General features: G+C 59.9%; 52 protein-coding genes and 2 pseudogenes (2 of these 54 only partly in view). 31 read left to right on the top strand and 23 right to left on the bottom strand.

The window, feature by feature from the left end; genetic code table 11:
• The 4 genes from FPT12_RS13880 to FPT12_RS13895 form a co-directional block, all read left to right on the top strand.
• Positions 1-1146: the 3' portion of an ABC transporter ATP-binding protein gene (locus FPT12_RS13880; protein ID WP_145016760.1), read on the top strand. 9 nt of this gene lie to the left of the window's left edge; 1146 of the gene's 1155 nt are visible here — the last part of the coding sequence; its start codon lies off the left edge, out of view; the stop codon is at positions 1144-1146.
• A 98-nt stretch (positions 1147-1244) separates the two neighbouring features.
• Positions 1245-1730, top strand: coding sequence for a flavin reductase family protein (locus FPT12_RS13885; protein WP_145016761.1), 486 nt, complete (start codon positions 1245-1247; stop codon positions 1728-1730).
• A gap of 36 nt (positions 1731-1766) precedes the next feature.
• Positions 1767-2810 carry an LLM class flavin-dependent oxidoreductase gene (locus FPT12_RS13890; RefSeq protein WP_145016762.1) on the top strand — a complete coding sequence of 348 codons (1044 nt, stop codon included), beginning with the start codon at positions 1767-1769 and terminating at the stop codon, positions 2808-2810.
• A 177-nt stretch (positions 2811-2987) separates the two neighbouring features.
• A complete protein-coding gene (locus tag FPT12_RS13895) occupies positions 2988-3905 on the top strand; it encodes a LysR substrate-binding domain-containing protein (RefSeq protein WP_145016763.1) in 918 nt (305 codons plus the stop codon).
• Positions 3906-3944: 39 nt separating this feature from the next.
• On the opposite strand, the gene madM is transcribed toward FPT12_RS13895, so the two are convergent.
• From madM to mdcA, 9 genes are all read right to left on the bottom strand, one after another.
• Positions 3945-4709: a malonate transporter subunit MadM gene (madM, locus tag FPT12_RS13900; protein WP_019690474.1), complete on the bottom strand. Its 765-nt coding sequence runs from the start codon at positions 4707-4709 to the stop codon at positions 3945-3947.
• Between the two features lies 1 nt (position 4710).
• Positions 4711-5127, bottom strand: coding sequence for a malonate transporter subunit MadL (gene madL, locus FPT12_RS13905; RefSeq protein WP_054597422.1), 417 nt, complete (start codon positions 5125-5127; stop codon positions 4711-4713).
• A 64-nt stretch (positions 5128-5191) separates the two neighbouring features.
• Positions 5192-6115 (bottom strand): malonate decarboxylase subunit epsilon, encoded by a 924-nt coding sequence (gene mdcH / locus FPT12_RS13910; RefSeq protein ID WP_145016764.1) that lies wholly within the window; start codon positions 6113-6115, stop codon positions 5192-5194.
• A complete protein-coding gene (locus tag FPT12_RS13915) occupies positions 6112-6732 on the bottom strand; it encodes a malonate decarboxylase holo-ACP synthase (protein WP_145016765.1) in 621 nt (206 codons plus the stop codon). The genes mdcH and FPT12_RS13915 overlap by 4 nt, the downstream gene beginning before the upstream one ends.
• Positions 6726-7529 (bottom strand): biotin-independent malonate decarboxylase subunit gamma, encoded by an 804-nt coding sequence (mdcE, locus tag FPT12_RS13920; RefSeq protein WP_145016766.1) that lies wholly within the window; start codon positions 7527-7529, stop codon positions 6726-6728. Before mdcE ends, FPT12_RS13915 begins: the two co-directional genes overlap by 7 nt.
• Positions 7526-8377: a biotin-independent malonate decarboxylase subunit beta gene (locus FPT12_RS13925; protein ID WP_145016767.1), complete on the bottom strand. Its 852-nt coding sequence runs from the start codon at positions 8375-8377 to the stop codon at positions 7526-7528. The genes mdcE and FPT12_RS13925 overlap by 4 nt, the downstream gene beginning before the upstream one ends.
• On the bottom strand, positions 8370-8669 hold the full coding sequence (locus FPT12_RS13930) for a malonate decarboxylase subunit delta (protein WP_145016768.1): 300 nt from the start codon (positions 8667-8669) through the stop codon (positions 8370-8372). Before FPT12_RS13930 ends, FPT12_RS13925 begins: the two co-directional genes overlap by 8 nt.
• A complete protein-coding gene (locus FPT12_RS13935) occupies positions 8669-9544 on the bottom strand; it encodes a triphosphoribosyl-dephospho-CoA synthase (protein ID WP_145016769.1) in 876 nt (291 codons plus the stop codon). Before FPT12_RS13935 ends, FPT12_RS13930 begins: the two co-directional genes overlap by 1 nt.
• Positions 9544-11214, bottom strand: a complete 1671-nt coding sequence (gene mdcA / locus FPT12_RS13940; RefSeq protein WP_145016770.1) for a malonate decarboxylase subunit alpha — start codon at positions 11212-11214, stop codon at positions 9544-9546. The genes FPT12_RS13935 and mdcA overlap by 1 nt, the downstream gene beginning before the upstream one ends.
• 342 nt (positions 11215-11556) lie before the next feature.
• Between mdcA and FPT12_RS13945 the strand changes: the two genes are divergently transcribed.
• The gene (locus FPT12_RS13945) at positions 11557-11748 is read left to right on the top strand and encodes a hypothetical protein (RefSeq protein WP_123581643.1); all 192 of its coding nucleotides are present in this window, start codon (positions 11557-11559) and stop codon (positions 11746-11748) included.
• A 70-nt stretch (positions 11749-11818) separates the two neighbouring features.
• On the opposite strand, the gene FPT12_RS13950 is transcribed toward FPT12_RS13945, so the two are convergent.
• The 6 genes from FPT12_RS13950 to FPT12_RS13975 form a co-directional block, all read right to left on the bottom strand.
• Positions 11819-12172, bottom strand: a complete 354-nt coding sequence (locus FPT12_RS13950) for a DUF1428 domain-containing protein (RefSeq protein ID WP_054597451.1) — start codon at positions 12170-12172, stop codon at positions 11819-11821.
• Between the two features lie 110 nt (positions 12173-12282).
• Positions 12283-13575, bottom strand: a complete 1293-nt coding sequence (locus FPT12_RS13955) for a HAMP domain-containing sensor histidine kinase (RefSeq protein WP_145016771.1) — start codon at positions 13573-13575, stop codon at positions 12283-12285.
• Between the two features lie 26 nt (positions 13576-13601).
• Positions 13602-16679, bottom strand: coding sequence for an efflux RND transporter permease subunit (locus FPT12_RS13960; protein WP_145016772.1), 3078 nt, complete (start codon positions 16677-16679; stop codon positions 13602-13604).
• Positions 16676-17869 carry an efflux RND transporter periplasmic adaptor subunit gene (locus tag FPT12_RS13965; protein ID WP_145016773.1) on the bottom strand — a complete coding sequence of 398 codons (1194 nt, stop codon included), beginning with the start codon at positions 17867-17869 and terminating at the stop codon, positions 16676-16678. Before FPT12_RS13965 ends, FPT12_RS13960 begins: the two co-directional genes overlap by 4 nt.
• Complete coding sequence (locus FPT12_RS13970) at positions 17866-19266, bottom strand: efflux transporter outer membrane subunit (RefSeq protein WP_256676748.1); 1401 nt, start codon at positions 19264-19266, stop codon at positions 17866-17868. The genes FPT12_RS13965 and FPT12_RS13970 overlap by 4 nt, the downstream gene beginning before the upstream one ends.
• 104 nt (positions 19267-19370) lie before the next feature.
• The gene (locus tag FPT12_RS13975) at positions 19371-20060 is read right to left on the bottom strand and encodes a response regulator transcription factor (RefSeq protein ID WP_145016774.1); all 690 of its coding nucleotides are present in this window, start codon (positions 20058-20060) and stop codon (positions 19371-19373) included.
• 119 nt (positions 20061-20179) lie between these two features.
• Here FPT12_RS13975 and FPT12_RS13980 point away from each other — a divergent pair, with 119 nt between their 5' ends.
• The 20 genes from FPT12_RS13980 (at position 20180) to FPT12_RS14080 (ending at position 45402) form a co-directional block, all read left to right on the top strand.
• On the top strand, positions 20180-20872 hold the full coding sequence (locus FPT12_RS13980) for a response regulator transcription factor (RefSeq protein WP_145016775.1): 693 nt from the start codon (positions 20180-20182) through the stop codon (positions 20870-20872).
• Positions 20850-22223, top strand: coding sequence for a sensor histidine kinase KdpD (locus tag FPT12_RS13985; protein ID WP_145016776.1), 1374 nt, complete (start codon positions 20850-20852; stop codon positions 22221-22223). The genes FPT12_RS13980 and FPT12_RS13985 overlap by 23 nt, the downstream gene beginning before the upstream one ends.
• Positions 22224-22517: 294 nt before the next feature.
• The gene (locus FPT12_RS13990; RefSeq protein WP_371922556.1) at positions 22518-23198 is read left to right on the top strand and encodes a histidine phosphatase family protein; all 681 of its coding nucleotides are present in this window, start codon (positions 22518-22520) and stop codon (positions 23196-23198) included.
• Positions 23199-23726: 528 nt separating this feature from the next.
• On the top strand, positions 23727-25376 hold the full coding sequence (gene arnT / locus FPT12_RS13995; protein WP_145016777.1) for a lipid IV(A) 4-amino-4-deoxy-L-arabinosyltransferase: 1650 nt from the start codon (positions 23727-23729) through the stop codon (positions 25374-25376).
• Positions 25377-25531: 155 nt separating this feature from the next.
• Complete coding sequence (locus FPT12_RS14000; protein WP_145016778.1) at positions 25532-27067, top strand: glycosyltransferase family 39 protein; 1536 nt, start codon at positions 25532-25534, stop codon at positions 27065-27067.
• 318 nt (positions 27068-27385) lie between these two features.
• A complete protein-coding gene (locus FPT12_RS14005; protein ID WP_145016779.1) occupies positions 27386-28402 on the top strand; it encodes an iron ABC transporter substrate-binding protein in 1017 nt (338 codons plus the stop codon).
• A gap of 4 nt (positions 28403-28406) precedes the next feature.
• Positions 28407-30020 (top strand): iron ABC transporter permease, encoded by a 1614-nt coding sequence (locus FPT12_RS14010; RefSeq protein WP_256676749.1) that lies wholly within the window; start codon positions 28407-28409, stop codon positions 30018-30020.
• Complete coding sequence (locus FPT12_RS14015) at positions 30017-31123, top strand: ABC transporter ATP-binding protein (RefSeq protein ID WP_145016780.1); 1107 nt, start codon at positions 30017-30019, stop codon at positions 31121-31123. Before FPT12_RS14010 ends, FPT12_RS14015 begins: the two co-directional genes overlap by 4 nt.
• 459 nt (positions 31124-31582) lie before the next feature.
• Positions 31583-32722: a UDP-4-amino-4-deoxy-L-arabinose aminotransferase gene (gene arnB / locus FPT12_RS14020; RefSeq protein ID WP_145016781.1), complete on the top strand. Its 1140-nt coding sequence runs from the start codon at positions 31583-31585 to the stop codon at positions 32720-32722.
• 5 nt (positions 32723-32727) lie between these two features.
• On the top strand, positions 32728-33747 hold the full coding sequence (gene arnC / locus FPT12_RS14025) for an undecaprenyl-phosphate 4-deoxy-4-formamido-L-arabinose transferase (protein WP_145016782.1): 1020 nt from the start codon (positions 32728-32730) through the stop codon (positions 33745-33747).
• Positions 33744-35735, top strand: coding sequence for a bifunctional UDP-4-amino-4-deoxy-L-arabinose formyltransferase/UDP-glucuronic acid oxidase ArnA (arnA, locus tag FPT12_RS14030; protein WP_145016783.1), 1992 nt, complete (start codon positions 33744-33746; stop codon positions 35733-35735). The genes arnC and arnA overlap by 4 nt, the downstream gene beginning before the upstream one ends.
• Positions 35735-36619 carry a 4-deoxy-4-formamido-L-arabinose-phosphoundecaprenol deformylase gene (arnD, locus tag FPT12_RS14035; RefSeq protein ID WP_145016784.1) on the top strand — a complete coding sequence of 295 codons (885 nt, stop codon included), beginning with the start codon at positions 35735-35737 and terminating at the stop codon, positions 36617-36619. The genes arnA and arnD overlap by 1 nt, the downstream gene beginning before the upstream one ends.
• Positions 36616-38265 (top strand): lipid IV(A) 4-amino-4-deoxy-L-arabinosyltransferase, encoded by a 1650-nt coding sequence (arnT, locus tag FPT12_RS14040; protein ID WP_145016785.1) that lies wholly within the window; start codon positions 36616-36618, stop codon positions 38263-38265. The genes arnD and arnT (FPT12_RS14040) overlap by 4 nt, the downstream gene beginning before the upstream one ends.
• On the top strand, positions 38262-38606 hold the full coding sequence (arnE, locus tag FPT12_RS14045; protein WP_019690505.1) for a 4-amino-4-deoxy-L-arabinose-phosphoundecaprenol flippase subunit ArnE: 345 nt from the start codon (positions 38262-38264) through the stop codon (positions 38604-38606). The genes arnT (FPT12_RS14040) and arnE overlap by 4 nt, the downstream gene beginning before the upstream one ends.
• Positions 38603-39016, top strand: a complete 414-nt coding sequence (arnF, locus tag FPT12_RS14050) for a 4-amino-4-deoxy-L-arabinose-phosphoundecaprenol flippase subunit ArnF (RefSeq protein ID WP_019690506.1) — start codon at positions 38603-38605, stop codon at positions 39014-39016. The genes arnE and arnF overlap by 4 nt, the downstream gene beginning before the upstream one ends.
• A complete protein-coding gene (locus FPT12_RS14055; RefSeq protein WP_145016786.1) occupies positions 39013-40386 on the top strand; it encodes a UDP-glucose/GDP-mannose dehydrogenase family protein in 1374 nt (457 codons plus the stop codon). Before arnF ends, FPT12_RS14055 begins: the two co-directional genes overlap by 4 nt.
• Positions 40387-40400: 14 nt before the next feature.
• Positions 40401-42008, top strand: coding sequence for a glycosyltransferase family 39 protein (locus tag FPT12_RS14060; RefSeq protein WP_145016787.1), 1608 nt, complete (start codon positions 40401-40403; stop codon positions 42006-42008).
• A 42-nt stretch (positions 42009-42050) separates the two neighbouring features.
• The gene (locus tag FPT12_RS14065) at positions 42051-42572 is read left to right on the top strand and encodes a GNAT family N-acetyltransferase (RefSeq protein ID WP_145016788.1); all 522 of its coding nucleotides are present in this window, start codon (positions 42051-42053) and stop codon (positions 42570-42572) included.
• A gap of 672 nt (positions 42573-43244) precedes the next feature.
• Positions 43245-43784, top strand: a complete 540-nt coding sequence (locus FPT12_RS14075) for a dihydrofolate reductase family protein (RefSeq protein ID WP_145016789.1) — start codon at positions 43245-43247, stop codon at positions 43782-43784.
• 28 nt (positions 43785-43812) lie between these two features.
• Complete coding sequence (locus FPT12_RS14080) at positions 43813-45402, top strand: M28 family metallopeptidase (RefSeq protein WP_145016790.1); 1590 nt, start codon at positions 43813-43815, stop codon at positions 45400-45402.
• Here FPT12_RS14080 and FPT12_RS14085 read toward each other — a convergent pair.
• A pseudogene (locus FPT12_RS14085) lies at positions 45353-45754 on the bottom strand (LysR substrate-binding domain-containing protein); the annotation flags it as partial. The gene FPT12_RS14080 and the pseudogene FPT12_RS14085 overlap by 50 nt on opposite strands.
• Here FPT12_RS14085 and FPT12_RS14090 point away from each other — a divergent pair.
• The 4 genes and pseudogenes from FPT12_RS14090 to FPT12_RS14105 form a co-directional block, all read left to right on the top strand.
• Positions 45752-46123: pseudogene (locus tag FPT12_RS14090) on the top strand (polysaccharide deacetylase); the annotation flags it as partial. The pseudogenes FPT12_RS14085 and FPT12_RS14090 overlap by 3 nt on opposite strands.
• Positions 46116-47003: a polysaccharide deacetylase gene (locus FPT12_RS14095; RefSeq protein WP_145016791.1), complete on the top strand. Its 888-nt coding sequence runs from the start codon at positions 46116-46118 to the stop codon at positions 47001-47003. The pseudogene FPT12_RS14090 and the gene FPT12_RS14095, both read left to right, overlap by 8 nt.
• A 105-nt stretch (positions 47004-47108) precedes the next feature.
• Entirely contained in the window at positions 47109-48284 is a 1176-nt protein-coding gene (locus FPT12_RS14100; protein WP_145016792.1) for an MFS transporter, read from the top strand.
• Positions 48285-48441: 157 nt separating this feature from the next.
• A complete protein-coding gene (locus FPT12_RS14105) occupies positions 48442-49158 on the top strand; it encodes an HPP family protein (RefSeq protein ID WP_145016793.1) in 717 nt (238 codons plus the stop codon).
• On the opposite strand, the gene astA is transcribed toward FPT12_RS14105, so the two are convergent.
• The 7 genes from astA to FPT12_RS14145 all read right to left on the bottom strand — a co-directional run bounded on the left by astA (position 49155) and on the right by FPT12_RS14145 (position 55020).
• Complete coding sequence (gene astA / locus FPT12_RS14110; protein WP_145016794.1) at positions 49155-50189, bottom strand: arginine N-succinyltransferase; 1035 nt, start codon at positions 50187-50189, stop codon at positions 49155-49157. The two genes, FPT12_RS14105 and astA, sit on opposite strands and share 4 nt — an antisense overlap.
• On the bottom strand, positions 50189-51124 hold the full coding sequence (ctlX, locus tag FPT12_RS14115; RefSeq protein ID WP_145016795.1) for a citrulline utilization hydrolase CtlX: 936 nt from the start codon (positions 51122-51124) through the stop codon (positions 50189-50191). The genes astA and ctlX overlap by 1 nt, the downstream gene beginning before the upstream one ends.
• Positions 51125-51405: 281 nt before the next feature.
• On the bottom strand, positions 51406-51882 hold the full coding sequence (locus FPT12_RS14125; protein WP_071550219.1) for an Lrp/AsnC family transcriptional regulator: 477 nt from the start codon (positions 51880-51882) through the stop codon (positions 51406-51408).
• A 12-nt stretch (positions 51883-51894) separates the two neighbouring features.
• Positions 51895-52656, bottom strand: a complete 762-nt coding sequence (locus FPT12_RS14130) for an ABC transporter ATP-binding protein (RefSeq protein WP_054597483.1) — start codon at positions 52654-52656, stop codon at positions 51895-51897.
• A 76-nt stretch (positions 52657-52732) separates the two neighbouring features.
• Entirely contained in the window at positions 52733-53443 is a 711-nt protein-coding gene (locus tag FPT12_RS14135) for an ABC transporter permease (RefSeq protein WP_145016796.1), read from the bottom strand.
• Entirely contained in the window at positions 53440-54201 is a 762-nt protein-coding gene (locus tag FPT12_RS14140) for an ABC transporter permease (RefSeq protein ID WP_054597485.1), read from the bottom strand. Before FPT12_RS14140 ends, FPT12_RS14135 begins: the two co-directional genes overlap by 4 nt.
• 39 nt (positions 54202-54240) lie before the next feature.
• Positions 54241-55020, bottom strand: a complete 780-nt coding sequence (locus tag FPT12_RS14145) for a transporter substrate-binding domain-containing protein (RefSeq protein ID WP_145016797.1) — start codon at positions 55018-55020, stop codon at positions 54241-54243.
• A gap of 458 nt (positions 55021-55478) precedes the next feature.
• Here FPT12_RS14145 and FPT12_RS14150 point away from each other — a divergent pair, with 458 nt between their 5' ends.
• Positions 55479-56585 (top strand): enoyl-CoA hydratase/isomerase family protein, encoded by a 1107-nt coding sequence (locus FPT12_RS14150; protein ID WP_145016798.1) that lies wholly within the window; start codon positions 55479-55481, stop codon positions 56583-56585.
• 3 nt (positions 56586-56588) lie between these two features.
• Positions 56589-57671: the 5' portion of an acyl-CoA dehydrogenase family protein gene (locus FPT12_RS14155; RefSeq protein WP_145016799.1), read on the top strand. The gene runs 69 nt beyond the window's last position; 1083 of the gene's 1152 nt are visible here — the first part of the coding sequence; the start codon lies at positions 56589-56591; its stop codon lies beyond the right edge, outside the window.

Consider the following 57671-nt stretch of genomic DNA (forward strand, 5'->3'; position numbering starts at 1 on the left):
GTGATCAAAGATTCCTCGCAGCAGAACGACAAACCGCTGGTCAGCCTGCGCAACCTTAACAAGCACTACGGCGACTTCGCGGCCGTGGACAACATCTCGCTGGACATCAAGGACGGTGAATTCCTGACTTTCCTCGGCTCCAGTGGCTCCGGTAAAAGTACCACCCTGTCGATGCTCGCCGGTTTCGAAACCCCGAGCAGCGGCGAGATCCTGGTCAATGGACAGTCGCTGGTCAACGTGCCGCCGCACAAGCGCGACATCGGCATGGTGTTCCAGCGCTACTCGCTATTCCCGCACCTGTCAGTGCGCGACAACATCGGCTTCCCCCTGGCCATCCGCAAACTGGCCGCCAGCGAACGCGAACGGCGCGTCGATGCGATGCTCAAACTGGTGCAACTCGAACAGTTTGCCCACCGCCGCCCTTCGCAACTCTCCGGCGGCCAGCAGCAACGGGTCGCCATCGCTCGGGCGCTGGTCTATGAACCGCGCATCTTGCTGATGGATGAGCCTTTGGGGGCGCTGGACAAAAAACTGCGGGAAGACCTTCAGGATGAACTGCGCCAACTGCATCGGCGTCTGGGTATCACCATCGTCTACGTGACCCACGACCAGGAAGAAGCCATGCGTTTGTCCCAACGCATTGCGATCTTCAGCCACGGCAAGATCGTCGGTCTGGGCAGCGGCTACGACCTCTATCAGAACCCGCCGAATGCGTTTGTCGCGTCGTTCCTCGGCAACTCCAACTTCCTCAAGCTCAAGGCCCAGGGTAACGCGGCCGCGAGTTTCGAGGGCCAGTCGCTGTCGATCCGCCTGACCGCCGGGCTGAAACCCGATCAGGATGTTCTGCTGATGGTGCGTCCGGAAAAGGCCCAGGCATTGAGCGTCCAGCAAGCCACTCAGGAACCCTTGGCAGCAGGCTGGAACGAAGTCTCGGCGACAGTCGGCGAAGTGCTGTTCCTCGGTGAAAGCCAGACCTGCACTGTGATGACCTCGGGCGGTACGTCGATGACCGTCAAGGCGCTCTCTGCCGCCGGTATGCCACTCAAGACCGGCGACCCGGTGCGCGTGCGTTGGGCCACAGCGGATGCTTGCGTGTATACCGAATGGACCGAAAGCGACCTGAACAAAGCCGCTGGCGCCCACTGATCCGGCCTCACAAAAAGCGCTTGCAAACGATGTATTACGGTATACCATCAGACCAATACAAACATAAAAACCGTCATACAACACCAGAGGACCGCCCAATGATCGATGTCGCCATCTACAAACAAGTCATGGGATCGTTTCCGTCCGGGGTGACCGTGATCACCACGCTGGATGACGATGGGCAGATCGTTGGCCTCACCGCCAGCGCGTTCAGCTCGCTGTCCATGGACCCGGCCCTGGTGCTGTTCTGCCCCAACTACAGCTCAGACTCCTACCCGGTACTGATCAAGAACAAGCGCTTCGCCATCCACGTACTTTCCGGCAGCCAGCAAAACGAGGCCTATGCCTTCGCCCGTAAAGGCAAGGACAAGGCGCAAGGAATCGAATGGACGTTGAGCGCGCTGGGCAACCCGCTGCTGAGCAACGCCACGGCGATCATCGAATGCGAGCTGTGGCGCGAATATGAAGGTGGCGATCACGCGATCATGGTCGGCGCGGTGAAAAACCTGATCGTGCCGCACCACACGGCTGGCCCGCTGGTGTACTGCCACGGCAAGATGGGCGCGCTGCCCGTCCTCGCCTGAACTGACAGCCAATAACAAAGATTCGAGGTAAGCGTCATGAAATTTTCCCTGTTCGTGCACATGGAACGTTGGGACGAGAACATCAGCCATCGGCAGCTGTTCGAGGACCTGAGCGAACTGACCCTGATGGCCGAGGCCGGTGGCTTCAGCACCGTGTGGATCGGCGAACACCACGCCATGGAATACACCATCTCGCCCAGCCCGATGCCGCTGCTGGCCTACCTGGCGGCCAAGACCACGACCATTCACCTTGGCGCCGGTACCATCATCGCGCCGTTCTGGCATCCGTTGCGGGTTGCTGGCGAATGCGCGCTACTGGACGTGATCAGTAACGGTCGCATGGAAGTCGGGCTGGCCCGTGGCGCCTATCAGGTGGAGTTCGACCGCATGGCCGGTGGCATGCCCGCCTCGTCGGGCGGTCAAGCGCTGCGGGAAATGGTCCCGGTGGTTCGCGCACTGTGGCAAGGCGACTATGCCCATGACGGCGACATCTGGAAATTCCCGACCTCCACCAGTGTGCCCAAGCCGATTCAAAAGCCTAACCCGCCGATGTGGATCGCCGCCCGCGACCCGGATTCGCACAATTTCGCGGTAGCCAACGGCTGCAATGTCATGGTCACGCCGCTGATGAAGGGCGACGAAGAAGTCCTCGATCTGAAGAACAAATTCCAGGCCGCCCTGGATAACAATCCGGACGTACCGCGCCCGCAATTGATGGTGCTGCGTCACACGCACGTCCACGCGGTCGATGATCCTGAGGGCTGGAAAATCGGCGCCAAGGCGATCTCGAAGTTCTACCGTACGTTCGATGCCTGGTTCGGCAACAAGGAAGTGCCCGTCAACGGTTTCCTGGCGCCGAGCCCGGAAGAAAAATTCGCCGGACGCCCGGAGTTCGAGCTGGAAAACATCCGCAAGAACACCATGATCGGCACTCCGGAAGAGGTCATCGCCCGCATCAAGTATTACCAGGAACTGGGCGTCGACGAGTTCAGCTTCTGGTGCGACAACAGCCTGCCCCACGCGGAGAAGAAAAAATCCCTGGAGCTGTTTATCAAACAGGTCGTACCAGCGTTTCGCTGAGATCTCATCGCGCCTGCTCACCGCGTGACGGGCGCCACGCCTCAACAGACGCCAGCAACGGCGTCTTCCTCAGCGACGGTTGACGCCCCTGCGAGTTAACAAAGGCGAACGCAATCGCACATCAGACAACACAACAACGCATGGGCATAATCAACGGACTGAAAAAGAGTGATGGCCATGCTGATCGACGAAGAACTGACCCTGAAAAAGCTGGAAGTGTTCCTGGCGTTCATGCGCACCGGCAACCTGGCCCGTGCGGCGGTCGAACTGCAGACCAGCAACGTCAGCGTGCACCGGGCCATTCACTCGCTGGAAAGCGCGCTGCGCTGTCCGCTGTTCAAGCATGAAGGGCGTAACCTCACGCCTCTGGAAAGCGCCTATGTACTCGAAGAGCGGGCGCAGAAGCTGATTCAGGATGTGCTCGAAAGCGTGCGCCTGACCCGCGAAGCCGCGGGATTCTCGGCTGAGCGCTTCAAGCTCGGCTCGCTGTATTCGCTGACGGTCAAGACAGTACCGCAGCTGATCATGGGCCTGAAGATACGCCGTAGCGAACTCAATATCGACCTGATCCTCGGTTCGAATATCGACCTGCTATACAAGCTCAAGAACATGGAAGTCGACGCGATCCTGGTGTCGCTGGACGACAGCGTCAACGACCCGGACTGCGAGCAGATCCCACTGTTTTCCGACGACATATTCCTTGCCACTCCGGCCGATTCACCGTTTGCCCAACGCGCCGAAGTCGATCTCGCCGAGGTGCGTAACGAGACCTTCATTACCCTGACCCAGGGCTTCGCCACGCACCAGGACGGTATTCGGGTGTTCAAACAGGCGGGGTTCGAGCCCAAGGTGGCGATGCAGGTCAACGACATCTTTACCCTGCTGAGCATGGTCAGCTCCGGGGTCGGTTATGCGCTGCTGCCAGGGCGGATTGCGGCGGTCTACGAGAACCGGGTGAAGCTAATCCCGTTGCAGGAACGCTATCGGTTACAGCAGCACATTGGGGTGGTGTTTCTGAAGGCCAAGGAGCGCGACCCGAACCTGCTGGCCTTGTTGGCGGAGTGTCGGATGTATGCCAATCGGCATGCCACCTGATGATCGTTCCCACGCGTGGGAACGATCTGAGTGCTGAACCTAGCCGACAATCCCGCGAACGATGAAGTACAGCAACGACGGCCCCAGCAGGCAGCCCAACCCGGTATGAAACGTCGCCGTCAGCGCTCCATAAGGCACCAACCGCCGATCCGTCGCCGCCAGGCCAGCCGTCACACCGCTGACGGTGCCCGCCAACCCACCGAAGACCATCGCCGAACGCGGGTTATCAAGCCCCATCCAGCGCGCAGCCATCGGCGTGCCGACCATCACCAGAATGGCCTTGATCAAGCCGGTGGCAATCGACAGCGCGACCACGTCGGAACTGGCACCAATCGCCGCGCCCGTCACCGGGCCAACGATGTAGGTCACCGCACCGGCGCCAATGGTGGTCATGCTCACCGCATCGCGATAGCCGAACATCCAGGCGATGCTGGCCCCGACAATAAACGGCAGCACCGTGCCGAGCAGCAGCGCGAGCGCGCCGATCAAGCCGGCCTTGCGTGCTTCGGTGGCCTGTACTTCGAAGGCCGTGGCGACAATCGCAAAGTCCCGCAGCATGGCGCCGCCCATCAAGCCGATGCCGGAAAACACCGCGACGTCCGCCAGGCCTTTCTGCCCACCGGTGAGCGTGCCGCCGACCCAGGCCAGCACCAGGCCGATGACGATGGCAATCGCCGAGCCGTGAATCCGTCCGAACGTCAGGCGTTTGGAGAGCACGACGGAGATCCACATGATCACCCCGACGAATGCGAACGCGGTGACCAGATCGTTATGTTTCAGACCCGCTTCCATGAGATTCCACATATCAACGACCTCCTGCTGGAGCCGTGATCGAGACACTGTCGACCGGCTCGTCCGGCAACGGCTCGCCTTTGTGGGTCCGGCTGATCAGGGCGATAGTGCAACCACAGATCACCACCGAACCGATGGCCGCCAACACCGCCACCGGGCCGCCGTGCAAGGCGGCGACGACGTTCTGCTGCGCGGCCATGGCCACCACCACCGGAATGTACATGGCGCCCCAGAAGCCGACACCCAACTCGCAATCCTTGGTCATGCCGCCGCGCTTGTGCATCCACAGTTTCGCGAAAATCAGCAGGATCATCGCAATACCGACCCCGCCGACGTTGGACTTGACGCCCAGCAACACGCCGAGCATGTCACCCATGATCACCCCTGCCAGCGTACAGATCGCCAACAGCGCCACACCGTAAATAATCATTGTTGTTATCCTCAAAGTGCATCGTCGAAGTTATTGTTTTTGTCCTTCGCAGCGTGAGCGGTGTCTAGGGTTGGCGACTTCCCTCCTCACGCAGCAGCGCTTGCAACGTGTCCAGGCGCGCACCATCGAAGGCGATCACCGTGCCCTGTTCAAACACCCGACGCGCCAGTGCGGTCAGCACCGCGCCGGGCGGCAGTTCGATGTGCAGCCGCACGCCACGCTCGTAAGCGCTTTGTACGGTGCCGCGCCAGTCCACGAGCCGGCACATGTTGAAAGCCAGGTCCTCGCGCAACGCCTCGACCGAACGGATCGGCCGGGCGCGGCTGCCACTTAGGTAGCCCACTGTCGGTACTTGCAACGACACCTTGGCAAACGCCTCGGCCAGCACCTGCGCGGGTTCATCGAGCAGCGGGCAATGCGACGGCACGCTGACCGCCAACCGTTTGGCCAATCCTGCGCCACACCCTCGGGCCAACTCGGCGACAGCTTTCATCGCCGAGTCGCTGCCGGCAATAACCACCTGGTTATCAGCATTGATGTTGGCCAGGTAAACCGGCGTTTCAATGCTGTGAACCCGTGACAGCAAGCCTTCCACGGTCGCGAGGTCCAGACCGATGATCGCGGTCATGCCGTAGCCCTGCGGCCAGGCCTGTTGCATCAGCTCTCCCCGCAGGCTGACCAGATGCAGCGCATCGCTGAAACGCAACGCACCCGCCACCACCGCCGCCGGGTACGCGCCGATGGACAACCCGGCCACGTAATCCGCTGTACATCCCCGCTGCAACAACAAACGCGCTGCAGCAACACCTGCGATCAGCAGGCACAACTGAACGGCACGGGTCGACTTCAGCGCCTGGGCGGAATCGAGTAACAGAACATCCTCCCCCAGCACCTCGCTCGCCTCGATCACAGTCGCCTCGGGCAGTGAACGATGGAGCATGCCCGGCTGCTGCGCGCCCTGACCGGGAAACACCAACAGGCTGCTCACGCTGGTTGCTCCTGTGGATACCAAGGATCGGTCACCAGCCGTGCTTCGTGGGCGTTTTTGAGCAACACCCGCTGTGCCGGACCGGCCCATTCGCGCAAGGCAACCGCGCCCAGTGGCGTTTGCAATTGCATGTCCACCGGGCACGCAGCGGCGTCCAGCCATGTCAGCAGTTCCTGTGCCTGAACCCGGTCCAACGGTTGTTGCGTGCGCAGGATCAAGTCGAGATCGCTGCGCTCATGCAAGGCCGTCACACCACTGGCCAACTCAAACCCGGCGCTGCCGCTGACGCCCCAGACCCAACCGCAGGCATCGAGCATCGGTCGCAGTTGCGCCAGGGCCTGCAAGGCCGGCAGGTCGCGATCAGCCTCGACATGACAAAGGTCTTCCGGTCGAATCCGGTGCCGGATCGCCTCGACCGCCATCCATGTGGCATAACGTTGCTCGCGCAACGCTCCACGCACACCTACCGCAATCTGATCGGCGGCACTCAAGGCGCGTCGAACCACGACTGGCTGACCCTTGCGTGTCACCTCGACGGCCCAGCGCGGTGCGTCCGCTGGCAACTGCTCCGGGGTCAGGCCCCAGAGCAGGTCATGGGCCAGAAACGCGTTCACCATTGCTCACGCAGCAGTTGGCGAACCTTGCTCGACGCCGCACGATTGGCCGCCCCCAGACGCGAGCTCAAATCAGCCCCGGTGCTTTCAACGTCGCCAATGGCCTGGCGTAAACAGTCGCTGACCCGAGCCAGATCGCCCGCGGTCGGCTGCTCGATCTGCTCCACCGTCAGGGTTTCCCAAAGCAGGCCGAGGCTGGCATAGCTGTCGATGTCATAGGCCATCGGCGGTACGCTGGCGGCCAGCACTTCGAGCTCTTCAACGCTACGCAGGGTGACCCGCGCAGCCGAGACCTTGCCCATGGCGTGAACCATCACCCCCGGGTCACGCAAGGCAATCAGCCGGTTGGCCTGATAACCGTGGGCCAGAAACGCCCCGGACATCGCCTTGCCCACCAGCAAACCGATCACCGCATGCCCCGCCAGTCGTGCGCGGGCATAACTGTCCGCAGCAGCGGCCAGCGCCTGATGGATGCCCAAGGCTTCTTCGCGACGACCGTAGGCCTGGCTCGGCACATCGACGATGGCGATCAATGCGCTTTTTTGCGGTTTGGCGCGATCGACTTCAATGACTTCATCCACCGCTTTGGCCAGACCCCAGCCCTCCAACAAACCGACCTCGCCGTTACGGGCGCGGACAAAGCGGTTCTGCGGATCGGCCACCACGGCGATAAACCGTACCGGCAGCTCGCCCAACACGCCGTCGGCGACTTTCAACGAAGCGGGCAATCCGTCGACGACGGTGGAGTCGGCGCTCAGGGCGTCAAACCAGTGCAAACCTCTCAGGGAATAACCGCTCATGAGTGCGCTCCTTGGTACAGATCGCGAACCGTCGCCGGTTCGATTTGTGGCAGCGCATCCAGACGCGCGAGGTGTTGCAGGAACCGATCCGCCTGGCGACTGCGCTGTTCAGCGGGTAGCCCCTGCTGCAACAACTCGCTGACCTGTTGCTGGATCTGCGCCACGTCATCGGCCACATACCGATCCACCAGCCCGCTGGCGAACCGTTGCTCGCCGCCGGTCAGACTCCAGATGAACGGACGGTCCCGCGAGTCGTACTCCTCGATCCCGGCTTCCTGCTCGATCACCTGCGGGCCATTGAGGCCGAGCCGCGCCTCGCGGGTCACCAGCAGATAGCTGCACAATCCAGCGGCAATCGACATACCGCCAAAACAACCGACACTGCCGGCCACCACACCGACCACGGGCTGGTATTGGCGCAGATCGACAATCGCCGCGTGAATATCGGCAATCGCCGCCAGCCCGAGGTTGGCTTCCTGCAAACGCACGCCGCCGGTTTCCAGCAACAGCACGGCGCGGGTGGCGATACCGTTGCGGTTGTCCTCGGCCGCCAGTTCCAGCGCGCCGGCAATTTTTGCCCCGCCGACCTCACCCAGGCTGCCGCCCTGAAAGGCGCCTTCGATGGCGGCGATCACCACCGGCAAACCGCCAATGCTGCCCTTGGCGATGACCACACCGTCATCGGCTTGCGGCACTACGCCCTGACGCGACAGCCATGGCGACATCACGCGCTGGAACGGGTCGAGCAATTCACGAAAGGTCCCGTTGTCGAGCAAGGCCTTGGCACGTTGCCGGGCACCGAGTTCGACGAAGCTGTGTTTGTTGAGCAGCGCTGCGTTGTCACTCATGGCCGATCTCCTCGAAGCCTTGTTCCAGACGCAAGCGCACCACGCCTGGCGTGGCCCCGAAATCATGAATATCGATGGTCATCGCTGGCGGTGTCTGGCCGTCAAACATCCGTGCGAACACATGCTGCCAGCGCTGTTGGCTGCCATTGACCGAGGTCTGCACCTGGATCGTCAGCATGCCGGCCTGTCCCGGTTCGAGCAGCACTTCGAGATCGCCCGAGCCGACACAGCCGACCAGCGCCCTGCCCCGCGCCGGCTGCCCGGCGGGGAATTCAAAGGATAAGGTTTCCATCAGAAAGCTCCCTGGATGACGCCGTCGCAAGAGGAGATGCGGTCGATAAACAGACAGGCTGCGAGCAAATCCGCAGCGCCGCCGGGCGAGGCATTCAACGCGATTAATTGTTGATCCAGCTCATGCAACCGGCGACGACCGGCCAGGCTGGCACTGCCGCCCGCCTCCAGTACCGACCGGGCACCAAGTTGCATCGTTTGCAGACCTTGCTCGCCTGCGCGGTAAAGCACGCAGGTATCGGCGAGCGTGCTCATGATTGCCAGCAAGGCATCGAGCCGCGCGTTCTGTTCACCGCTGCCCGCCGCGCGGCTGCGTTGGAGTTGCGGCAGGCCGAATTGCATCACTGCCGGAAAACCCAGTTGTGCCTCTTCCCGAGCGCCTCGCGCCCCGTAACGTTGTGCCACTTGGGCGCCGTGGCTGAGCGGCCGCGGCGCATGGCGATCCTCGAGTAAGGCCAGACGCGCGGCGCGCACAGTGACCGCGCTGGCGCCACTGGATTCAGGTTCCAGCGCGGTAGCGGCGACCAACAGGCCCAAGGCCCAGATCGCTCCGCGATGGGTGTTCACGCCATCGGTGGTGGCCAGCATCGTTTGTTCACCGTCGCGACCGATTTGCCCGAGGGCCTCGCGCAGCGGCAGACCGACTTCGCCAAACGCGATGGCCACTTCAGCCATGTCCTTGAAGGCCGGCCACAGCGACAGCGCCGAGGCGTGCATCAGCCCCAGGTGCAAATCGCTGTGGGCACCGCTGCCGCGACGGTCTACCAGCGCCGGTTTGGGCGACAGGTCGGCTTCGTCGATCAATGCGTCTACCGCCAGGTCCGCCAGCCGTTCGGCCAGGGTCAGGCGCTTGGGTTGCAGATTAAGTGCGTGCATTACCAACTCCTGAACTTGGCGGGCGGGTTGTACAAGCCACCCGACCACTCCACCAGATCGGCGACGCTTTTCGCCGCCAGCAGTTCGCGGGTGGCATCGGTGCGGCGGATGCCGAGGTCTTCGGGCAACGCAATCAACCCTTCGCGACGCATGCGCGCGGTGTCTTTGGGGTTGTGTCGCAAGCCGATGGCGGTGACGCCGGCCACGGCCGCGATCATTGCCTGGCGTTCTTCCAGGGAGCGCGCCTTGTACAAATAGGCGATGCCTTCTTCGGTAAGCAGGTGAGTGACGTCGTCGCCGTAGATCATGATCGGCGCCAGCGGCATGCCGCTTTTCTTCGCCACTTCAACCGCATCGAGGGTTTCAACGAAGGTCGGTTTACCGCCCTCCTGGAAGGTCTCGACCATTTGCACCACGAGTTTTTTGCCGCGCTCGATCAAGGCTTCGGGGGCATCGTCATGGCGCATGTCGAGCCAGGCCGGAGTGCCGTGGCGGCGACCACGCGGGTCGTGGCCCATGTTCGGTGCACCGCCGAAACCGGCCAGGCGTCCACGGGTCACGGTGGAAGAATGGCCGTCGCCGTCCACCTGCAAGGTTGCGCCAATAAACAGGTCCACCGCGTACTGCCCGGCCAGTTGGCAGAACATTCGATTGGAACGCAGGGAGCCGTCGCGGCCGGTGAAAAACACGTCCGGGCGCGCGGCGATGTAGTTCTCCATGCCCAGTTCGGTGCCGAAGCAATGCACACTTTCGACCCAGCCACTTTCGATGGCCGGAATCAGCGTCGGATGGGGATTGAGGGTCCAGTTGCGGCAAATCTTGCCTTTGAGCCCAAGCGATTCGCCGTAGGTCGGCAAGATCAATTCGATGGCGGCGGTGTTGAAACCGATACCGTGGTTGAGCGACTGAACGTTGTGTTTTTCATAGATCCCACGGATCGCCATCATCGCCATCAGCACATGCACCGGCTTGATGTGCCGGGGGTCGCGGGTGAACAACGGTTCGATGTAGAACGGTTTGTCGGCCACCACCACGAAATCCACCCAGGACCCGGGAATGTCCACGCGGGGCAACTCGCTGACGTCGTCCACCAACTGGTTGACCTGGACGATCACAATGCCGTCGCTGAAGGCTGCCGGTTCGATCAGCGCCGGAGTGTCCTCGGTGCTCGGCCCGGTGTAGATATTGCCGGCACGGTCGGCCATGAAACCGGCCGAGAGCACCACGTTGGGAATCAGGTCCACTACCAGTCGGGCGTAGAGTTCGATGTAGGTGTGGATCGCGCCGATTTCCAGCAGACCCTCTTCAAGCAACTGGCTGATACGCAAACTCTGGGTGCCGGCAAAGGAGAAATCGAGCTTGCGCGCGATGCCTCGTTCGAACAGGTCCAGGTGCTCCGAGCGGCCGACACTGGGCATGATCATGTGCAGGTCATGCAGCCTGGCCGGATCGGCCTTGGCCAGGGATCGGGAAAGAAAGTCCGCCTGTTTCTGGTTGTTGCCCTCCAGCACCACGCGGTCACCAGGCAGGATCAATGCCTCCAGCGCCGCAACGATCTTATCGGTGGGCAACACCACGCCATCGGCAAGACCCCGCACCTGCTCCAGGCGGCGCTGTTTTTCACTGCGCCGCCGCGTCCAGCGCGAGTCGGGGGATATTGTTGTTGTCATGCTCACTCCACGGGTTCGCTTTCGTGGAGTTACCTTAGGAGCTAACGGAGGGCGGCATCAATCAAGATGAGCGGCGAACTGTTACGCTCAGGTTAATGTTTGCCTCGCATTCATTGGACGCTCTGTCTGTTCTATTTCTTCAGCCGTGCTTCAATCGCAGAATTCGCGTCCCAGCTCCGTCGTCAGCCACTGGATAAACCACTCCACATCCGCCGACAGTTAAACCGTTTTAATCTGACGAACGTGGGCCGGCATTAATCTGCCGGCCCACTCGACACGCATTTCTGGCACCTCCAGTCATCCACGTTATAGTTGAAGGGACCCAAACCACGTGGAGGGGGTATGCGCCAGATTGTCAGCAAGGAACCATGGTGGGCTGCGCCGCCGAAGCCCGGGCAAGATGAGTCCGAGCTGGAATGGGGGTGGCTGGTCACCTACAACGAGGGCGAGCCGCGTTTCGAGTTTGTGAAAGAGCGCCCGACGGATAACGAAATCCGCAACCGCAAGAGCTGCCGAATCACCCTTCCGGAATAACCGGCGCGCTATCCGGGGCGGGCCTGCATCCTTTTCAGGCCCGTCTGAGATCCGGATGACGCGATATACTTCACACGTTAACGATCATCTCGAATCCGCCGAAGATCATCCGCTGACCATCGAAAGGCATTGAGTTGTCCAGGGATTGAAGCCTGGGGTCGTCCATGAACTTCTTCATACCGGTGTCGCGCGTTTGACGGTCCGGCCAGATGATCCACGAAAACACCACGGTCTCGTCTTCCTTGAGTTTTACCGCCATCGGGAACGAGGTCAGTTTGCCTTGAGGCACATCGTCACCCCAGCATTCGGTCACGCTCAGTGCGCCGTTTTCCTTGAAAATACCGGCCATGAACTCGGCGTGCTGCTTGAATTTATCGCGGTTGGCGGTGGGTACGGCTGCAACAAAGCCATCGACATAGGACATGATCACTCTCCTCTTTGAAATGCGTCATCGATTTACCGGTTAGTCGATCTGCAAGAGCGCAAATCGACCGGCCTGTCAGGCGAACCGACCAACGGACATTTCCGCGCTGGCTAGAGCAGAAGTTGCTTCTGACGCTCTGCCAGGTCCACGGCGAAATGGCAGCCGTGGGGTTCGCGGGTGGTGAGCTCCACTCGCCAGTTCTGGTTGGTGCAAATCCGCTGAACCAGCGACAGCCCCAATCCCAACCCTTCGCCTCGGTGCTCGTCGCCCCTGACAAAGGGCTGGAACATCGCATGGCGTTTTTCTTCCGGAATGCCGATGCCGCTGTCTTCCACACTGAAGCCATGGTCACGCAGGGTCAGGCGAATAAAGCCATGATCAGTATAGTGCCAGGCGTTGCGCAGCAGGTTGCCCATCACCGATTGCAGGAATGTCAGGTTGTAGCAGGTGTTTGAGGTCTGCTCGTCGAGGTAGATGAACTTCAGGCCTTTTTCCCGGATCAGCCTGCCCCAAATCTCGGCCAACGCATCGGCGACCTCTTTCAAGGAGGCGTTGCCACCGTTACCGGAGTCGTTGTCCCGGTCACGCGCCAGCATCAGGAACGTGTCGACCAGCTGTCGCATTTCATCGCTGGCCCTGGCAATACGGCTGACCTGGGCCATCGAGCGCTGATCCAGGGCACGATTGCTCAACAACAGCTCACATGAACTGGCGAGCACCATCAACGGCGTTCGCAATTCGTGGCTGACATCGCTGGTGAAGAGTTTTTCCCGGCCCAGCGCCTCTCGCAGTCGGCCCAGGGTTTGATCAAAGGACATCGCCAGCTCGCCGACCTCGTCGACGGCATACTCGGGCGCCAGCGGTGGCGCGAGTTCCAGTAGCTGATCGCGGTGACGCACCTGACGCGCCAAACGGATCACAGGGGCCATGACGCGTCGGGCCAGCAGCCACCCCAACAGAATTGCCAGCAGGATGCTCAACACGAACCCGACAATCACCACCGCGTACAGCACGCGTTCGCGTTGTTCATGGCTTCGCTGATCTTTCAGCAGGACGTATTGGCGACCCTCGACCACCTTCACCATCGCGTAGTAGTCCTCACCGCCAAAGACGATTTCCTGAGCCCCCGGCTGCAGCGCCTTGAGCTGTTCGTCAGGGGCCATTTCACCGAGCCCGCCCTCAAAGAAAAACAGTTCGTCTTTTTCCGGCCGATGGGTCCAGTCATCGGTGTTGTCCATCAGCAGCAGGCGTTGCAGCCCACCGCTCAGGCTGGTGGTGGTGAGCTTTCTTTCAACGATATGCACGGTCGCGACAATGCCCACCGCAAAGACCCCTGCGACAAACGCAGTCATCAGTGCGAAAACAATCACAATCCTTTTTGCCAGGCTTTGCTTGGAATCCATGTCTTTCCAGTGTTTGAACGCCGACGTCACACCTTGATGTCCTGCGCGACGAGTTTTTGGCTACGACGCCGACGCTCAAACCAAAGGTAGACGACCGGGGTGGTGTACAACGTCAGGACCTGCGAGACCGCCAGGCCGCCGACAATAGCAATGCCCAATGGCTGACGAAGCTCCGAGCCGGCACCGTGGCCGAACGCCAATGGCACCGCGCCGAGCAATGCCGCCAGCGAGGTCATCAGGATCGGTCGCAGCCGCAACAGGCACCCTTCGCGCACGGCGTCTCGGGCAGACAGGCCACGTTGCTGGGCCGACAGCGTGAAGTCAACGATCATGATCGCGTTCTTCTTGACGATACCGATCAGCAAAATAATGCCGATCATCCCAAGGACCGACAGGTCCTGTCCACAGAGCATCAATGCCAGCAGCGCACCGAACCCGGCGGACGGCAGCGTCGAAATGATCGTCAACGGGTGAATCGCATTCTCGTACAGCACGCCCAGCACGATGTAGACGGTCAGAATGGCCGCCAGAATCAGCCAGGGTTGTGATTTCAACGAGTCCTGAAATGCCTGGGCGGTGCCCTGGAAACTGCCGACGACAGAATCGGGCATCGCCACCGCCAAAGACGCCTGGTTGATCGCGCTGACCGCATCGCTCAGGGCTTGGCCGGGGGCCAGGTCAAACGACAGGGTAATGGCCGGAAATACCCCTTGGTGGTTGATGATGATCGGCACCTGCTCGGTCTTGATGCTCGCCAACAGATTCAATGGCACCAGGGTTCCGGAGCTTGCGCGTACGTATAAGTGTTCCAGCGTGGCGGTGGACGTCTGCCAGTGCGGGTCCAGTTCGAGAACCACATGGTTCTGGTCGAGCTGGGTGAACATCGTCGCGACCTGACGCTGCCCGAAGGCGTCGTACAGCACGTCGTCGATGGCCTGCACCGTCACGCCCAGACGCGCAGCCGTGGCACGGTCGATCACCAGGGTTGCCTGAGTAATCGCCTGTTGCTGGTCAGAAGTGACGTGTTGCAGTTGCGGCAAGGTCTTGAGTTTTTCCAGCAACACCCCGCTCCAGTGATCCAGCTCTGCGCTGTCCGGGTCCTGAAGGGTGTACTGGTATTGGGTTTTACTCGCGCGGCCACCGATCTGGATGTCCTGGTTAGCCTGCAAGTAGACCTTGACCCCGGACAACTGATCGAGGGCCGGTTGCAAACGGCGGATCACCTCTTGGGCACTGTCGGTACGCTCGCTGAACGGCTTGAGGTTGATCATCACTTTGCCCTGGCTAACCGTCGGGTTCGGGCCGATCCAGAAATATACCTTGGCCACCGCCGGGTCATGACCGACGACTTCGGCGACACGGTTGACCTGTTCACGCATGGCCATCGGCGAGATATCGGCAGCGGCTTCGGCGACACCCTGGATCAGGCCGTTGTCCTGCTGTGGGAAGAAACCCTTGGGAATGCTCACGTACAACACCGCGGTCGCCAGCAATGTGGCCAGCGCCACGCCGAGGGTAAGACGCTGATGGTCGAGGACCCAGTCGAGGCTGCGGCGATAGCCGTTGTGCAAACCGGTGAACGCCCGTTCACAGGCCTGGGCGAAACGCCCCTCTTCACTCTCGGCGTGCGGTTTGAGCAGCCAGGCACAGAGCATCGGGGTGATCGTCAGCGAGACGATGCAGGACATGATGATCGCCACGCTGACCGTCACCGCGAACTCGCGCATCAAGCGCCCGACGATCCCCGACATCAACAGAATCGGCAAGAACACCGCGATCAGCGACACCGTCATCGAGACAATGGTGAACGCCACTTCGCGCAAGCCATCGACCGCCGATTGCAGGCGCGACTTGCCCATCTCCAGATGGCGCACGATGTTTTCCATCACCACGATGGCATCGTCCACCACAAAGCCAACCGCAATGGCCAGGCCCATGATCGACAGGTTGTCGAGGCTGTAGCCGAGCAAATACATCACGCCGAAGGTCGACACCAGCGACAGCGGAATGGTCAGGCTGGGAATCAGTGTGGCGGTGGCCTTGCGCAGGAACACGAAGATCACCACGACCACCAGGGCAATCGACAGCAGCAAGGTGAACTGCATGTCGTTGACCGAGGCTTCGATGGTCTGGGTACGGTCGCCGACCACCTGAACCTGCACGTCGCGAGGCAGCGACGCCGTCAATTCGGGCAACTTGGCCTTGATCGTGGCGATGGTCGACAGCAGGTTGAAACCCGGTTGTTTGTGAATGTCGACAATCACTGTCGGCTCGCCGCCCAACTGTGCGGCTTGCTGGGTATCTTCGGCACCGGCGATTACCCGGCCAAGGTCACCGAGTTTGATCGGCATGCCGTTTTTATAGGCAATCACCTGATCCCGATAATGCTGCGGGTCGAGCATCTGGTCGGTCGCGCCGAGCGTGACCGAACGGGTCTGCCCGTCAAGGGTGCCCTTGGGCTGATCGACGGTACTGACGCCGATCACGCTGCGCACGTCTTCCAGGCTCAGGCCTCGTGCGGCCAGCGCATCCGGGTCGATCTGAATCCGCACCGCCGGTTTTTGCTCACCGTGGAAATCCACCAGGCCGACGCCGGGCATCTGCGACAAACGCTGGGCAATGTAGTTGTCTGCGTAACGGTCGAGTTCCGGCAGCGTACGCGTCGGTGAGGTCACGGCCAGCGACAACACCGTCCCTTCCGCCGGGTTGACCTTGTTGAAGGTCGGCGTACTGGTCATGGTCTTCGGCAGGTTCGGGGTCGCGGTGTTGATCGCGGTCTGCACATCCTGCGCCGCGCCGTCGATGTTCCGTGACAGGTCGAACTGCAGCACAACCTGGGTCTTGCCGGCCGCGCTCGAGGAGGTCATCGAGGTGACTTGCGGAACGGCGGCAAAGGCTCTTTCCAGTGGTGTCGCGACCGACGATGCCATGGTCTCGGCGCTGGCCCCGGAGAGTTTGGCAGTGACCTGAATGGTCGGGAAATCCACCGTAGGCAGTGGTGCTACCGGCAACTGGAAGTACGCGAAAGCGCCCAGCAACATAACCCCAAGCGCCAACAGGCTAAGGCCGACGCGTCGTTGAATCAGTCCGGCGAGCCCTTTCATCGTGCGCTCTCCACCGGTGTGGCGGACACCAGCGCAGCGGCCTCGTCAGCTTTGATCGGCGCGACTTTGACGCCCGGCGCAATGCGTGACTGGCCTTGCACGACGACCGTTTCTCCGGCGGCCAGACCCTGACGAATCCACTGCTTGCCATCGACCACGGCGGCGGCATCGACCTGACGCGGCTGCACCCGTTGGTCAGCCCCGACCACATAGACAAAATTGCCCTGCCGGCCGAACTGCACGGCATTGGCCGGCACCACCGTGACGTCCTGGCGGGTGCTGACCAGCAAGCGCGCGCTGACCAATTCGCCAGGCCACAACTGGTTGGTGTTGTTGTCGAACTCGGCCTTCAACTGGATCTGACCGCTGGCCGCAGCGACCTGACTGTCAATGAAGCTCAGACGGCCGCGAGCGATTTCCTGATGGCCATCGCGGGTCATGGCGACCACTTGCAAGGCGCCCTTGGCGTTTTCTTCAAGGATCTGCGGGAGTTCGTCCTGGGAGACGGCGAAGGCCACCGAGATCGGGTTCATCTGGGTAATGGTCACCAGCCCCGTGGCTTCGGCACCATGGGCGATGGCGCCGACGTCCAGCAAACGCTGGCCGGTACGCCCGGTCAGCGGTGCCTTGACCTGAGTGAACTCCAGTTGCAGGCGTGCGGTGTCCAATGCTGCCTGGTCGGCCTGCACCGTGGCCTGTTGCGCTGCCAGTTCGGCGCGGTAGGTGTCGACATCCTGAGTCGGCCCGGCCTTGGCGGCCGCCAGTTTGCTGGCCCGGTCCAGGCTCACCCGCAGGTTGGCCAGTTGCGCCTGATCCTTGGCCACCAGCGCTTGCGCCTGAGCCACCTGAGCCTGGTAAACCCGTGGATCGATCACCGCCAGCAGACTGCCGGAGCTTACGGTCTGGCCTTCCTTGAACAGGACTTTCTGCAACTCGCCATCCACCCGGACCCGCACATTGACGCTGTTGAGCGGCTGGACGTTGCCAATCGCACTGAGCCAGATCGGCAGGTCCTGTTGGCTGACTTGCGTCAGTTGCACCGGCACCGCGGTTGCCTCGGTTTTAGCCGGTGCCGCCTGAGCCCGCTTGACCCACTGAAATCCACCTGCACCTGCGCCCAACAGGAGAATCAGTAGCGCCCAGGAGAGTGCTCGATGGCGAGGGTTCGCAACGCGTGGCTTAGCATTCATAGGTGTGACGCCTGAGAAGGAGAAAGGGATGCGATGGCGTCGGGCGTGAAATCGCCACCCAGCGCCCGAAACAGACCGACGGCGGCCTGCAGGTGTTGCAGGCGCACCTGCAACAGCGTGTCTTCGGCCTGATACTGGGTGCGCTCGACAATCAGCAAGGTCTGGAAGTCGGTGGAACCCAGTCGATAACGCACCTGTGCCAACCTGGCGGCCTCGCGGGCGGAGTCCACCGCGGCCTGATTCAGGGCGTAGCTTTTATCCAGTTCGCGGGTGGCGCTCAGTTGGGTCTCGACGTCTTGCAGCGCCTCGATCACTGACTCGCGGTAGCTGGCGGTCAGTTCCTGTGCATGCGCCTGATCGAAGTGCAATTGACCTTTGAGCTGGCCGCCAGTGAACACCGGTTGGGCCAATGTGCCAATCACACTCCAGATAGTGCCGCCGACAATGGTGTCGATGCCGCCGATCAGGTCCAGCGACAGATTCGGCAAGAACGCCGCACGGGCGACCCCGACATCGAAGTTGGCCGAGACCAGTCGCGCTTCAGCCGCTTGCACATCGGGCCGCTGACGCAGCAGGCCGATCGGCAATCCAGCGGCCGGCCGCGGCATCTGCAAACCCTCAAGACCGGAGCTTTTCAGCTGAAAACCTTGCGGTGTCTCGCCCACCAGTACCGCCAATTGGTAGAGCGCCAGATCGCGTTGCTGACGCAATGGTGGCATCGCCGCCTGGAAGGTTTGCAGGGCGTTGCGTTGCTGCGCCACTTCAAGATTGGACACGGCGCCCTGGCTGGCCTGGACTTCGACCAGATCGAGCACCTGCTTGGCGTCGTCGGCAATCGACTGGGCCAGGCGCAGCCGTTCTTCCAGCGACAAGACCTGGAAGTAGCTGTCGGCGATGCTCGCCCCCAGGCTCATGCGCAGGGTTTGTGCGTCGAACACGCTGGCATTGGCCAATGCATCGGCGGAGTCCGCGGCTGCGCGCTGTTTGCCCCAGAAATCCAGTTCGTAGGTTGCCTCGGCAAACACGCTGCTTTTCTTGGTGGTGCCGTAATTGTTCTGACGCTGGACATTGCCGCCCAGTGCCAGGGTCGGATATTGCCCGGCGCCGACGACCTGAGCCGAAGCGCGTGCCTCTTCGATGCGGCTGGCTGCGGCTTTAAGGGTGTAGTTGGCCGAGAGGCCGCGGGTGATCAGGTCATTCAGTTCAGCGCTGTGGAATTCGCTCCACCACTGCCCTCCCCGTGCGGCGGACGTTTGCTCGGCGCCATTCCAGTTTGCCGCCAGTGGCAACTCCGGTTGATGGTAAGCGGGCACCATCGAGCAGCCACCGAGCATCAATACGCCCAGCAGCACCGACATGGATAAAAAGTTACGCCTCGGCGAGGTTGCAACTGACATGGGTACGCGATCTCCGGCTGAAACGTTTGTGGAGCACGTCCACGAATGAGCCGAAGATAGCCAACTGCGCCTTGCAGAGCGTTCGCCTGCAGGTAAACTTTTTTTTAATCGGGCTCGCGACTGCCCTGAAAGCTGTAACCCGCGCCCGGGATGGTCTTGATCAGCGAGTACTCGAAACCTTCATCGAGTTTGCGCCGCAGACGATGGATATGTTTGTCGATGACATTGTCGTTGGGATCGAAGGTGTAATCCCAGGCGCTGTCGAGCAGCATGTCACGGGTGACCACCTGACCGCTGTGGCGCATGAGTTTTTCCAGCAGCAGCGCCTCACGCTGTTGCAAAACGATGCTGCGGCCCTGACGCACGGCCGTACGCGTCGCGCAGTCGAGTTCGAGTTCGCCGACTTCCAGCTTGCGCCCCGCCGCACTCGGTTGATCGGCGCCGCGCAACAAGGCGTCGAGGCGTGCGAGCACCTCGGCGAATGCATACGGTTTTGCCAGGTAATCGTCACAACCGGCTTGCAAGCCTTCGACCTTTTGCGCAGTGGTCGACTGAGCACTGAGCATCAGCACCGGGATACGCAAACCGCGACTGCGTATCGCCCTTACCAGCGCAATGCCGTCGAGCCCCGGCAGGCGCCGGTCGACAATCAACGCATCATGAATCCCTTCCAGGGCCATGGCCAGTCCATCATTGCCTTCTTCGGCGACATCCACCACGTGCCCGCTTTCCATCAGCCCACGCAACAGGTAGGTGGCGGTTTGGGCATCGTCTTCAACAACTAGAATGCGCAAGGAGCTTTCTCTCTTAACAGAAACCTAAACTTTTATTTATCCGGCGGCGACGTTGGCGTCTGCCTGGATTTGACACACTATGCCATCTCTAACCCGTTCAAGTGGCCGGTTCAACTCCCATGACCCACGTTCTGGTCGTCGAAGACGACAACTCCACCGCTCGCGAAATTGAAGCAGCCCTGCAGGACCACGGGTTTACCGTCACGTGCGTGGACAATGGCCGCGACGGCTTGCTCAAAGCCCTCAGCGAGCCCTTCGACCTGATCGTTCTCGACCGGATGCTGCCGGGCGGCATCGACGGGTTGGGCGTATTGACCGCCTTGCGAGCGGCGAGCGTGAGCACGCCGGTGTTGATCCTCAGCGCCCTGAGCGCGCTGGATGAGCGTGTTCGAGGCTTGCGCGCCGGTGGCGATGACTACCTGACCAAGCCTTTCGAATTCATCGAACTGACCGCACGGCTGGACGCCTTGAGCCGTCGCCGTGCCGAGCCCGCCACCCGCGAACCGGACAATCAACTGCGCGTCGGCAACCTGCACGTCGACCTGTTGCGCCGCAGTGTGCGCCGTGGCGATCGAATCATCGACCTGGTTCCGCGTGAATACGCGCTGCTGGAACACTTGATGCGCAACGCTGAACAGGTAGTCACACGCACCATGTTGTTTGAAGCCGTGTGGAATTACAGCTACGACGAGCGCACCAATGTCATCGAGGTGCATATCGGCCGCCTGCGTCGCAAGATCGACGCCGAAGGTGAACCGCAGATGATCCATACCATTCGGGGGGCCGGCTATGTTCTCCGTTCACCTGAGTGAGATTCCGCGCACCATCAGTTTTCGCACGGGCCTGATGTTCCTCGGGTTGTTCGGCTGCTCGTTTCTGGCGCTGTTCGGCTACATTTACTGGCAGACCGCGTTTTACCTGAAGACCGAGGCCGACACTGCGCTCTATCGTCAGGTAGAGAATCGCAGCCAACAAACCCCGCAACTGCGCGAAGAGGAAATCCGCAAGCACACCCTTTCGGACACCGAAGGCCGCCTGCCCCATAGTTTGTTCGATGAAAACGGCCAGTACATTGTCGGCGCCATTCATCAACTGCCGCCGTTCAGAAAATATGATCGCCCCGCCGAATTTGACTGGCAAAAAACCAATGATCGCTCCCGTCCGGTGCGGTTCATCGTTCATAAACTGGAAGACGGCAAAACCTTGCTGGTCGCCCAGGACATGCATGATATCGGCGAGTTCGACGAACTGTTGGTCCATGCGCTGGTTTCCGGTGGGGTCCTGCTGTTGGTGGTTGGCCTGTTAGGTGCGATCGGCCTCGGTTACTCGGCGCGGCGCCGACTCGACAAGTTGAGCGACTCGATCAAAGGCATCATCGAGGGCGACTTGAGCAGCCGCTTGCCCACCCTGGGCAACAACGATGACATCGACCGCCTCGCCCACGTCGTCAACAGCATGCTCGATGAACTGGAACGCTTGATGAGCGAGGTCAAGGGCGTCTGCGACGACATCGCCCACGACCTGCGCACGCCCCTGACCCGGCTGATTGCGGGCCTTGAGCGCGCACAACGGCGGGGGCTGCGCGAGGACGAATATGCCGCCAGCATTGATTCGGCCCTGAGCGAGGCCAAGGGCCTGCTGATGACGTTCCGTGCCTTGCTGCGCATTTCCGAAATTGAAGACAGCGCACGACGCAGCCACTTTGCGCCGGTCGATCTGAACCTGATCGGCGCCGATGCCACCGAACTCTATGAACCACTGGCCGAGGAACACGGCATCAGCCTGGCGTTCCATGCCGGCGCGCAACCAACGCTGATCGCTGGCGATGCGCAACTGCTGTTCGATGCCTGCTGCAACCTGCTGGATAACGCGATCAAGTTCTCTCCCGACCATAGCAGCGTCAGTCTCAGCGTCATCAGCGACGCAACGGGCATCGGTATTCGGGTCATCGATAACGGTCCGGGCATTCCGGAAGCCGAGCGCGAGGCGGTATTTCGCCGGCTCTACCGTTCAGAACTGAGCCGTCACACACCCGGCAATGGGTTGGGCTTGAGCATGGTGTCAGCGGTGGCACGGTTGCACGACATGAAGCTTGCGGTCTACGACGCGGCCCCGGGGTGCCGAATCGATCTGCTGGGAAAACAGCCTCACGAAACGGCTTGAAACAATCGGCTTTGGGCGGCTTTTATCGCCTTCCCGACGACCCCGTACGGGGTATTGGCGGAGGCACCTCTGGCCCTTGGCAATGCAATTAAAATCAAACAATTAGCCATCGTTAAGGGAAGGTTAAGAGCACTAGCAAAATTTTCACATTCGTTTCACTTATCCCCCACTTGCGCGTCTTTACATTGATCGTCACAAATCGACCTTCATGCTCGCGTTTTTTGTGAATTGTCTAAGCTGCCTGCTGAACGGAATCGACATTCTTCGTCCCAATACGACTTACAGGTGAAAGGCGTGGTTAATACTGCATTACCCAAGGACTCGCCTAAACGAGCGGTCAAAAAACGGTTTCTGAAAGTCACGCTAGCGGCGTCGGCCGTCGTAGTCGCCGCCCTGGTGACGGGGTTCACCTTGTGGCCCCGGTCTCCAGCGATGCTGGCGGAAAGTGATCACATGGCAACGGCTGGCGTATTCCAACACTGGCAGGCAGGCGATGTGGTGGTGCTGGTTCGACACGCCGAGCGCTGCGATCAGTCGAAAAATCCGTGCCTGGGCCCAGCCGATGGCATTACCCAGGTAGGCAGCGCGGCATCGACAGACGTCGGCAAGGGGTTCAACGCCCTGGGCATGGACCATGCGGATGTGTTCAGCAGCCCGGCGACCCGCACGATGCAAACCGCGCAGTACATGTTTGGCAAAGAGGCGTCGAATCAGGAATGGCTGGCCCAATGCGGCAAGACCATGCGTGACGATGTGGTCGCACACAAAACGGCGCATCGCAATCTGGTCCTGGTCACGCACAGCGGCTGCATCAGTGACTTCGAGAAACAAACCGGCTTCAAGCATGCTCCCACCAGTCAGTACACCAGCGCCCTGTTCGTTTCGGTGACGGCTGACGGACAGCTGAAAGTGCTCGGCATTGTGAATTCCGGGGACTGGCCAGCCGTGCTGGATAAGCGATTCGCCAGCAAATAGTCCGGTTTGCCGGGACACTCCAGCGCTGTTAACGAACTCAAAAAAATAGCTATTACGGCAGTTCGCCAGCGCTGGCATGCATTTGAAACAAATTGAATAACTTTGTTTTTTTCAGCGAGTTGCTGGAAAGCCGGGGATTTCACGCTTGAATGCCCGTCTGGGGAAAATCCTCAATGGAAGACTCGACGCTCCGCTTGTAGCATGCGGTGCCCGCTCACAGCGGTTCACTCACCTGCACCCGTCCAGCCCGCTGCCAGGAGGCCCAGGAATGTCATGCGTCGACGTTATTCTTTTGCCGAATAATACGGCCGGCTCGCCACAGCGATGTCTGCGCCCCCGCACGCTTCTTTGTTGAAGAAGGCCGGTGCAGCACCGAATGTCATAACCAAAACACCAAAAACCGAGCAACGTCTTCCGGTATCAAGGCCGTCCCATGAAGCGAACAATAATACTCGCCACGCATCACCTTACCGATTGCTCACGCAGCAATCCGAACCGTCGCATGAAGTTGCAGGGAGCACGAGTCAAATGATCAAGCGCTGGGCTCTACCCTGCCTGTTGTTGGCCTTCGGCCTGTTCTACCTGTTGCCGATGGTCGGCCATGGGTTATGGATTCCCGACGAACCCCGCTACGCGCAGATCAGCCAGGAGATGTTGCTGAGCGGTGACTGGGTGTCTCCGCACTTCATGGGCTTTCGCTACTTCGAGAAACCCATTGCCGGTTACTGGATGATTGCCATCGGTCAGGCGATCTTCGGCGAGAACCTGTTTGGCGTGCGTATTGCCTCGGCAGTCGCCACCGGGCTGAGTGTGTGGCTGGCGTATCTGATCGCCCGTCGCCTGTGGAACGATCCGCGTAAAAGCTTCGCGGCCGCCCTGCTCTACATGAGCTTTGGCCTGATCGCCGGCCAGGCTGGCTACTCCAACCTCGATCCGCAATTCACCTTCTGGGTCAACCTGAGCCTGGTTGCCCTGTGGTTTGCCCTGGATAACAAAACCCCACGCAGCAAACTCGGTGCCTGGGCCTTGCTCGGCTTCGCCTGTGGCATGGGCTTCCTGACCAAGGGCTTCCTTGCCTGGCTGTTGCCGGTGTTGATCGCACTGCCTTACATGATCTGGCAAAAGCGCTTTGGTGAATTGCTGCGCTATGGCCTGGTAGCGCTGGTCGTCGCCATCATTGTCAGCCTGCCGTGGGTGCTGGCGATCAATAGTCACGAACCGGACTTCTGGCGGTACTTCTTCTGGCAAGAGCACATTCGCCGGTTCGCCGCCGACGATGCTCAGCACACCCGGCCGTGGTGGTTCTTCCTGCCGATCATGGTGGTTTCGAGCCTGCCGTGGGCGGCCCTGTTGCCATCGACACTGGTTCAGGCCTGGAAAAACAAGACTCAAAACACCACCGGCTTCCTGTTGCTGTGGATGCTCCTGCCGCTGGTATTTTTCAGCCTGAGCAAAGGCAAGCTGCCGACCTACATCATGCCGTGCCTGCTGCCGCTGGCGCTGCTGATGGCCAGCACACTGATCGATCTGGTGAGCGAGGCCCGTGGCCGCGCGATTCGCATCAACGGTTTGATCAACGTAGCAATCGCGACGATTGCCCTGATTGTCCTGATCTATCTGCAGATCACCAGGCCGATCTTTGAAAACACCGAAATGTTCACCCTGTCGCTGGGCTTCATCGTGTTGGCCGGCTGGATCATCGCCAACGCCCTGCAAGCCCTCCGACCGCTGGTCTATTGGGCCACTCCGGCGCTGGGAATCTGGCTACTGGTCGCCCTGTTGCCGGCCGCCATGCCCGCAGTCATCGTCAACAGCAAAATGCCTGACCAGTTCATCGCCGAGCATGTTCAGGAATTGAGCGAGACCACTTCACTGCTGAGTAACGATCTGGGCGCGGCTTCGGCATTGTCCTGGCGCCTGAAACGCCCGCAAGTTGACCTGTACAACACGGTGGGTGAGCTGAAGTACGGTACTGATTTCCCTGAGGCCGCACACCGCAAAGTCGACATGAACAGTGTCGAGCAGTGGATGACCGAAGCCCGTAAAAAGGGTTCGGTGGGTGTGGTCATGCGAGTGAAAAATGCCCTGGAAGCACAGGAAGTCTTGCTGCTGCCGATCGATGGCAAGCGCTATCAACGGGGTGAACTCGAGATCCTGATTTTCCCGAAACTGCCCTGAAGACTCCTGATGCACCGGTTTACCGGGGGATGATCTACAGATCGTCACCCGGCAAGTAGATGATCTGCATTTTCTGACCTCGGCGCACAGGTTGCGGCGTTCAATGGCAAGGCGCAATCCTGCAGCTGGCGGTCGAGACCGAAGGGAAATACCACATGAAGTCGCGGGAAACGGAAACACGCGCGCTGCTGATCCTGCTTGGGGTTTCAGCGCTACTCCTGTTATTGGGACTGGGCACACGGGAACTTTGGGGCCCGGAAACCCGTTGGGCGAATATCACGCTGCAGATGCTGCAAAGCGGTAACTACTTCGACCCGTACCTCATGGGCGGCTCCTATTACGACAAACCACTGCCCTCCTACTGGCTGATTACCGCCACCACCTGGTTTACAGGCGGCCTGGGTCACTGGTCATTGCGTCTGACTTCGGTGATTGCCGCCTGGCTGAGTGTCTGGCTGGTCTACTTGATCGGCGAGCAACTGTTTCGCAAAGGCACTGGGCTGATCGCCGGCTGGATGCTCGCAACCACCTTCTATTTCGTCTTTTGGGCCCGGGTCGCGACGGCTGACATTCTGACCGTGTGCGGTGTGCTGGCGGCGGTCTGGTGGTATTGGCGTGGCCCGGACGACACGCGGCTCGGTCGCTACTGCGTGTTCTTCCTGCTGCTGTCCATGACCTCGCTGTTCAAAGGCCTGATCGGGTTTATCCTGCCGGGTCTGGTGCTGCTGCCGCATCTGCTGCAAGAAGGCCGCTGGAAACGTCACCTCAACCTGCGTCTATGCGTCGCCCTGCTGGTCGGCGGTCTGGTCTACGCAGTGCCGTTCGTGTTGTCGAATATCTACGGCGCACCCACCTCCGCCCAGAGCGGTCTGGGACTGGTCTTCCGGGAAAACGTAGTGCGGTTTTTCCAGCCGTTCGACCACATCGGGCCCATTTACACCTACCTGATCTACTTGCCGGTTTATACCCTGCCGTGGGCACCGTACTGGGTGCTTGGGCTGTGGGTCGCGGCTCGTAACTGGCGCACACTCGAACCCAATGCCCGCTGGTTGATCTGGGGTCTGGGCTTGCTGTTCCTGTTCTTTACGGCCAGTGGTAGCCGACGCAGTTATTACGTCTTGCCGCTGGTGCCGTTTGCCCAACTGTTGGCGGCCTGGTGGGTCACCCGGCACATGGAACAACGGCGCGCTGCCGGCAAAGCCGAAGGACGCGGCCTGAAGATCGGTTTTGGTGTCACGACGGTCCTGCTATTGCTGATCCTCGGGATTATCGTGCCCTGGAGCAATACGGGTGGTGGCGTTGTGCAGTTCGGCAAGGACGTCAAGGCTCAGGCCAGCCAGATCGCGCCATGGAATCAATGGCGGATGGTGATGGTCGAGGTCGACAACAAAGTCCCGATGTACCTGCAAAACGACGGCGCGCCTTTCTACTATGTGCCTGACACCCAGGATTTCCCCCGTGAAGGCACCACCGCGCAGTTCATGGCCTGGCTGGAAAAAACCAGCGGCCACCAGTGGGACCCGCAGCGCACCATCATTGTCGCGCACTACAAACGTGGCGATCAGTTGCCGCTGAACTACCTGAGCGTCGACCATCAGGCCGTCGTCACACAGCCAGACAACGGTGAACGGCTGCTGCATCCGCGCTCGGACGCCAGCGTCGCCTTCATCCCCAACGCCCCCGCCCAGTAAAATGCATCGAGAGGCCCGACGGGCCTCTCGATCCTTTCCAGCACCGCTCACATGAAATCAGTGGGCCTCATCGACGATAGTGTTTGAATTCAAACCACTCTCTCCTTCAAACTCCCTCCTTAGCGCCTCAATCTAAATACAAACGACATTGATTAACGACTTGTTTGACGTTTTTTTCACATATCCCGCACTACATTGCCGCCACCAAAATCCATGCGAATGATTCGCATTGTTTTGGGCGAGCTGCAGGGATTGCGGGAATCGAACAACAGGCTTGCCCACCTGATTCTTCATAAAACTGCAGGAGCTGCTAACAAAATGAATCACCGTCGCCCTTCGTTTCTGAAAACCGCGCTGCTCGCCACCGCCCTTATGGCTGCTGGCCATGTCTTTGCTGCGCCAAGCAGCGACGGCATCGTGGTCTATAACGCGCAGCATGAAACCCTGACCAAGGCCTGGGTCGAAGGTTTTACCCATGAAACAGGGATCAAGGTCACGCTGCGCAACGGCGATGACAGCGAGATGGGCAATCAGCTCGTGCAAGAAGGTGCAGCCTCCCCGGCAGACGTGTTCCTGACCGAGAACTCCCCGGCCATGGTACTGGTGGATAACGCCGGGCTGTTTACCCCTGTTGCGCCGTCGACCCTGGAGCAAATCGGTTCGGCCTATCGCCCGGCCCATGGCAAATGGGTGGGCATCGCCGCTCGCTCGACCGTGTTTGTCTACAACAAAAGCAAGCTGGCCGAAGCTGATCTGCCAAAGTCTCTGATGGACCTGGCTTCCCCAAGCTGGAAAGGTCGCTGGGCCGGTTCGCCTGCCGGCGCCGATTTCCAGGCCATCGTCGCCGCCGTACTGGAACTCAAGGGCGAAGCCGCTACCCTGGAATGGTTGAAAGGCATGAAAACCAACGCCACCGCCTACCGTGGCAACAGCGCTGTGCTCAAGGCAGTGAACGCCGGTCAGATTGAAGGCGGCGTGATCTACCACTACTACAGCTTCGTCGATCAGAGCAAAACCGGCGAAAACAGCAAGAACACCTCGCTGCACTACTTCAAGCACAAAGATCCGGGCGCGTTTGTCAGCCTCTCCGGTGGCGCTGTCCTGGCGTCCAGCAAACACCAGGAAGAAGCTCAGGCGTTCCTGAAGTGGATCACCGGCAAAGAAGGCCAGGCCATTCTGAAAAACGGCAACTCGTTTGAATATGCCGTCGGCCAGAATGCCGAGTCGAACCCGAAACTGGTGCCGCTGGCGCAACTTGACGCACCTGCGGTCGATGCCTCCAAACTCAACAGCAAAAAGGCTGTTGAACTGATGACTCAGGCGGGGTTGTTGTAATCCGATGTCCAAGCCAGTCGCGCTGCCAGAAGCTAGTGAAGTCGTCGATCTGACGACTCTGGCCAACCCTCGTCAACACCCTCGCCGCGCCTCCGGGAGGCGCAGCGGCTCGTGGGTGGTGGCCATATCTATTCTGGTGTCGTTGCTGGCCCTGCTGCCGTTGGCGTTTGTCATCGGCATTTCCATCAAGACCGGCTGGGCGACGATTGCCGAGCTGGTCTTCAGGCCTCGCGTGGCCGAACTTTTGATCAACACCGTGTTGCTGGTGGTGATCACGATTCCCCTGTGTATCGCGCTCGGCGTGGCACTCGCCTGGCTGACCGAACGCACCGACCTGCCGGGCCGCCGCCTCTGGTCGGTGCTGGCAACGGCACCGATTGCGGTGCCGGCCTTTGTCCACAGTTATGCCTGGGTCAGCCTGGTACCACCGATTCACGGGTTGTTTGCCGGGGTACTGGTTTCGGTTATCGCCTACTTCCCGTTCCTCTATCTGCCAGTCGCCGCCACCCTGCGGCGTCTTGATCCAGCCATCGAAGATGTCTCCGAATCGCTGGGCCTGAAGCCCTGGGCGGTGTTTTTCCGGGTCGTGCTGCCGCAACTGCGCCTGGCCATCTGTGGCGGAGCCTTGCTGGTCGGCCTGCACTTGCTGGCCGAATACGGCTTGTACGCGATGATTCGCTTCGACACCTTCACCACAGCGATCTTCGACCAGTTCCAATCGAGCTTCAACGGCCCGGCGGCGAACATGCTGGCCGGGGTTCTGGCGCTGTGCTGCCTGCTGATGTTGACCGCCGAGTCCGCCTGCCGAGGCCACGCCCGTTACGCACGGGTCGGCTCCGGCAGTGCGCGCCTGCAACGCACCCAGCGACTGACACGCAACAGCAAAGCCGCAGCACTGTTGTTGCCAATCATCGCCAGCGTGCTGGCCCTCGGCGTACCGCTGATTACCCTGGCCCAATGGTTGATTGCCGGTGGCGCGGACGTCTGGCGCATGGCGGAAATTCTCCCGGCATTGAAGCAGACCCTCGTACTGGCCAGTGTCGGTGCGGTGATCACCACCTGCGCGGCAGTTCCGGTGGCCTGGTTGTCGATACGTTCGCCAGGGCGCCTGCATCGCATTCTGGAAAGCTGCAACTACATCACCAGCTCATTGCCAGGAATCGTCGTGGCGCTGGCGCTGGTGACCGTCACCATCAGCTTTGCCCGGCCGATTTACCAGACCACCATCACGGTGCTGCTGGCGTATCTGCTGATGTTCTTGCCGCGCGCGCTGGTCAGTTTGCGTGCCGGTATTGCCCAGGCACCGGTAGAGCTGGAAAATATCGCCCGCAGTCTGGGCCGTTCGCCAAGCCAGGCGCTCTGGCTGATTACCATGCGCCTGGCCGCACCGGGGGCAGCCGCCGGTGCAGCGCTGGTGTTTCTGGCGATTACCAACGAACTGACCGCGACCCTGTTGCTCTCGCCGAGTGGCACCCGCACCCTGGCCACCGGTTTTTGGGCCATGACCAGTGAAATCGACTATGCCGCAGCGGCACCTTACGCGCTGATCATGATTTTGCTTTCGCTTCCGTTGACCGCGCTTCTCTATCATCAATCCAAACGCACGGCAGGCCGATGAACGCTCTCGAACTGAACTCCATCTACAAAACCTTCGGCGCCCTGCCTGCCCTGGACAACGTCAGCCTGTCGGTGCCTGCGGGCAGCCGCACGGCCATTGTCGGCCCTTCCGGCTCAGGCAAGACTACCTTGCTGCGGATGATTGCCGGGTTCGAGTTCCCCGATTCGGGCAGTATCTCGCTCAATGGCCAGACGCTGGTCGACGGCTCGACCGAAGTCCCCGCGCATCAGCGCATGATCGGTTATGTGCCCCAGGACGGTGCACTGTTCCCACACATGACGGTGGCCGGCAACATTGCCTTTGGACTGTCGGGTGATGCCGCCTTGAAACAAGAACGCGTCGCCGAGTTGATGGACATGGTGGCGCTGGACTCACGCATGAGCCAGCGCTGGCCGCATGAGCTTTCCGGTGGGCAGCAACAACGGGTCGCCCTGGCCCGCGCCCTGGCGCAACGGCCTCGGCTGATGCTGCTGGATGAACCCTTTTCAGCACTGGACACCGGCCTGCGGGCGTCCATGCGCAAGATGGTTGCCAAACTTCTGTCAGACACCGGCGTGACCACCATCCTGGTGACTCACGATCAGGCCGAAGCGTTGTCATTTGCCGATCAACTGGCCGTGATGCGTCAGGGTCGGCTAGTGCAGACCGGGCACCCGATGGATCTGTATCTGTATCCTGGCGATGAAGAAACGGCGCTGTTCCTCGGTGATGCCGTGGTCATGCCGGCGTGGGTCGAAAATGGCCAAGCAACCTGCGACCTGGGCCGGGTTCATGTCAGCAATACCTCGCCAAACGGTGCGGCGCAGATCATGTTGCGCCCCGAGCAGTTGCAGATCTCCAGTCAGCCCGCCGATCTGGAGCAGGTGGGCGGCTGCATTGGGGTGGTGACCGATCGCGACTTTGGCGGCAATACCTGCACCTTGACGGTGGAACTGAAGCTACCCTCACCTGCTACGGATGGACAGTCAGCGAGCCGCTCGTTACTGGTTCGCAGTTCCGGGGTACATGCACCGGCCGCTGGCAGCCTGGTACACATTTCCACTCTCGGTAACGCGCACGTGTTGACTGAGCCTGCACGCCGCCAGGCGGTTGCGACGCCATAGTTTGCAGCTTGACGCGGACACAGGGTGAAGTAGTCTTGGCAAGCTATTTACTATCTTTTTAGCGATATGCGGGCCAAGCGACGATTTTCTTTGCAGTGCCTGAAAAATGGCGATAGTTGTCAGAAAGCGCCTTAAGTGTTGGAAAAGTCTGAACATTTGCTGTAAAGGTTACGGTTAAACATTCTCGACACCGGTTTTTCATGTCCCTTTCACATTTTCGAGATTACCCTCTGCGCATCCGGAGCGATGCCTTTGGGCCACTCAAACTGCCGAGCGACAAAATAAAAGTCAATTAGTGCACTTTTTCCAGAAGATTGGTTAACTGATTGATATACTTTTCGTTTTTTCGTCTAGGCTGTCACCGACTTCGCCTCGAAGCACCGCTTTGAGCTGATTCGCAGGTTGTGCCCCGACTTGCCGCCTTCAAGGGCTGTTGACATATCCAAACCCGAGGTCCACATGAATCAGGCTTTTCTCCCCTTCTCTCGCCCAAGCATCGGTGATGAAGAAATTGCCGCCGTTGAGCAGGTGTTGCGCTCTGGCTGGATCACCACCGGGCCGAAGAACCAGGAGCTGGAGGAGCAATTCGCACAGTACGTAGGCTGCCAGCACGCCGTCGCTCTGTCTTCTGCCACCGGCGGCATGCACATCACGCTACTGGCGCTGGGTATCGGCCCTGGCGATGAAGTGATCACGCCTTCGCAGACCTGGGTCTCGACCGCCAACATGATCTGCCTGTTGGGCGCTACCCCGGTATTTGTCGACGTCGACCGTGACACCCTGATGACCGATGTCCAGGCCATCGAAGCCGCCATTACTCCGCGCACCAAAGCCATCATCCCGGTGCACTACGCCGGCGCTGCGTTCGATCTCGACCCGCTCTATGCGCTGGCAGACAAACATGGCATCGCCGTCATCGAAGACGCCGCCCATGCCGCCGGTACCCGTTACCGTGGCCGCGCCATTGGCGCTCAGGGCACTGCGATCTTCTCGTTCCACGCGATCAAGAACATGACCTGCGCTGAAGGCGCAATGTTCGTCAGCGACAATCAAGCGCTGGCCGATCGAGTGCGCATGCTCAAGTTCCATGGCCTCGGCGTAGACGCCTACGATCGCCTGACCCACGGCCGTAAACCTCAGGCCATGGTCATCGAGCCGGGCTTCAAGTACAACCTGGCCGACATCAACGCAGCCATTGCACTGGTGCAGCTACAGCGCCTCGACGAGATCAACGCCAAACGCACCGCATTGGCGCAGACCTATCTGCAACGTCTGGCTGGCCTGCCGGTGCAACCGCTGAGTGTGCCGACCTACCCGCAACAACACGCCTGGCACCTGTTTATACTGCGCATTGACGCCGAGCGTTGCGGGATGGATCGCGAGGCGTTCATGAAGGCCCTGCAAGAACAGAATATCGGTACGGGTATTCACTTTGTGGCCACCCACCTGCACACTTACTACCGTCAGCGATTTCCGGGCATTCATCTGCCCAACACCGAATGGAACTCGGCACGACTGTGCTCGATCCCGCTGTTCCCCGACATGACTACCGACGATGTCGAACGCGTCGTTGGCGCCATTGAAAACATTCTGGACTGAAGCCTTTGAAGCCATATCCAATTAACTGCGTGTCGATCGTTATCCCGGTCTACAACGAAGAAGAAAGCTTGCCTGAATTGCTGCGCCGGACCGAAGCGGCCTGTCAGCTACTCAAACACGAGTACGAAATCGTCCTGGTCGATGACGGCAGCCGTGACAATTCCGCGCAGCTTCTCGAAGAAGCCGCCGAGCGTGAAGGCAGCCAGGTCGTCGCGGTCATTCTCAATCGCAACTACGGCCAGCACGCGGCAATCATGGCCGGTTTCGAGCATTGCAAAGGCGATGTGGTCATTACCCTCGACGCCGACCTGCAGAATCCGCCGGAAGAAATCCCCCGTCTGGTGGAACAGGCCGAACTGGGCTACGACGTGGTTGCCACCGTGCGCAACAATCGCCAGGACTCGGCCCTGCGCCGCTGGCCGTCGAAACTGATCAACCTGGCGGTGCAACGCTCCACCGGTGTCGCCATGAGCGATTACGGCTGCATGCTGCGTGCCTACCGCCGCACCATCGTCGACGCCATGCTGGCCTGCCGTGAACGCAGCACCTTCATCCCGATCCTGGCCAACAGCTTCGCCCGCCACACCACCGAGATTCTGGTGCAGCACGCCGAGCGCGAGCATGGCGAGTCGAAGTACAGCCCGATGCGCCTGATCAGCCTGATGTTCGATCTGCTGACCTGCATGACCACTACCCCGCTGCGACTGCTGAGCATCATTGGCTTCAGTCTGGCGGCGCTGGGCATGTTGTTTGCCTTCCTGCTGATCTTCCTGCGCCTGATCTTCGGCGCCAGCTGGGCAGGTGGCGGCACCTTCGTACTGTTCGCCGTGCTCTTTGTGTTCACTGGCGGCCAATTCATCGGCATGGGCCTTCTGGGTGAATACCTGGGCCGCATGTACAGCGATGTCCGCGCCCGTCCGCGGTTCTTTATCGAAAAAATCCTACGTAACAAACCCGCTAGTCCTGCTCCCGTTGCCACTGTCGACGGTCTGCCTTCCACCACTACTGATCAGGTTTCGCCATGAGTTCAAAAGCTGTTGTTTTCGCCTATCACGACATTGGCTGTGCAGGTATCGAAGCACTGCTCAACGCAGGTTTCGAGATTGCTGCCGTGTTTACCCACGCCGACGATCCGAAGGAAAACACCTTCTACGGCTCGGTCGCTCAACTGTGCGCCCGTAAAGGCATTCCTGTGCATGCACCGGAAGACGTCAACCACCCACTGTGGATCGAGCGCATTGCCAAACTGAACCCGGACTACCTGTTCTCGTTCTACTACCGCAACCTGCTGGGCGAGCAACTGCTGGCTACCGCCCGCAAAGGCGCGTTCAACCTGCATGGTTCGTTGCTGCCGACCTACCGCGGTCGCGCTCCAGCGAACTGGGTGCTGGTCAACGGTGAAACCGAAACCGGCGTGACCCTGCACCGCATGGTCAAGCGTGCCGATGCTGGCGCAATCATTGCCCAGCAACGCGTCGCGATCGAGCGCGCCGACACCGCACTGACCCTGCACGGCAAGCTGCGCGAAGCCGCTTCCAACCTGCTGCGTGACACCCTGCCATTGCTGGTTCAGGGCAAAATCACCGAAACCGCCCAGGACGAATCCAAGGCCACTGTTTACGGTCGTCGTACCGCGGCAGACGGCAAACTGGTCTGGAAGAAACCGGCTGAAGAGCTGTTCAACCTGGTTCGCGCCGTGACCCAACCTTACCCGGGCGCTTTCTGCGCAGTGGGCGAGCACAAACTGATTGTCTGGAGCGCTGAAGTCGTCAAGGGCAACGAAGGTCTGGCACCAGGCCGCGTGATCAGCGTTGATCCGCTGCGTATCGCTTGCGGCGAAGACTCGCTGGTTGTCACTTCCGGTCAGCGTAACGAAAACGGCCTGTACCTGAGCGGCCCGCAACTGGCCAACGAACTGGGCCTGGTCGACGGTTCCGTACTGCGTGGCGCCGAGTCGGGCCGTGCCCCGCGTCGCACCCGCGTACTGATCCTCGGCGTCAACGGCTTCATCGGTAACCACCTGTCCGAGCGCCTGCTGCGTGACGACAAATACGACGTCTATGGCCTGGACATCGGTTCCGACGCTATCGAGCGCCTGCGCAGCCACCCGAACTTCCACTTCGTCGAAGGCGATATCAGCATCCACTCCGAGTGGATCGAATATCACATCAAGAAGTGCGACGTGGTTCTGCCGCTGGTGGCCATCGCCACCCCGATCGAATACACCCGCAACCCGCTGCGCGTATTCGAACTGGACTTCGAAGAGAACCTGAAACTGGTTCGCTACTGCGTGAAATACAACAAGCGCGTGATTTTCCCGTCGACTTCCGAAGTCTACGGCATGTGCCAGGACCAGAACTTCGACGAAGACACCTCGAACCTGATCGTTGGTCCGATCAACAAGCAACGCTGGATCTACTCGGTCTCCAAGCAACTGCTGGACCGCGTGATCTGGGCCTACGGCGCCAAAGGCCTGAACTTCACCCTGTTCCGTCCGTTCAACTGGATGGGCCCACGTCTGGACCGTCTGGACTCGGCACGTATCGGCAGCTCCCGCGCCATCACCCAGCTGATCCTGAACCTGGTGGAAGGCACCCCGATCCGTCTGTTCGACGGCGGCGAGCAGAAGCGTTGCTTCACTGACATCGCCGACGGCATCGAAGCCCTGGCCCGTATCGTTGATAACGAAAACGATTCGTGCAACGGTCAGGTCATCAACATCGGTAACCCGGACAACGAAGCCAGCATCCGTCAGCTGGGCGAAGAACTGCTGCGTCAGTTCGAAGCTCACCCACTGCGCGCCAACTTCCCTCCGTTCGCCGGTTTCCGCGACGTAGAGAGCAAGGCGTTCTACGGCGCTGGCTACCAGGACGTGGAACACCGCAAGCCAAGCATCGAAAACGCCAAGCGCCTGCTGAACTGGGAGCCAACCGTCGAGATGAGCGAAACCATCGGTAACACGCTGGACTTCTTCCTGCGCGAAGCCATGCTCGAAATCGCGGACAAGCGCTGATGCAGGCAGGTCTTCGGATCGATGTCGACACCTACCGAGGTACCCGTGAGGGGGTACCCCGGTTGTTGGAGATGCTCGATGAAGCACAAGTCAAGGCGACGTTTTTTTTCAGCGTTGGTCCGGACAACATGGGGCGCCATTTATGGCGCCTCATCCGTCCGCAGTTCCTCTGGAAAATGCTCCGCTCCAATGCCGCAGGTCTGTACGGCTGGGACATCTTGCTGGCCGGCACTGCCTGGCCGGGCAAGCCCATCGGCCGTGATCTGGGGCATCTGATGCGCCAGACCCTCGCGGCTGGCCATGAAGTGGGTTTGCACGCCTGGGATCACCATGGCTGGCAAGCCAACGCAGGGCGCTGGAGCGACGCCGATCTGATCGAGCAGATTCGCCGGGGCGTAGACACCCTCAGCGATATTCTCGGGCAGCGCGTGGACTGTTCGGCGGCCGCCGGTTGGCGTGCCGATGAGCGGGTCATCGAAGCCAAGCAGCATTTTGGCTTTCGTTACAACAGCGACTGTCGCGGACAAAGCCTGTTCCAGCCTCGGCTGGCAGACGGCAGCCTCGGCACGCCTCAAATTCCGGTCGACCTGCCAACCTTCGATGAAGTGGTGGGTCCCGTCGTAGCAGCCAATGAGTTCAACTCATACATTCTTGACCGATTCAGCCCCTCGAAGCTGAACGTATATACGATACATGCGGAGGTAGAAGGGATTCTGATGGCAAACGATTTCCGTCAACTGCTGGTTGATGCGCGTCAGCGTGACATCCAGTTCCAGCCGCTGGGTAACCTCTTGCCCGCCCAACCGACAACCCTGCCTCAGGGGCGCGTGCTACGTGGCGCCCTTGAAGGCCGAGAAGGATGGTTGGGAGTGCAAGGCGCATGAGCAAACGCTGGGCTTTGCCGTTACTGCTTATCGCTTTCGGTCTGGTCTATCTGTTGCCGCTGGGCACGCATGGTCTGTGGATTCCGGATGAAACCCGCTACGCCCAGGTCAGTCAGGAAATGCTCCTGAGTGGCAACTGGGTGTCGCCGCATTTCATGGGCCTGCGTTATTTCGAGAAACCGATTGCCGGTTACTGGATGATCGCCATCGGCCAGGCCGTGTTCGGCGAGAACCTGTTCGGGGTGCGCGTTGCATCGGCACTCGCGACCGGTTTGAGCATCCTGCTAACCTACCTTATCGCACGCAGGCTCTGGAACGATCCGCGTAAAAGCATCGCCAGCGCATTGCTCTACATGAGTTTCGCCGTGGTCGCCGGTCAAGGCGGCTATTCCAACCTCGACCCGCAATTCACATTCTGGGTCAACCTGAGTCTGGTGGCCTTGTGGTTTGCGCTGGACAGCAGCAGTCGCAATGCGCGGCTGATGAGTTGGGCAACCCTGGGGCTGGCCTGTGGCATGGGCTTCCTGACCAAGGGGTTCCTGGCCTGGTTGCTGCCGGTGTTGATCGCCCTGCCCTACATGATCTGGCAAAAACGCTGGCGCGAACTGTTGGCCTACGGCCCGATGGCTATCGTGGTCGCGATTGTCGTCAGCCTGCCGTGGGTCCTGGCCGTGCATGCCCAGGAACCCGATTACTGGCGTTTCTTCTTCTGGCACGAGCACATTCGCCGCTTTGCCGGTGACGACGCGCAGCACGCAGCGCCGTGGTGGTTCTACCTGCCGATGCTGGTAGCGTTCAGCTTGCCATGGGCGGTGTTTCTGCCTTCGGCGCTCAAGCAAGCGTGGCAAACCAGACACCAGGCAAGCACCGGCTTCCTGCTGCTGTGGCTGGTCCTGCCGTTGGCGTTTTTCAGCCTGAGCAAAGGCAAGTTGCCGACCTACATCCTGCCGTGCCTGTTGCCCTTGGCACTGTTGATGGGGAATGCACTGATTGACCGACTGAACCTGGGGCAAAGCCGGCTGTTCAAGATCAACGGCCTGCTGAACCTGGTCATCGGTCTGACCACCTTGCTGGCGATGGTTTACCTGCAACTGAAAAAACCCGTGTATGTCGATGAAATGCACAGCCTGGTGCTGGTGTTCATCGTGCTCATGGGCTGGATCCTGTCCAACCTGTTGCTGGTGGTTCGACCGTTGAGCGCATGGGCTGCGCCAGCAATCGGCAGTTGGCTGCTGATCGCCATCCTGCCGGCCGCATTGCCGCACTCGGTGGTCTACAACAAGATGCCCGACCAGTTTGTCCTCCAGCACATTGACGAACTCAGCCAGACCAAAAGCCTGCTGAGCAATGACCTGGGGGCCGCATCTGCAGTCGCCTGGCGTCTGCAACGCCCCGAAGTGGCGTTGTACAACACCATCGGCGAAGTGAAATACGGCCTGGACTACCCGGACGCCGCGGCGCGTCGGGTCGATACCGAACACGTGCAACAGTGGATGAGCGAAGCCCGCAAGACCGGCCCGGTGGGTGTGGTCATGCGCGTCAAGGGTGATGATGAAGTCCACGAACTCGACCTGCTGCCCAAGGATGGCAAGCGTTACGAGCAAGGCAACATGGTCATTCTGATCATTCCACAGAGCGCGCCATGACCCTGATTTTACTGTTGTCCGCCTGTCTGCTGACCTGCATGGGCCAGATCGCCCAGAAATACGCCGTGGAAAGCTGGCGCGGCAAGGACTCCGGCTGGAGCGAAAAACTGCTCTCGCCGTGGTTGTGGCTGGCGCTCGCATGCCTGGGCTTTGGCCTGCTGGTATGGCTGCTGGTGTTGCAGCGCCTGGAAGTCGGTATCGCCTACCCGATGCTCAGCCTCAACTTTGTGCTGATCACCCTGGCCGCCCACTTCGTCTTCCACGAAACCATTGATCGCCGTCACTGGATCGGCGTTGCGCTGATCATCGCCGGCGTCGTTCTGCTCGGGAGGCACGCATGAGCCTTCGTCGCGGAATCAGCTTTGCCATGGGCAGCGTTGCGCTGGTCAGTGCCGCCCAGTTGGGCATGCGCTGGAGCATGAGCCATTTGCCGCTGCCCGATCAGTGGCTGCAGGCCCTGAGCAACGGCAGCATCGACCTGCTCGCGATCGGCGTGGTACTGGCGTCGATCTGCGCTTACGCCCTGTCCATGCTGTGCTGGCTCGCCGCTCTGCGCGATCTGCCGCTGGGCCGGGCCTACTCGCTGTTGAGTATCAGCTATGCACTGGTGTATCTATTGGCCGCCAGCCTGCCGCTGTTCAACGAAAATTTCAGTCTTTCCAAAACACTCGGGGTGGCCTTGGTCATCCTCGGTGTCATCACTATCAACTCTCGAACTGCTCGCGCCACAGAAGTCAGGAATGCCTCATGAAAATCAGTGTAATTGGTAGCGGTTATGTCGGTCTGGTGCAGGCGACTGTCCTGGCTGAAGTCGGTCATGATGTCGTCTGCATGGACGTCGATCAGAACAAGATCAAAATGCTGCAGAAAGGCCACGTCACTATCTTTGAACCAGGGCTGGAGAGCATGGTCAAGGAGAACCTGGAGAGCGGGCGCCTGCACTTCACCAGCGACGAGAAGATGGCCATCGAGCACGGTCAGGTACTGTTCATCGCTGTCGGCACACCGTCGGACGAGGACGGCTCGGCCGACCTGAAATATGTCTTGTCCGTGGGTGACGCGGTTGCGCGCCATCGGGTCGAGCCGCTGATTCTCGTGGAAAAGTCCACTGTTCCAGTCGGCACCGGCGACACCCTGCGCGCGCACATTGAAGGCGTGCTGAAGAAAGCCGGGCGCACCCTGGAATTCGATATCGTCTCCAACCCGGAATTCCTCAAGGAAGGCTCGGCCGTCAGTGACTGCCGCCGCCCTGACCGCATCGTCATCGGTTGCGAGCGTGAAGAAGTCCGTGAAGTGATGCGCGACCTCTACGCCCCCTTCAACCGTAACCATGACCGCATCATGTTCATGGACCTGCGCAGCGCCGAGCTGACCAAGTACGCAGCCAACTGCATGCTCGCGACCAAAATCAGCTTTATCAACCAGATCGCCGAACTGGCCGAACACCTGGGTGCGGATATCGAAGCCGTGCGCATGGGCATCGGTGCAGACCAGCGCATCGGCTACCACTTCATCTACCCTGGCTGCGGCTATGGCGGTTCGTGTTTCCCGAAAGATATGCGCGCATTGATCCACAGTGCCCAGGAAGCCAATTGCTCCAGCGACCTGCTGCAAGCGGTCGAGGCCATCAACCAGCGGCAGAAACACAAACTGTTCGAACGCATCAATGCGTTCTACAAGGGCGAGCTGAAAGGCAAGACCTTCGCCCTCTGGGGTCTGGCATTCAAACCCAATACCGATGACATGCGCGATGCACCAAGCCGCGTGCTGATGGAGTCGTTGTGGGCTGCCGGCGCACACGTACGTGCGTTCGACCCTGAAGCCATGCAGGAAACCCAACGCCTGTATCCGGATCAACCGAATCTGTCGCTGATGGGCACGCCGGAATCCGCGCTGGTTGGCGCAGATGCCTTGATCGTTTGCACCGAATGGCAACAGTTCAAGGCGCCGGACTTCAAATTGATCGAGGAGCGTCTCAAGGCTCCGGTGATCTTCGACGGCCGTAACCTGTACGACGCTGATCGCCTGGCACGCAAAGGCTTCAAGTACTTCCCAATGGGTCGTGGCGAGTCGCGCAACCTGCCAATCCCTCAGCAGCAGTGGCCAGCTTCTTCCGTCTAAGCCCAGGAGGCCGCGTGCACGCATATCCATCGACAGGGATCCGTCAACAATCGTTAGGTCTGGGGCTACTGGCGCTGCTGCTGTTCTGCGCCGGGGTCTACCAGCAATCGGCGATCGGATTTGACTCGCGGTTTGTACTGTTTGCCCAGGAAATGCTGCGCCATGGGCCGGGATTCTTCCCGACCACCTATGGCCAGCCTTACGCTGATTACTGGGCCACCTCGACGTTTTTTACCTGGCTGCTTTCGCAGCCCTTTGGCCAGGTAAACGCGTTGACGGCCTGGTTACCCAGCGCCATTGCCTCGGCGACGATTGTCACGCTGATGTACCGGTTGGTAGCGCCCTACTCCAGAACCTGGGCGCTGATCAGCATTGCCTTGATGATGCTGAGCAATACCTTCATCACCGAAACCCGCGCCGTGTCCCTCGACCAGATGGTCGCGGCCGTGACCTTTGCCGTGTTCTACCTGGGCTATGCCGCCGACCACTTTCAGGCGCCGCGACGACTGCCGCTGATACTCGCGTTGCTGGTGCTCGGATTTGCCATTCGCGGGCCGATCGGCCTGGTGGTGCCTACCGGCGTCTTGTGCAGTTATTACCTGCTCAATGGCCAATGGCGGCGGATGATCACCGTCGGCTTGCTGGCGGCGGTGCTGCTGGCCTCCGGTATCGGCTTGCTGCTGTGGCTGGCGAACGTCAGTGGCGGTCCGACCTTCGTGCAAGACGTGATCCGCATGCAGTTCATGGGGCGCATGGATGGCCGCGAAGGTGCGAGCGGCGTGCTGTATTACTTCAGCAGCTCGCTGGGTAACTATGCGCTGGCGTATCCGTTGGCGGTAGTGGTGCTGGCCGCTGTGTTGCTGGTCGGCCGCAAGGATCGCGGACCGGCGTTGCGTCTGCTGACCTTGTGCACCGCTGCCGGGCTGGTCGTGATGATTGGCCTGTCGATTCCAATGGCGAAAAAAGCCCGTTACATGCTACCGATGCTGCCGATGGCCGCGATCGTTGCTGCGTACCCGTTTCAGGGCGCGCAGGGGCGGGTATTCCAGTGGTTGCGCGGCCTGATGCAGGGCCTGTGGCTGCTGATTCCTGGTCTGCTGATCGTCGGATTACTGGTCGCCAAGCGACGTTTTCCGGAGGCTCTCGCCTCGGGGACGACGATGATGGTGGCTCTCGGCGTGTTGCAGGTGATCGCACTGGGGCTGTTGTTCAAGCCTCGCGTGCGTGCAGTGGGCCTGGCGTTCTCTGCAGTACTGGCGCTGTGGTCGACCTACATTCTGGTGTTTGAACCGGTCGAGCGTACGCTCTACGACACCCGTACGTTCAGCCGCGCCGCCGTTGAGCTGATTCAGAAAGACCCGGCTCCCGTGGTGCTGCACGCCATGGGTAAAGACGCCAAGGCCATCAAGTTCATGGTCAACGTCGAGCAAGACCTGTTCCCGGTGTTCACTTCTTCAGTGCAAGAGCTGGAGAGCCTGACAGGCCCTGCGTGGCTGGTGATGGACAAGAGCGACTACGAAGCCCTGAAAGACTCTCGGCTGGCGACATTGCAGCCGGTGCTGAACGGGAACTTCGACAAGAACGATTACGTCCTGCTGCATCTGGTACCCGTGCAACCCTGAACGGGTTGCACATCGTCAGGGCGCTTGCTTAAGCTTGCGCCCATGACTCCTTCCCTCCGCCGTGCCCAATTCGCCGATGCCCACGCACTGCCCGCCGTAGAGCGTTCAGCTGCCGCCCTCTTCCGTAATGACCCTGAACTTGCCTGGCTTGCCGACGCCCCCGTGACCAGCGTCGAACAGCACCAGCATGACATCCGTTGCGCAAAAGTCTGGGTTGCCGATGCGGCCGATGCATCCATCGTGGGTTTTCTCAGCGCCCATACTGTCGATACCGAACTGCATATCCAGGAGGTCTCCGTCAGCAGCGGTTTTCAGGGGCAGGGTCTGGGACGCCGGTTGTTGCAGACCGCCCTTGAGCACGCACGCCATAGCGGGTTGACCGCGCTGACGCTGACGACCTTTCGTGAACTGCCGTGGAACGAGCCGTTTTATCGGCGTTTCGGTTTTCAAACCCTGGCATTTTCCGATCTTGATCAACGCTTGCAGGCAGTGCTGGAAGCAGAAATTACCCATGGATTGCCGGGCGCCCGACGGTGTGCGATGCGCTATTGCATCGAGCCGTAAGGGGGGCGCTCTGGTCGCGGGTCTTTTGAGAGTTCATCAATCCGGGATCGCAGCAATTACCACTGCGAGCAACGACTCAATCGGCAACTCTCCGTTTACCCTAAGGCAGGGTAAGGTCAGTTGCCTGAGCCACTGCTCATGCCTTGGTCGGCTGCGGCCAGCTTGAACGCCTTTTTCATAACTTTCGGCCCACGCGAGGAATGCCAGGTGGTTGGTATGCATGTCCCCGCCCGGAAGAATACGTTGCCATCGGCCAGACTACGCTTGAGTAGGTCGACTCTCTCTTCGGGAAGTCGTGGTCGCTCGAAGGGTGGTTCTGTCGGATACCAATAGTAATCATCGACATCAAAGTGAGGCACTCGAAGCTTTGCTGCCAGTGCAGCCCCTAGAGTACTCACTCTGGCTCCAGATGCGCCGCTTATGTAAATCTGCTTGATCACTTCATGGGGCTCCTTTCTAGCGGGACATAATATGCGGTAATCAGAGAGCGTGGAGTGGTTGCCAGTTATGTGGCAATAATTGTGCAATACCCTGGCGATTGCAGGAGCCGAGTGCAACACGGCTATTGAATTGAAGACGGTGTAGCATGATACATACCCATCACCTCGGCATTCACTCACATTAATAACCGTGTTGCACTCTGTTCCTGCAACCGCCCCTTAAGGAAATAAAATGTCGAAGCTGATTTATTACGTTGCCGCCAGCATGGATGGCTACATTGCCACTCAACAACACAAGCTGGATTGGTTAGAAAATTTCACTCTAGGCGATGATTCCACACCCTATGATGATTTCTATCAGACTATTGGGGCGGTGATTATGGGAGCCGAAACCTATAGTTGGATTATGTCAAACGCCCCGAATGATTGGCCTTATCAAAATGTACCCGCCTTTGTCATGACCAGCCGGGACTTGCCGGTGCCACTCGGCCTGAACATTACTCTTCTCCAAGGCGATGCTGGAGCGATCGCAACAAAAGCGAAGCAAGCCGCCAAAGGGAAAGATGTCTGGTTGGTAGGCGGTGGTAAAACAGCAGCCTACTTTGCCGAAGCGGGTGAGTTACAACAGCTGTTTATTACCACTATTCCGGTCTTCCTCGGCGCAGGCGTTGCCGTACTCCCCGTCAGCGATAACGTTAGCGTGACTCCTAAAGTGCAACGTATCTTGCAAAGCGGCGCGATGGAATGTGTCTCGGATGTGAAACGCAATTAACGTCCACACGACGTGGTGGTTCGCAGTGATGGATAGAAGGGGAAGAAAAATCAAGCGTCTCGTATTGAGTTTATGTTTGCTAACCGTCGTCGTTCTCGCGGGTTTTCACGGCATAGGTATGGTGAAACCTGCCACGCTGACGCTCGCTGATACTCGTGACATCGGCTATCTGAATGTGCATCAGGATTTGCGCATTATCGCCGCCTCCCCTCATCCGACCGCGTCACCGCGTCAAACCGTTGTCAGGCGTTATTTACACGAGACAATGGCGGCCATGGGCTACCGCGTGGTTGAGCAACCGTTTCGGTTCACCATTGCGGAAATGGTGAACCGGCAGGAAATGCTTTACGCAGAGCTCAACGAGCATCAGCGTCGGGCATTTAATGCCGAGCTGGCCCGGGTTGGTGCTGCGGGCAGTTTTGAAAAAGAAGTGCGTATCCGCTCAGGCTTGCAAGACGGAGACAGCGGACAAGGGACTAACCTAATAGCCTCACACTTCATGCCTGGGGCAACAGGAACCATCCTGTTTATGGCGCATTATGACAGCGTCGGTACCGCGCCGGGAGCCAGTGACGACGGCATGGCCGTCGCCTCGATACTGCAGCTTATGCGGGAAATCATTGCCCGCAACGATGCGAAAAATAATGTTATTTTTTTACTCACCGATGGCGAAGAATTGGGATTATTGGGAGCAAAATACTTTATCTCGCAACTCAGTACATCAGAACGCGACGCGATCAATCTGGTGATGAACTTTGAAGCCAGAGGCAATCAGGGTGTGCCTTTGTTATTTGAAACCTCACCGCAAGATTACAGGTTAATGAGTATTCTTAATAAAGGTGTGCGGGATATCGTCGCTTTTTCATTTACCCCCTTGATTTACAATATGCTGCAAAATGATACTGACTTCACGGCATTCAAACGCCAGAACGTAAATGGGCTGAATTTTGCGGTAGTTGAAGGATTTGAACACTACCATCATATGAGCGATACGGTGGAGAACCTCCCTCCAGAGACATTATTCCGCTATCAAAAAATGGTACGAAAAGTTGGGCAGCACTTCATCCATGATGTCGATGTTTCCACACTCTCTGCTGATGAAGGCTCGGTCTACTTCCCATTGCCAGGCGGCACCCTACTGATATTGCCTTTACTGGCCGTCTACACACTAGGTATCACACTACTAATTCTCTGTAGCCTGTGGGCACGACGTTGCCGCAGCCAACGTCGATATCAGGGAAAGAATGCCGTGTTGCGGCCGTCGGCCATTATGCTGCTCGGAGTGTTTTGTGCAGCATTATCATCCTGGACACCCACAATTATTTACTTGCTGACAATCCCTGTGCTTTTTCTCGCCTCTGCGATGATAGTCCGGAATTTTTATCTATCCTCACTGATTATGCTATTAGGTGTATATGTAACAGGGATACTTTACTTTCCTGTCATCTATCTGATTTCATCGGGTCTTCAATTGCCACTTATGGCCGGATTTATTGCATTAATCCCGCTATCTCTATGGGGAGTAGGCGTAATCAGCATTCCGAACCGGCAGACTTCCCCGCTCGATGTCAGACGCCCGCCTTCAAATCCACCCCCAACGCCTGAGCGAACGCCTTGACCAACGGACTGCGCACGGTGTTGTGCCGCAGGATCAAATTGAACGGTGTATTGAAGCTGATCAGGTCCGGCCGCAGGGCTCTCAACGTGCCTTGTGCAACGAGTGGCGCTGCATAGTGCTGTGGCAGAAAACCCAGAAAACGCCCGGTTTTGATCAGCATGGCGACCGCTTCGACCTGTGACGCCGAGGCGGAGAAACTGTCGTATCGGGCAAACGTCAGCTTGTCACGGTGGATGGCGTAGCGATGGTTGATGAGCTCGTGCTGCTTGAGCACATCTTCGCCCATCTCCTCATCCGGAACACTGAACAACGGGTGCCCCACCGCGCAGTAGGCTTCTGATCTTTCTTCATGCGCGGCGATGACCGGCCGTACCTGGTCAACGTACCGGGCTACGAAACCCCGCTGGTGGAAATCCCCGGCCGCTGGGAAATGGACGATTACGCGTCCATCGCCTACACCCGCGCGCCGGATTTTCCCTCGGGGCTGGACCGTACCGCCAGCTATGAGCTGACCCTCGACAATTGGTGCCGCGAGTACGACGGCGCGATGAATGAAGGACTGTGCCTGACCACCCTCTTCCACCCAAAGATCACCGGCAAGCCGGGGCGCATTCTGCTGCTGGAGAAGCTCTTCGAGCACATGCGCAAACGCGATGACGTCTGGTTCGCCACCTGCCGCGATGTCGCCCACTGGTGGCTCAAGGAGCATCAACATGGCTGAGTCGACTGTCTGGCCCAAAGGCTACCGTTGTGCGGTGGTGTTGACCGTCGACTACAACGACGTACACGGCATCCTCACCCAGGCCCCGGAAGTCGCCGGGCGCGACAAGACCCTCTCGGTGTGGCGCTACGGCACCCAGCGCGGGGTCGAACGCTTGCTCGCTCTGTTCGAGGAACGGGGGGTTGCCAGCATTTGGTGCGTGCCGGGCATCGTTGCCGAAGAGAACCCCGAACATATCCGCTCGATCCAGGCCGCCGGTCATGAAATTGCCTGCGCCGGTTATCGTCATCAGAACTACGACACCCTGAATCTGACCGAGCAGACCGCTGCCCTTGAGCACGGCTGCCGGGCGCTGGCGGCCATTACCGATCAACGCCCAGCGGGTTTCCGGATTCCCGCCGGCAACTGGGCACCGGGGTTTACCGAAGCGTTGCGTGCGCAAGGCATTCGCTGGTCGTCCTGCTGGCGCGGCGATGACCTGCCGTTCGCCCATCCGACGGCGCCCGAGGTGATCGAACTGCCAATGCACTATGAATTGGAAGACGAACCGTACTTCGCGTTCAACCTGAGCCCGGCAGTCCCACCCGCGCATTCGCGGATTGCCTCTTACAGCCATACCTTGGGCAACCTGCAAATGGACTTTGCCGGGTTTCATCGCTTTGGCCTGTGCTACGTATTGCGCCTGCACCCGGAGATTATCGCGACCCCGGGACGCATCGGCGTCCTGCGCGAGTTGCTGCTGGGTATCCAGCAACACGACGACGTGTGGATTGCCACGGCGAGTGAAGTTGCCCAGTGGTGGGCCGAGCGTGCTGTGCCGATGGACGAGGAGCATCCAGCGGCCGTGTATGAGCGGCATTATCGAGCATACTTGCCATGAGCGAACACGCTCAACCCACGGACGCAGAGCGTCCGGTGAGGCATTCCTTTGCTGCGCATGGGAACGATCAGCCGAACATAAAAAAATAAGGACATCCGCACCACCGTGGCCACTTACTCGCTCGTTATTCGCCGCCTGATGATCTGCTCGCTGACCATCGTCGTCAGCCGCGCCATCACCAGTCCGTTGCTGACGCTGTTCCTCAGCAACAAGCTGGGCCTGAACCAGCAGGACGTCGGCCTGCTGCTGGGCATCGCGGTGTTCATCGCCACCCTGCTTGCGCTCTACGGCGGTTACATCATCGACCGCCTGGAAAAACGCCGATTGCTGATTCTGGCGATGCTTTCCAGCGCCGTCGGTTTTGTCCTGCTGACCTTCGCCCACAACCTTTACCTGACCACGCTGACGCTGGTGATTACCGAAACCGCTTCGGCGCTGTTTCTGATCGGCTCCAAAGCGATCCTCAGTGAAAACCTGCCCATTGGCCAGCGGGCCAAGGCGTTTTCGCTGCGCTACACCCTGACCAATATCGGTTACGCCACCGGTCCGATGCTTGGGGTGGTGATTGCCGGGGTGCAGCCATTGGCACCGTTCCTGATTGCCGGTGGCATCGCTTTTTTCAGTACCTTCCTGATGAGAGGAATTCCCGGATCGGCCAAGGAAGCGGCTGTTGGCCAGCCGCAAAGTTTTCTGAAAACCCTGGTGACCCTGAAGAACGACCGCACACTGATCATGTTCACCTGCGGCTGCCTGCTCAGCACCGTGGTTCACGGGCGTTTTACCCTGTACCTGTCGCAATACCTGCTGGTGACGCAAAACGAGCACATCGCCCTGCAAACCATGGCCGCGATCCTCGCCTGCAACGCAATCAGCGTGATTCTCTTGCAGTACCAGATCGGCCGGTTCCTCAAGCGAGAACAACTGCGTTACTGGATTGTTATCGGCAGCAGCCTGTTCATCCTCGGATTGGTCGGTTTCAGCTTCGCTCAGAACCTGGTGCAGTGGTGCCTGGCGATGTTTGTCTTCACCCTCGGCGAAATGATCATCTATCCGGCGGAGTTCCTGTTCGTCGACACCCTGGCCCCGGAAGAACTGCGCGGCAGCTACTACGGCGCGCAGAACCTGGCAGCATTGGGCGGTGCGGCGAGCCCTGTGATCTGCGGCTTTTTGCTGACCCACACGGCGCCGGCGACGATGTTTTATGCCCTCAGTGCACTGACGGCCATGGGCGGAGTGCTGTGTTTCCTGAGCGGTCGGCGTATCGCCACACTTCAAAATTAATGCACTGAAGGCTCATTAATATGAATTTGTCAGGGGTGAGATAGATCGGCACACTGTGCCGGTTCCTCCCCCAAATGTTGGAACGCTTAAAGGGCTTTCTGGTGATCCAGACAAGCCCTTCTTTTTGCCCGTTCGTTGCCACTGGATCGTTTTCGTTATGTTCGCTCGCTGGATACCCGCTGCCGTCAACACCCGCCCCTCTGAATGGAGCCGTGCCGCCATCGGCATGTCGCTGGGCACACTGCTGAGTGTCTGGCTCTGTGGCCAGGTGTTCGGGATGGACGTGGCCTTACACTTGATCGGGCCGTTGGGCGCTTCGGCGGTGTTGCTGTTCGCCGTGTCTTCCGGCGCACTGGCGCAGCCGTGGTCGATTCTCGGCGGCTATTTGTGTGCAGCCGTGGTGTCGCTGCTGGTGGCCGATGTGCTTGGACGCACGCTGGGCAGTGCCTGTCTGGCGGCTGGCATGGCGCTGATTCTGATGTGCTGGCTGCGTTGCCTGCACCCGCCGGCGGGTGCGTTGGCGTTGCTGCTGGTGGTGGCGGACCCGGCGACCATTGCCATGGACTGGCGCGAACTCGGGCCGGTGATGCTCGCCGCGACGTGCATGCTGCTCAGCGCCCTGGCCTATAACAACCTGACGCGGATCCGTTACCCCAAGGGCCACAGTGAACCGGTCGCAGTGGTGCCCGCCGATCATCCGCCCGCAGACGCGCTGGCGATTACCGCCGAAGACCTCAAGCTGGCCCTGGCCGACATGCAGGAGTTCTTCGACGTCACGCCCGAGGACCTTGAGCAGTTGATCCACGCCAGCGAGCTGCACGCCAAACGCCGCAGCATCGGTGCAGTGTTCGGCACTCAACCACTAAACCACTAGGCCGCCGACTGCTGTCGCACCGGCACGGCCAGGCTGACGGCCCGCACCGAAGCACCGGCAGTCAACCCCAGTGTCTTGGCGGTGTGTGCATCGACAATCAAGGTCCCGGCGGCGACCCGCGCTGGCGCAGCGGTGATCCGGCAATCGGCGAACTGGCGGTTGTGAATCAGATAGACCGCCGCCTGCTCACCGGGTGTGCCGATGCTCAGTTGCAACACCTGGCTGTCACGCACCGCGCGAATGTCGCCGGTGGCGCACTCGATCAACGGGCCACCGTCAAAGATGTCGATGTAGTCCTTGTGCTCGAACCCTTCAGCCTTGAGCATCCCCAGCGCCGGTTCGGTGTTGGGATGAACCCGGCCGATCGTCGCCCGCGCAGCCTCGGGCAGCAGGCAGGTCGGCAGCGGGAACTTGGGCATCAGCTCGGCAATGAAGGTCTTGTTGCCCAGCCCGGTGAGGTAGTCGGCGTCGGCAAAATCCATCTTGAAGAAGTGCCGGCCCAGCCCTTCCCAGAACGGCGAGACGCCCTCTTCGTCCGAGTAACCGCGCATTTCGGCGATCACCTTGTCGCCAAAGCGCTGGCGAAATTCGGCGAGAAACAGAAACCGCGCCTTGGACAGCAAACGACCATTCAGACCGCTGCGATGACTGGCGTGCAGAAACAACGAACACAACTCCGATTGCCCGGTCATGTCATTACCGAGAAACAGCGTCGGCAATTGCTGGTTGATCCCGAGATTCTTCGACGCGGCGACAAACAGTCCCATCCGGTAGTTGTACCAAGGCTCACGCAGCCCGACCGCGCCAGCCAGTGCGCAGATACCGACGGCTTCGCCGTTGTCGGCCTCCAGCACAAACAGGTAGTCGGCATCACCCCGTTCGGCTTCACCGGCGAAGGTTTTTTCAGCCCATTCCAGGCGCTGCCGCAAACGCCCGGCATCGGCCGGCAAAGTGGTCAAACCGGTGCCGGCGCTATGGGCCAATGCCAGCAACGCCGGCAGGTCATTCATCGTTGCAGGACGGACGATCATCAATGCTGCTCCTGTGGGCTGACGCGTTTAGGCAGATAGACTTCCGCGAGCATGCAGCGCGCACTGCCGCCGCCAATGCGCTCGATGGTGTCGATGTTCACGGGTAGCGGTTTGGCATACGCTTCGACCATCCGGCGCTGGTCGGCATGCAGTGAACGCCAGGCGGTGCGCGACATCACCAGCAGCGGCTCGCCAGCGGCGTTGTGCACTTCAAGCATGTTGCCGGCGAACGACTCCAGCTGATCGAAGCTCAGGGTCATGACCTGTTTGCCGCTGCGTTCCAGACGTGAATGCAAGGCTGAACGTTCGTTTCGATCATTGACCGAGTCGAAGCACGCCACCGCCAGGCGCGTGCCGACGCTCATCATCACGTTGGTGTGATAGATCGGCACACCGTGACGGTCCATCGCATTGAATGCGCAGAGTTCATAACCGAGGTGCTCAACAAGCTGATCTAACGCCTTCGCGTGGGTGCGGGTCGAATACCCGGCGTAACAGATGCGCTGCTCCCGATCGAGAACCATGCTGCCGGTGCCTTCAAGGAACACTTCCTGCTGCTCAAGGCCGGAGAGGTCAAGCAATTGCTCGATGCGGTAGTCATCGCGCAGCCAGTCGAGCACGCCTTTGTCCCGTTCCAGGCGCCGGTTGTGGCCTTGCATCGGGTACAGCACGAGCGTGCCGTCGGGATGGCTGCTCCACCAATTGTTCGGAAAGATCGAGTCCGGGGTGTGCGGTGCTTCACTGTCGTTGTGCACCATGACTTCAACGCCGTGCTCACGCAGGGCTGCGACATAGCCGTCGAACTCTTGCAGGGCCTTGAGTTGCACGTCTTCGGCGGCAGCCGCCGGGCGCTGGAAACGGTTGTTGGCCGCCGTGTCCTGGTTGAAGGAGAAACGTGTCGGGCGAATCATCAAAACGGTATTGGTGGTTTGCATGGGCACAGAATCAATGAGGGTTGAGAGGGGCTCATTGTCTGATTCGGCAGCGGAAAAACCCGGCTGATAAGGAGGGAGTTGGTGCTGGAAATGGCTGAAAACGGGGGGGCTTGCAGCCGATTTGGTGGGCGTGATAAATCGTCTGAAATTGATGAGTTGATCGTTCCCACGCTCTGCGTGGTAACGCCTCATTGGACGCTCCGCGTCCGCCGTTGAAGTGACGCGGAGCGTCACGGGCTGCATTCCCACGCAGAGCGTGGGAACGAGACTGTGCGATGTGATTACGTCGAGGTTTTGACCATCGCCAGCTCAGGGTGGCTGACCAGTTTGTCGATGTGCAGGTCCGGGTCGTCGAACCAGACTTCGGTCAATACCCGGTAGTGTTCCATGTCGCGACAGCGCATCCGCAGGCTGTAGTCGAAGGCGCCACTGATCAATTGGCACTCCAGCACCTGCGGGCAGGCGCGGACTTTGGCTTCAAAGGCTTTCTGCGCGGCACGTCCGCTCTGGTTCGAGAGTGCCACCAGCACCAGCAACGACAGACCGGGGGTCAGTTTTTTCTCGTCGAGAATCGCCCCGTAGCCACGAATGACGCCGAGCTGTTCAAGCTTGCGCACCCGCTCAAGGCATGGCCTTGGCGTCAGGTGCACGCGCTCGGAAAGCTTCTGATAGGTGATGCGCCCTTCGTGGCGCAGCACCTCAATGATTGCCTGATCGATACGATCAAGCACGATCGACAGATCGCGGATGTCCGCCATGTACGCCTTGCCTCACTTCAAACGGCCCGATAAAAATTGCTGCAAACGCTCGCTTTTTGGCTGGTCGAGAATCGTTGCATCGCCCTGCTCTTCGACCCGGCCTTGATGCAGGAACAGCACCTGGCTCGACACCTGTCGGGCAAAGCCCATTTCGTGGGTCACCATCAACATGGTCCGGCCTTCTTCGGCCAAGGCCTGAATCACCTTCAATACTTCACCCACCAGCTCCGGGTCGAGGGCCGAAGTCGGCTCGTCGAACAGGAGAATCTGCGGCTCCACCGCCAACGCCCGGGCAATCGCCACCCGTTGCTGCTGGCCGCCGGACAGGAATGCCGGGTATTGCTCGGCCACGCGTTGCGGCAGGCCGACTTTGTCCAGGTAGGCTCGGGCGCTGACTTCAGCGTCCTTGCGGCTGACACCCAGGACTTTGCACGGCGCCAGCATGATGTTCTCCAGCACGGTGAGATGACTCCACAGGTTGAAGTGCTGAAACACCATCGCCAGCCGCGTGCGCAAGCGCTGCAACTGTGCCGGGTTGGCAACCCGCATGCCACCGGGCGCCTGACGGGTGACAATCCGCTCGCCGTCCAGCTCGATGGCACCTTCATCCGCCCGTTCGAGAAAGTTGATACACCGCAGCATAGTGCTTTTACCGGAGCCACTGGCACCAATCATGCTCACCACATCACCGGCGCGGGCATTCAACGAGACGCCCTTGAGCACTTCGTTGTCACCAAAGCGTTTATACAGATTTTCAACGGTCAGTTTGTACATGCAACACTCCTGGAGCGCTGCCGTTGGCGACAGCGTTCTGGACAGAAAGAGGGAGGAAAAAAGCCGGCTGCAGATCTCAGTGAGCCGGCCCGAGGAAATTCAGCCAGCGCTTCTCTGCAAGACGAAACGCGCCGACCAGGCCAAATGACAGCGCGAGGTACAGCAGCCCGGCGATACCGAAGGCCTGGAAGGTCATGAAGGTCGCGGCATTGGCGTCCCGGGCAACCTTGAGGATGTCCGGAATGGTCGCGGTGAACGCCACCGATGTGGCGTGCAGCATCAGGATCACTTCGTTGCTGTAGTAAGGCAGCGCCCGACGCAACGCCGAAGGCAGAATCAACTTCACATACAAACGCCAGCCACTCAGGCCATAGGCATGGGCCGCCTCGATTTCACCGTAGGGAATGCTGCGGATCGCCCCGGCGAAGATCTCGACGGTGTAGGCACAAGTGTTGAGGGTGAACGCCAGCAAGGTGCAATTCATCGCATCGCGAAAGAACTCTTCCAGCAGCGGCTGCGAGCGGACCACCGCGATGCCGTAGATCCCGCTGTAGCAAATCAGCAACTGGATATACAACGGTGTGCCACGAAACACGTAAGTGAACAGCTGCACCGGCCAGCGCAGCAGGCCCCAGCCGGACGTGCGCAAGATTGCCAGCGGTAGCGACAGGCAAAACCCGAGCACAATGCTCACCACCAGCAGCCATAAGGTCATGGCCAAACCGGTGAAGTTGTAGCCGTCACTGAACAGGAAAGGTTTCCAGTATTCGGAGATCAATTCGATCATCGCGTCATCCCTCGCACGCCCTGGTTGTAGCGCCGTTCAAGCACGCGCAAGACATAGTTCGAAGCGCTGGTGATCAACAGGTACAGCGCTGCCGCCAGCAACAGAAAATCCAGCATGTTGAAGGTGCTTTTGCCGGCCTCCTGCGCGACCTTGACCAGATCCGACAAGCCGATGATCGACACCAGCGCCGTGGCCTTGAGCAGCACCAGCCAGTTGTTGCCCAGGCTCGGCAAGGCAAAGCGCATCATCTGCGGGAACACCACGCAGTAAAAACGCTGCCAACGGCTCAGGCCAAACGACGCACCGGCCTCCTGTTGCCCACGAGGGACACTGAGGATCGCGCCACGAAAGGTCTCGGTGAAATACGCGCCGTAGATAAAGCCCAGGGTCACGATACCGGCCACGAACGGGTCGATTTCCATGTACGGCCATTGCATGAACTCGGTCAAACTGCTCAACCAGCCTTGCAGGCTGTAGAAGATCAGCAGCATCAACACCAGGTCCGGTACACCGCGAATCAGCGTGGTGTAAAAGGTTGCCGGCAGGTTCAGCAGCCGCAGCGGCGAAAGCTTGGCCGCCGCACCGAGCAGGCCCAGCAGCATGCTGACCAGCAGCGACAGCGCCGAGAGTTTCAGGGTCACCCAGGTGCCGTGCAGCAACAGTGGGCCATAGCCTTGCAGGGCCGAGAGATCCAGACCCAGAGCATTGAGGAAGGTATTCACGCAAGTCACCTGTCTTGATGCACCACAGCGAGGCATTGGGTCGTGAAACACGACCCAATGCCTCAGGTGCGCTGATCAGTTGTTGTAGAGGTCCAGATCGCCGAAGTATTTCTTCTGGATCTGCGCGTAGATGCCCTTCTCGTGCAGGGCCTTGATGGCGCTATTGAGCATGCCTTTGAGCTCGTCGTTGTCCTTGCGCACACCGATGGCGATATCCGCCGGCACCAGCGGATCACTGATGCCTTGGCTGTTCTTGAAGGGGGCGCCTTGTGGCGACTCAAGGAAGCTCATCTGCGCTTGCAGCTTGTCCTGAATCGAGGCATCGAGGCGGCCGTAAACCAGGTCGGCGTAGACCTGATCCTGGTTCTGATAGGCGCGCAGTTTGACCCCGCCCGGCGCCAGCTTGGCCCTGGCGTAAGTTTCCTGAATGGTGCCTTGCATGAAACCAATGGTCTTGCCCTTGAGCGACTCGGCGGTGGGCTCAAGCCCCGAATCCTTGCGGGTGACGATGGCCGTCGGGCCGGCATACAGACGGTCGGTAAAATCGATCTGTTTCTTGCGGGCGTCGGTGACGGTCATCGACGACTCGATGGCGTCGAACTTGCCGGCCTTCAGCGCAGGAATCAGCCCGTCGAAGTCATTGCTGACCCACACACACTTGAGCTTCAGTTCGGCGCAGATCGCATTGCCCAGGTCCACGCCAAAGCCTTGCACGCCACCGTCGGCGGTGGTCGACTCAAACGGCGGGTAGCTTGGGTTGGTGCCGAAGCGCAGTTCGGTCCACTCTTTGGCGCTAGCGCCGGCCGAGCAGAACAGCATCGCGAGTACAGGCAACGTCAGCCATTGGGTTTTCATCTTCATAAGTCCCGATTTGATTGGAATTATCGCGACCGGGCACGAATGCCTGGGCGCCTTTATGGGCAGGAACAGAGAGTCGATGCGGCGTCTGCCGCAGCAGCGTTCTTATTGTTTGTGTTCGGTGCACCGCCAAAGGCCGGCCACACCCCACCCTGAAACCCTTGGCGCAGACGGCTTCGAATGGAAGGCCAGAATGCCAACAGACGATTGTGCCGAGGTGTCGAAAGGGCCGTCGCAGACAGCTCGCTTGTGCTGATGTCGGCATTTTCACAGCCGATCCTGTCGTGAGTGCCCTATCAGGGCGTTTATGCGATGAATCAGTGTGCAGGCATTACAAAAATGCAGACCGAACCTGCATCTATCACGGTTGTACATCGCAAATTTGCACTGTTACGATCCGGCATCGTTCGCGCGCGAACACTTCTATAAAGAACAATAAAAGCAGGGAGTTAGTGATGACTGCTCAGGTTTCATCCCAGGCGACGCAAGGCATTGATGCCAGCGCCAACGACGTGCTGGCCGAGGTCCGCAACCACATTGGCCACCTGACCCTCAACCGCCCCGCCGGCCTCAACGCCATTACCCTGGACATGGTCCGCCGCCTGCATCGACAACTCGATGCCTGGTCGAAAGACCCGCATATCCACGCCGTGGTGTTGCGCGGGGCTGGCGAAAAGGCCTTCTGCGCCGGTGGCGATATCCGCTCGCTGTACGACAGTTTCAAAAACGGCGACACCCTGCATGAAGACTTCTTCGTTGAGGAATACGCCCTCGACCTGGCGATCCACCATTACCGCAAACCGGTGCTGGCGTTGATGGACGGTTTCGTCCTCGGCGGCGGCATGGGCCTGGTGCAAGGCGCAGACCTGCGAGTGGTCACCGAACGCAGCCGCCTGGCAATGCCGGAAGTGGCCATCGGTTACTTCCCGGACGTTGGCGGCAGCTACTTCCTGCCACGGATTCCCGGCGAACTGGGCATCTACCTCGGCGTCAGCGGCGTGCAGATCCGCGCCGCCGATGCGCTGTATTGCGGGTTGGCCGATTGGTATCTGGAAAGCCAGAAACTCGCCGAGCTGGATCAACGCCTCGACAGCCTCACGTGGCACGACACCCCGCTCAAGGACCTGCAAGGTCTGCTGGCGAAACTCGCGGTACAGCAACTGCCCGACGCACCGTTGCAGGCACTGCGGCCAACGATCGACCACTTCTTCGCCCTGCCGGATGTACCGAGCATCGTTGAGCAACTGCGCACCGTCACGGTTGCCGACAGTCACGATTGGGCAATGACCACTGCCGATTTACTCGACAGTCGTTCACCGCTGGCCATGGGTGTAACGTTAGAGATGCTGCGTCGCGGCCGTCAGCTGAGCCTGGAAAATTGCTTCGCCCTCGAACTGCACCTCGATCGTCAGTGGTTTGAACGCGGCGACCTGATCGAAGGCGTCCGCGCCTTGCTGATCGACAAAGACAAGAGCCCACGCTGGAACCCTCCGACCGTGCAGGCGCTGGACGCCAAACACGTTGCGAGCTTCTTCAGCGGTTTTGACCAGAGCGGGAGCTGAGCCATGCACGATATCGAATTGACCGAAGAACAAGTGATGATCCGCGACATGGCCCGGGATTTCGCCCGCGGTGAAATCGCCCCGCACGCCCAGGCCTGGGAAAAAGCCGGCTGGATCGATGATGCGCTGGTGGCCAAGATGGGCGAGCTGGGTTTGCTCGGCATGGTGGTTCCCGAGGAATGGGGCGGCACGTACGTCGACTACGTGGCCTACGCGCTGGCAGTGGAAGAGATTTCTGCCGGCGACGGCGCTACCGGTGCCTTGATGAGCATCCACAACTCGGTGGGCTGCGGGCCGGTTCTCAACTATGGCACTGAAGAACAGAAACAGACCTGGCTGGCGAATCTGGCCAGCGGTCAGGCCATCGGCTGCTTCTGCCTGACCGAGCCGCAGGCCGGTTCCGAGGCGCACAACCTGCGTACCCGCGCCGAACTGCGCGACGGCCAGTGGGTGATCAATGGCGCCAAGCAGTTCGTCAGCAACGGTCGACGGGCAAAACTGGCGATTGTGTTTGCAGTAACCGATCCGGACCTGGGCAAGAAAGGTTTGTCAGCATTTCTGGTGCCAACCGACACTCCGGGTTTTATTGTCGACCGCAGCGAACACAAGATGGGTATCCGCGCTTCCGACACCTGCGCGGTGACGCTGAACAACTGCATCATTCCTGAAGCCAATCTGCTGGGTGAACGCGGCAAGGGTTTGGCGATTGCCTTGTCAAACCTCGAAGGCGGTCGCATTGGCATCGCCGCGCAGGCTCTGGGTATCGCCCGTGCAGCTTTCGAAGCAGCGCTGGCCTACGCCCGTGACCGGGTGCAGTTCGACAAGCCGATCATCGAGCACCAGAGCGTCGCCAACATGCTGGCCGACATGCACACCCGGCTGAATGCAGCGCGCTTGCTGATCCTGCATGCCGCGCGGTTGCGCAGCGCCGGCAAACCATGCCTGTCGGAAGCCTCGCAGGCCAAGCTGTTTGCCTCGGAGATGGCTGAGAAAGTCTGTTCGTCCGCGATACAGATTCACGGCGGCTACGGCTATCTGGAAGATTATCCGGTGGAGCGCTACTACCGCGATGCGCGGATCACGCAG

This window comes from Pseudomonas sp. H3(2019), from assembly GCF_007713465.1.
In the GTDB taxonomy this organism is placed as follows: Bacteria; Pseudomonadota; Gammaproteobacteria; order Pseudomonadales; family Pseudomonadaceae; genus Aquipseudomonas.

Excerpts from the sequence above, each read along its gene's own strand:
- ctlX (WP_145016795.1), bottom strand. The coding sequence starts at position 51,124 with ATGCAAACCACCAATACCGTTTTGATGATTCGCCCGACACGTTTCTCC.
- madL (WP_054597422.1), bottom strand. The coding sequence starts at position 5,127 with ATGATTATTTACGGTGTGGCGCTGTTGGCGATCTGTACGCTGGCAGGG.
- FPT12_RS13935 (WP_145016769.1), bottom strand. The coding sequence starts at position 9,544 with ATGCACGCACTTAATCTGCAACCCAAGCGCCTGACCCTGGCCGAACGG.
- FPT12_RS13970 (WP_256676748.1), bottom strand. The coding sequence starts at position 19,266 with ATGTCAGTTGCAACCTCGCCGAGGCGTAACTTTTTATCCATGTCGGTG.
- FPT12_RS13950 (WP_054597451.1), bottom strand. The coding sequence starts at position 12,172 with ATGTCCTATGTCGATGGCTTTGTTGCAGCCGTACCCACCGCCAACCGC.
- FPT12_RS14065 (WP_145016788.1), top strand. The coding sequence starts at position 42,051 with ATGACTCCTTCCCTCCGCCGTGCCCAATTCGCCGATGCCCACGCACTG.
- FPT12_RS14130 (WP_054597483.1), bottom strand. The coding sequence starts at position 52,656 with ATGTACAAACTGACCGTTGAAAATCTGTATAAACGCTTTGGTGACAAC.
- FPT12_RS14055 (WP_145016786.1), top strand. The coding sequence starts at position 39,013 with ATGAAAATCAGTGTAATTGGTAGCGGTTATGTCGGTCTGGTGCAGGCG.
- FPT12_RS13930 (WP_145016768.1), bottom strand. The coding sequence starts at position 8,669 with ATGGAAACCTTATCCTTTGAATTCCCCGCCGGGCAGCCGGCGCGGGGC.
- FPT12_RS13890 (WP_145016762.1), top strand. The coding sequence starts at position 1,767 with ATGAAATTTTCCCTGTTCGTGCACATGGAACGTTGGGACGAGAACATC.
- FPT12_RS13980 (WP_145016775.1), top strand. The coding sequence starts at position 20,180 with ATGACCCACGTTCTGGTCGTCGAAGACGACAACTCCACCGCTCGCGAA.
- FPT12_RS14145 (WP_145016797.1), bottom strand. The coding sequence starts at position 55,020 with ATGAAAACCCAATGGCTGACGTTGCCTGTACTCGCGATGCTGTTCTGC.
- FPT12_RS14010 (WP_256676749.1), top strand. The coding sequence starts at position 28,407 with ATGTCCAAGCCAGTCGCGCTGCCAGAAGCTAGTGAAGTCGTCGATCTG.
- FPT12_RS14080 (WP_145016790.1), top strand. The coding sequence starts at position 43,813 with ATGGATAGAAGGGGAAGAAAAATCAAGCGTCTCGTATTGAGTTTATGT.
- FPT12_RS14075 (WP_145016789.1), top strand. The coding sequence starts at position 43,245 with ATGTCGAAGCTGATTTATTACGTTGCCGCCAGCATGGATGGCTACATT.
- FPT12_RS14015 (WP_145016780.1), top strand. The coding sequence starts at position 30,017 with ATGAACGCTCTCGAACTGAACTCCATCTACAAAACCTTCGGCGCCCTG.
- FPT12_RS13945 (WP_123581643.1), top strand. The coding sequence starts at position 11,557 with ATGCGCCAGATTGTCAGCAAGGAACCATGGTGGGCTGCGCCGCCGAAG.
- FPT12_RS13955 (WP_145016771.1), bottom strand. The coding sequence starts at position 13,575 with ATGGATTCCAAGCAAAGCCTGGCAAAAAGGATTGTGATTGTTTTCGCA.
- FPT12_RS14150 (WP_145016798.1), top strand. The coding sequence starts at position 55,479 with ATGACTGCTCAGGTTTCATCCCAGGCGACGCAAGGCATTGATGCCAGC.
- FPT12_RS14095 (WP_145016791.1), top strand. The coding sequence starts at position 46,116 with ATGGCTGAGTCGACTGTCTGGCCCAAAGGCTACCGTTGTGCGGTGGTG.
- FPT12_RS14005 (WP_145016779.1), top strand. The coding sequence starts at position 27,386 with ATGAATCACCGTCGCCCTTCGTTTCTGAAAACCGCGCTGCTCGCCACC.
- mdcA (WP_145016770.1), bottom strand. The coding sequence starts at position 11,214 with ATGACAACAACAATATCCCCCGACTCGCGCTGGACGCGGCGGCGCAGT.
- arnD (WP_145016784.1), top strand. The coding sequence starts at position 35,735 with ATGCAGGCAGGTCTTCGGATCGATGTCGACACCTACCGAGGTACCCGT.
- arnF (WP_019690506.1), top strand. The coding sequence starts at position 38,603 with ATGAGCCTTCGTCGCGGAATCAGCTTTGCCATGGGCAGCGTTGCGCTG.
- astA (WP_145016794.1), bottom strand. The coding sequence starts at position 50,189 with ATGATCGTCCGTCCTGCAACGATGAATGACCTGCCGGCGTTGCTGGCA.
- FPT12_RS13895 (WP_145016763.1), top strand. The coding sequence starts at position 2,988 with ATGCTGATCGACGAAGAACTGACCCTGAAAAAGCTGGAAGTGTTCCTG.
- arnA (WP_145016783.1), top strand. The coding sequence starts at position 33,744 with ATGAGTTCAAAAGCTGTTGTTTTCGCCTATCACGACATTGGCTGTGCA.
- arnT (WP_145016785.1), top strand. The coding sequence starts at position 36,616 with ATGAGCAAACGCTGGGCTTTGCCGTTACTGCTTATCGCTTTCGGTCTG.
- FPT12_RS13925 (WP_145016767.1), bottom strand. The coding sequence starts at position 8,377 with ATGAGTGACAACGCAGCGCTGCTCAACAAACACAGCTTCGTCGAACTC.
- FPT12_RS13960 (WP_145016772.1), bottom strand. The coding sequence starts at position 16,679 with ATGAAAGGGCTCGCCGGACTGATTCAACGACGCGTCGGCCTTAGCCTG.
- FPT12_RS14135 (WP_145016796.1), bottom strand. The coding sequence starts at position 53,443 with ATGATCGAATTGATCTCCGAATACTGGAAACCTTTCCTGTTCAGTGAC.
- arnB (WP_145016781.1), top strand. The coding sequence starts at position 31,583 with ATGAATCAGGCTTTTCTCCCCTTCTCTCGCCCAAGCATCGGTGATGAA.
- FPT12_RS13915 (WP_145016765.1), bottom strand. The coding sequence starts at position 6,732 with ATGGTGAACGCGTTTCTGGCCCATGACCTGCTCTGGGGCCTGACCCCG.
- FPT12_RS14105 (WP_145016793.1), top strand. The coding sequence starts at position 48,442 with ATGTTCGCTCGCTGGATACCCGCTGCCGTCAACACCCGCCCCTCTGAA.
- arnT (WP_145016777.1), top strand. The coding sequence starts at position 23,727 with ATGATCAAGCGCTGGGCTCTACCCTGCCTGTTGTTGGCCTTCGGCCTG.
- FPT12_RS13885 (WP_145016761.1), top strand. The coding sequence starts at position 1,245 with ATGATCGATGTCGCCATCTACAAACAAGTCATGGGATCGTTTCCGTCC.
- arnE (WP_019690505.1), top strand. The coding sequence starts at position 38,262 with ATGACCCTGATTTTACTGTTGTCCGCCTGTCTGCTGACCTGCATGGGC.
- FPT12_RS14000 (WP_145016778.1), top strand. The coding sequence starts at position 25,532 with ATGAAGTCGCGGGAAACGGAAACACGCGCGCTGCTGATCCTGCTTGGG.
- FPT12_RS13965 (WP_145016773.1), bottom strand. The coding sequence starts at position 17,869 with ATGAATGCTAAGCCACGCGTTGCGAACCCTCGCCATCGAGCACTCTCC.
- FPT12_RS14140 (WP_054597485.1), bottom strand. The coding sequence starts at position 54,201 with ATGCCTCGCTGTGGTGCATCAAGACAGGTGACTTGCGTGAATACCTTC.
- FPT12_RS13985 (WP_145016776.1), top strand. The coding sequence starts at position 20,850 with ATGTTCTCCGTTCACCTGAGTGAGATTCCGCGCACCATCAGTTTTCGC.
- madM (WP_019690474.1), bottom strand. The coding sequence starts at position 4,709 with ATGTGGAATCTCATGGAAGCGGGTCTGAAACATAACGATCTGGTCACC.
- mdcE (WP_145016766.1), bottom strand. The coding sequence starts at position 7,529 with ATGAGCGGTTATTCCCTGAGAGGTTTGCACTGGTTTGACGCCCTGAGC.
- FPT12_RS14125 (WP_071550219.1), bottom strand. The coding sequence starts at position 51,882 with ATGGCGGACATCCGCGATCTGTCGATCGTGCTTGATCGTATCGATCAG.